A 57,671-nucleotide genomic window follows, 5' to 3' on the forward strand; every position below is an offset into this window, starting at 1 on the left:
GTACGTGCTAACCGGGTGGGATGGGCTGATGACACAGCCCCTAGCTTGAGGGTTGCCCGAAACAGAAATGGACTGAGGGCGTTAACCACTCAAGAATCCCACGGCTTTAGCCGTGTGGAGTGTCAAGGGTATAGCCTTGTTGACCCCTTTTCGTTAAAATGATGGGGAAAAGGTGCAACCTAACCCACTGCTGAGTCGTTTTTCGCGACCTTCAGTCAATTTGCAACAAAGGAGTTTTCACCCATGTTTCACTTTGAGCAGATCGAAGGCGACCGTGCCTCACGATACGAACATCTGTTAAAACAGGTGGGTCACCTGGTGGAAGGGGAGCGAGACATGGTGGCCAACCTGGCCAATACCGCATCCCTATTGTATCTGTCATTAGAGCAGGTAAACTGGGCGGGTTATTATCTCAACCATGGTGACGAACTAGTGCTGGGGCCGTTTATGGGTAAACCAGCCTGTATCCGCATCCCGTTCGGCAAAGGTGTTTGTGGAACGGCAGCTTCTGAGCGTCGTACTCAACTGGTCCGGGATGTGTTGAAATTCCCCGGACATATCGCTTGTGATGCTGCCACCCGATCTGAAATCGTGGTGCCGATGTTCAAGGACGACTATCTGGTAGCCGTGTTGGATATCGACAGTCCGATTGAAGCCCGTTTCGACGAGGAAGACCAACAATATCTGGAACGATTTGCCCAAATCGTCACGGACAGCATCGATTGGTCCCCGATCCTGAAAGGTTGAAAATATGCCCTGCGCTCATTGGAGCCAGGGCATTTCATTTGAACTACTTTTGAACTACTTTGTCAGAAATTGTGTATACACCCGATGCGCCCGTTTGATTTCCTCCTTCATCCACTCGGGAAACGGAGCCATGTCCAATTCGTCCAATGCGATCCAATGGTAGCTGTCATGCTCGGCACTCAACCGGAGTGTTCCAGTCGGTTGATGGCAAGCGAATTTGATGATAATCAGATGCTTTTCCTCTTGAATCTCATCGTAGATGTAGGCGGGCGCGACGACTTTCACTTGTAACCCCGTTTCTTCCCGTACTTCTCTGGCCAATGCGTCCATCAATGGTTCCTCGGGTTCCAATCCACCGCCAGGAAAATCCCAGCCGTGATTGTCTCTGGCACTGCGTTCCTCCGTTGATTTTCGCAGTACCAACACCCGTCCCTGATCAAAGATGATCGCTTTGGCCGCGATTTTATACGGTTTTTTCATCGCATCCCACCAGCCTTTTTTCCGTTTCCGCTACGCCAACCTGAAAAAATCGCCGGTCGCCGTCGCGATCAGTTTGCCGTTTTCATCCGTCACTTTCACTTCCAACACGATGATGGTTCGGCCACTTTTCACCACACGGGTTTTTGCAGTCAACCAACCATCCTGTGCCGGTGCCAGGAAGTGTACGTTCAAATCCAATGTCACAGCGTGACGTTCATAACCGAACGCTTGGAACACGGTATGACCCATGGCAGTGTCGATAAAGGTGGTCGTGATTCCCCCATGCAGCATTTTGTAGCGGTTTTTCAGCTCTTCGGTTACTAACATGCGGTGAACATAAACGCCCTCATTTTCATCGTAGCCATCCGACCGAAAATTCATCAGCTCTTCAATATATGCCAACGGGCTGACCCGCGAACGCTTGAGTGCCTGCACCATTTTGTAGATCGTTTGAATTTCCTGTTCGTTCAGATCTTGCAACTCCTGCAGCAATCCTTCTCTTGTCATGATCAGATCCCTCATTTTGACGAAATATCCTGATGTGATGTACCCTTCACACTGAGCGATACTTTCACCCATACGCATAGTATAGCAAAAAACAGTGATTGGCGGATGAAAAAAACCCAGGCGTTCGGCCTGGGGAGACTTTTGACACAGTGGGCTAGCATCGTGATCGCGGGTGAACTGTTTTCACCGCTCCTGTTTCGTAAACGCTCAAAGGTGGTCGCGGGAAAACGGCTACCTCTTTTGGAGGATTGGGGGCCGAAATGCCTATCGAGCGACTCTAGCCGTCACTACGGAGCAGAGACGGGAAATCGGAACCCGCAGACTTTATCAACAACCTGACCAGGTTTTAACCTGGGTTTCCTCCCTTTTGCTCAGCCACCATCAGCCACACATACCGGTTCAACTGCTTTAGACGAACGATGAGACCCGCTTGACGGAAAGCGCTCTCCAAACGTTCCACTACCGGGTAATATTCTCGCTTCAAATCGAGTGCGAGTTCATGAAATCCACGTTCCTCGGCTTCCTGTTGCATAGCCCGTTTCGTCGCTTCATCCCGAAAAACGGTATCGGCAAACACGATTCTCCCGCCTGGCCGGAGCCGACGCGCGAAATCCAGAAGCGCCCTGTCTTTTTCTTCATCCGTCAGATGATGAAACGCATACGTGCTGACAATCCCGTCCACGCGCGGAAGACTGTCCGGTACGTGCAGAAAATGCCCTTCATAGAGCTCCAGATCCGGGAGTTTGCTTTTCGCTTTTTCCCGCATGGCAGCAGACGGTTCGATCCCAATCACACGGTAGCCCGCCGCCAAGAGCAAACGTGATAAATTGCCGGTACCGACTCCGAATTCCATCACAACACTCCCTTTAGGAAGGGAGAGCGATTCCACCACGGTCTTCAAAATATCTGCATATCCCTCAAACACCTCGATATATTCCGGATGGCCACCGGATACGGCATGATCATAATCCTCGGCCCATTGATCGAATAAATCGTTAAAACGCGGTTCGTTCGCCATAACAAGTGCCTCCTCGGCATATACTCTTGAATCCTGATCGAATTAGTCAGTTTTCCAAGCTGAATCTTAACACCATCCATTGTTCCCATCAATGGAAAAAAACACATAACCCCAAAGTTGAGTGTATTCAACGGCCACTCGACCGGATACGCCCTCGACCTTCTGTTACATCAACCATTATCCCCCTTGTCAACAATCCAAATTGATGGCATCATAAATCTTACATAATCACTCGGAAAAGTGGTGAATATCATGTCCGGCATCCCTCTTCCTTTTGTCCGTACCAATCAATGGATGATCGTGTCCACAGTGTTGGCGGCTCTGCTGTTCTCCCAGCCCTGGATCTTGGTCATTCCGCTCTTAGTAGGGATCATCAGCCTGTCAACCGGAAAAAACCCCGCATTTTGGCTGGCCCGGCCGTTTCTGTCCAAGCCGCTGAGCCAATACCTGGCGGAAGACCCCGATCAACAACGGTTTAACCAATGGATTTCCGTCATCTGTCTGGCGGTGAGCTTGATCGCCTTTTCGCTCGGTTGGACTACGGTAGGCACGGTATTTGCCGTGATGGTCGCCTTGGCCGCTTTCATCGCCATTCTCGGATTCTGTATCGGTTGCTTTATCCGGTATCAGTTTTTGCAGTGGAAGCATCGCCATCAAAAAAGATGATGCGAGTCTGTGTCTCCAACTCCCTTTTATCCGGGCTGGAGAAATCTGAAACACTTTTTGGTCCCGGGAGTCGTTTCCGCATCGCTTCATTACCTGTAGATCGAAGCGGTAAGAGACGGCTCCCGGATTCTTTTTCTCTCTCTTTCGCAACTCGAAATGATGGGGTAGGATAAGATTATCCAGTAGGATAAGATTATCCAAACGAAGCAGATAGAGAGGCGATAGGAAGATGAATCGGAACCAACGCAATATGATCACGGCGGCGTTGATGGTCGCCATGTTTCTCGCCGCAGTGGAAGTGACGATCGTCAATGCGGCGATGCCAACCGTCGTGACGGCATTAGGTGGAATTTCCCTGTACAGCTGGGTGTTTTCAGCATTCATGTTAGCCAATACGACGACAGTTCCCATTTACGGCAAACTGGCTGATCTTTACGGACGCAAACGTGTCTTCATCGTAGCTGTGCTATTGTTCGTCACAGGTTCGGCGTTGTGCGGACTGTCCCAATCAATGACACAACTCGTCTGGTTCCGCACGTTGCAGGGTCTGGGAGCCGGCGGCGTTTTGCCTGTAGCGATGACGATCATCGGGGATATCTTCCCGTTTGAAGCACGTGCCCGCGTGCAAGGATGGTTTTCCTCGGTATGGGGTTTGGCGGCCGTTATCGGTCCGTTCGTCGGCGGATGGACAGTAGAACATTTCTCTTGGCGCTGGTTATTCTGGTTTAACTTGCCGATCGGGTTGCTGGTGATCGGCATCATTGCCGTCTACCTGCCCAACCGTAAAAACGGAGAACGTCCGCACGTCGATGTGGTCGGAGCGGGACTGATGACCATATCGGTGTTTGGTTTATTATACGCCGCTTTGCTCGTTGGTGAAAAAGGTTGGCAAAACCATTTGCCGTGGGGGTGTCTGGTGGTCTCGGCCGTTTTGCTGGTGGTGCTCATCCGGTGGGAACGGCGGGTGAAGGATCCGTTTATCCCCATCCGCCTGTTGCAAAACCGGATCATCGCTTCCAGCAATTTGACCGCATTTCTCACAGGAATGGGCATGTTCGGAGCGATTTCCTTTGTTCCTCTGTTCGTGCAGGGGGTATTGGGCGAAAGCCCGACTTTGGCCGGATTGGCCATCACGCCCCAAGTGTTGGGATGGACATTGGGCTCAATCGCGGCGGGCCGATGGATACTCAAAAGCGGCTACCGTCCCGTCGTGTTGACCGGTGTAAGCTTGATTGTCGCCGCAGCGCTGACTTTCGCCGGCATGGGGCAGAACACCGCCTACGGATGGGTGTTGGCCACCATGTGCGCGTTGGGTTTGGGGCTGGGATTGTCCATGACCACGTACATTTTGGCCATCCAGAATGCCGTTCCCATACAGGATCGCGGAGCTGCCACCTCCTCTCAGATGTTTTCCCGTTCGATGGGCGGGGCATTCGGCGTCACCATTCTTGGGGCTGTTATGACATTCCAGTTGAAACGTGCCGTAGAGACGTCCATTCAAGCCCATCAGGGTGAATGGAGTCCGGAAACAATCGATCAATTGCGGCATATGCAGGGGATCGCTTCCCCGGAATCCCTTGCACAACTGCCTGCCTGGTTGAGTGATGAAATGGGACAGTGGCTGGCACACTCCCTGCACGCGGTCTTTTTGACGGCCACCGTTTTCAGCGTGTTAGCATTGCTCGTGGCTGCTGTATGGATACCCAAAGGAAGTGCGAAATCGATGGCGTTTCCGGAAGAAACGTCACCCTAACTTATGATCGTCCGCATGAAAAGAGAGGGTGTCTATTTTGACAGGCAAGCATCCGGTCAACGGCCCCCCCAGTCAATGGATCGGAGGTGGCCGATGTTGAAACCGAAAAGGCACCTTTCGTCGACCACGGTTGAGATTGCGCTTGGGATCGGTTCCATCCTGTGTGGTCATGCGTTCTTGCTCACCGTAACCAAGGGGGCTGCGTTGTGGTTTCTCGGATTTGTGCAACTCGCGTATGTGCTGCCGGTCGGTCTTTGGGCACGCAAACGGGGATATCGGATGATGTGGCATATGGTCACCCTCGTGGCGGGACTGACGTTCCTCTTCAACATCATGGCATGGATCGCGATTTTTTCTCTCTGGACGAAGCCGTTGGGATGATCTTTAGTCCCGTCACGTTTCAAAAACAGAATGTGTGTCCATATTAAATCACACAACCCTCTCAGCCTACCGAAAAGGATGTCATTTCACATGAAACATACCGTTCTCATCGTGAATCCGAACGCCGGGGACGGCTCGCTGCTCTCCGCCATCGACGAAATTCTCACCCGTTTTCGTCGGGCAGGCATGTCTGTTTCCCTCCATCAAACCACCCATCCAGGCGAGGGAGCGCAAATTGTCCAGGCTGTTGCGGAATATGCCGATCTTATCATCGTTGGTGGAGGGGACGGTACGGTAGCCGAGACGGTCAATGCATTGGCCCCTCTCCCTCGTCGTCCACACATGGCCATTTTGCCCGGCGGCACGTGCAACGATTTTTCCCGCACACTGGGGATATCCCAAGATCCAGTGGAAGCGGCGGAGCAAATCCTGTCCGGTCGGCAACGATTGGTCGATGTGGGTTTTGACGGCCGCCGCTACTTTCTCAACTTTTGGGGGGTCGGGCTCATCACGGAAGTATCCTCGGATATCGACCCGAACGAGAAGGAGCGATTCGGCCGGTTGGCCTACTATTTCAATGCACTCAAGCATGCCGTCGATCCAACCCCGTTTACATTGCACCTAGAGGGGGACGACGTCTTCTATCACGGTCCGGCGCAGTTACTCATTGCCGGAAATGGTGCCTACTTGGGCGGTTACCGGACATTTTTCCCGACAAGCTGCGTGGATGACGGACTCATGGATGTATTTCTGGTGAAAGAGGCCTCCTTCGACAGTCTCTGGTCCTGGATTCGCTCGCATTGGACAGGAAACACGCCGGAAGGAGAAGACATCCTGTATTTTCGGACCGGGCGATTGCATGTACAAACAACCCCATCGCAATTGATTGATTGCGACGGGGAAAAGGGAGGTACAACGCCGGCCACACTTTCCGTTTTGCCCGGTCATCTGACGATGCTGGCAGGTGATCGGTAAACAAAAAAGCGGAAGGGGTTTTCCCTTCCGTTTTTTTCAGGTTTTCTCCGAAATGAGGCAATGCAAAAAGAAAGGTGGCCTTTTTCTCACAAGGCAACCCTTAGCTCAACGAAGCAAACAGAAGCTGTGAAAAAAGGCTCACCCCAATTGGACACCCAAAGATACTACCAACAGCCCTGCTCATCGATCGGCCGATTTTATCTCCTCCAGATGATCAGTCTGGTTAACGCGAACCAATTGCCAACCATGTTCCGGATAGAAGGTGACGGACGTCACACCCGTATTGGTCAATCTCGCATTCAACTCGTTACGACGCTCATGCGCGATGGCCATCAAACCGGCATGCATACTGCTACCGTGGCCTACGACGACCACATGGGCGCCTGGATGCCGGCGGGCGATCCACTCCCACTGATCGGCAATGCGCCGACTCAGCTCGTCAAAACGTTCGACTCCATAGCGTCCACCTTCTGCCCATACTGTTTTCCAATCGGGATACCGTCGCTCCAATTCCTCGAACGATATGCCTTCCCACTCCCCAAACGACCGCTCCCGCAGTTCCTTTAGCGGGTTGACGGTCAATCCGTGGACACGGGCGATCGCTTCCGCTGTTTCCACCGCCCGCTTGAGATCACTGGAATACACAGCATCCACCGGACGTGTGCGCATCCACTCGGCCAATAACCGCGCCTGCTCTTTTCCGTTTTCATTCAGCGGGATGTCAAGCCGTCCCTGAATCCGTCTTTCTTGGTTGTACACCGTTTCCCCGTGGCGAATCAGCCATAAATATGTTTCCATGCTTCCTCTCTCCCTCTCATTGCAACAGTTGAAAACGCTGTTCCGATTCATCCCAGATCCATTCAAACGTGCGTTTGACTTCTCCATTCGGCTCCAACTGGTCCACCAGTAACAGATCGGCTTTTTGCTTGGGGTTTCGGTCGATCAAAACAATCCGATAGTACAAGGACCGACCGGCTGACAATAATCTTCCCTGATGAACCAACCCGTTACTGCCACCTTGGTCAACAGCATGCCCGCTGTCGTCAATTATAACAAATCGCTTGACCACTCCCTGATACACAATCCCCGTTTCCCGCACAGCATGTGGTAAAGCTTCCTGAACAGCCAACAAAACACCGTACCCGCGCTTGGTCAATTCCCCACGAAACACGATGTTTCCTCCGCCAGGCAAAACCGTGTGGACCAGTCGGGATAGCGCCTGTTCCGAATGATCGGGTCGCAATGCATCTATCTCCACAGAGCAAAAAAAGGGTTCCGGCCCTTTTTTGGACCCAATCGAAGCACCCACCACCGTCCATCGTCCGGGAAAATCCGGATGACGGATTACATACATCTCAGGAGCCGGCCGGAGAGAAGATGTTCGCCAATCCTGTTGCGCCAGCTGCCATTTCCTCCCTTGACTGTCTTGGACGAGGATGGACAAAGTCGGTGTTTTCCAGTCGGTTCGAATGATATAGTTGCCGGTCCCCGGAATGCGCACAGCCTGATCGAACCGCCATCTCAAAGGTTTGGCTGACACCTTGATACGGTACCCCATGTCGATGGTTTCCTGGGCAATCTGTAATTGTTCTTCCGCTTCGCTCCTTTTCTGGGAATCTTGCACCGCATGCAACCGTTCAGCGGAAGGTATATACAGCGTTTCTTCGATCCGCTGCCGTACGGTGTGATACAATTGGATGCGATAGGCTTTTGCCTCCCGATCAAACGTCATTACTGCCAGAAAGACACCATCGTAGCTGTAACCCAACAAATACGCATGCTGAGAAGCATACTGTTGAAACCCCTTTCTGGCAATCAATGAACGAAGACGCGGTACCTCCCGGTCAGCATACGGCACGAACTCCGCAGTTTCCGTACGGGGAAGATGAGAGACCGGTGTCCCTGCTTGAAAGTCTTCTCCCCATTGGCAACCCGCCAACAAGCTGACGAGCAACCACATCCCCAGCATCGTCCAACGGACTGCCAATAGCCGCCACCCCTCATATGGAACCGTTTCGTTTGTATCCCATCTTATCGCAACAAAAACATCCTGACTATCCTTTTTATGTATTTCATGGACGCATAATCCGTTTATTTCGTCTCAAAATAGATGGTAGAAAGTGAGCGAAAGGAAGATGAAGATGGATACCATGGTGCGTTCCGATCAGCCGGATGTCAAACCTTTGGCGCGATTGCGGCAAAGTTTGTCGCAAAAGGTCCGACGTTTTTTTTCTGATCCCTGGGAAATTGAAGATGATTTTCTCGGTAGGGCCGCCGATTTTCTTCCCCGAATCAATATCGAGGAACAGACAGACCGATATGTAATCGAAGCCGAACTGCCGGGAATGGAGGCGAAAGAGATCGAGATCACCGTCTGCGACAGCGTATTGACAATCCGAGGTGAGAAACGGCGGAAGACCGAAAGACCGGATGCGCGACTTTATCGGGTGGAAAGCCGTTACGGTGCCTTCCGCCGATCATTGGCCCTCCCAGCCGATGCAGACCTTGAACGAATCAATGCCGAGAACGAAAACGGGATGTTCTATATCACGGTTCCCAAAAACCCCAATACCTCCCGTCTCCACATCCGCGTACGAAACCAACATGATGAATAAAAACCGATCCGTAATCAAGGATCGGCTCCGGTTGTGGATAAAGTAGCCTGATGCGTGTCTGATGATAACCACTTCTTTTCCCGGTTTGCTCCACCTGCGCCCTGCAAGGAAGCAGGTCATGCCGCTTCAAACCGGGGCGCAGGATGTCGCAAAGTACACTCGCTTAAAGGAAATTGCTCGCAATGCCATTCCTGCGCTTCCCGGTTCTCAGCTCGGTCAGGCTTAGGTCAGTCACTCAGCTGGGAAAACGTTGCGTTCTGATTAATTGGCCAGACGCTCTGGCCACCGGCGGGTCTGAAATTCGTCGCTACGAGGCTTCAGACGGAAATTCGGATCCCCTTCTCTAAAAGAGGGTGGCCGTTTTCACACGAACGACGTTTGAGCTTGCCGAAAGTGGAGCGAGAGGGAAAACTGCCATCCCGATATGACGAGCGGTTCAACCACTTTGACAGCGGTCACGGCCGATAAGCTTATTCTTTGACCGCTCCGGCTGTGATTCCGGAGATAATGCGCCGCTGGAAAATCAGCACCATGATTACCAACGGAATCGTCACGATAATGGATGCCGCAGAGATCTCTCCCCAAGGGACTGTATATTGCCCTTGGAACATGGCGATACCGACTGGCACGGTTTTCATCGATTCATCCGTATTGATGGTCAACGCAAAGAAAAATTCGTTCCAAGCGGCGATGAATACCAAGATGGCCGTCGTAAACGTGCCCGGAACCGCCAGCGGCACAATCACCTTGCGAAAGGTCTGCAACACGGTCGCCCCGTCCACTTTGGCCGCTTCCTCCAAATCATGGGGAATCTTTTGAAAGAAGGTCGTCAGGTTCCAGACAGCCAACGGCAAGGCAAACGTGGTGTAAGGAATAATCAGACCCAAATAACTGTTGGTCAGTTTCACCGATTGCATAAACAGAAAGATCGGCGAAATGGTTGCGATTTGCGGAAACATCGAAACCGCCAGTACCAATCCGAGAATCACCGTCTTTCCTTTGAAATGGAGACGGGCAATTGCATAGGCGGCGAAAGAAGCGATCACGATGCAGTACAACGTCGTCAGTGATGCCACCACAAAGCTGTTCCACAAGTAAAGGTGGAACGGTCGCTCAGTGAACACCAGTTTGTAGTTTTCCAAAGTGGGATGATCGATGATGGGTCGAAACGCATGATCGCCAAACAGTTCGCCGGGCGGCTTGAGGGACGTGATCAACTGCCATAGAAACGGAAACAAGATGATGAACAAAAACCCGGCGATCATGAGGTAAAACAGAAACCCCGGCTTCTGCTTCATCTCTGTCACACTCCTTATTTACTCCGGCCGCTGGGGACCAAGTCTGTTCCCAACACTTTGACGAAGATCATGCTGATGACGGCCACACACAGGAAAACGATCACGGACAACGCCGAACCCGCCCCGAAGTTCATCTGGGCGAACATCGTTTTGTAGGCGTAGATCGAGATCGTTTCCGTCGCGTTACCGGGTCCCCCTCCCGTCAGGACAAACACTAGGTCGAAGATCCGGAATGCATCCAATGTCCGGAACAACAACGCGACGAGAATGGTCGGCTTCAACAGCGGGAGCGTGATCTTCACAAACTGTTGGAACTTGCTGGCCCCGTCCACTTCCGCCGCTTCATACAACGATTGCGGAATGGTTTGCAAACCGGCCAGCAACAGCAAGGCCATGAACGGGGTGGTTTTCCATACGTCGGCGACGATAATGGCAAACATCGACCCCCATTTCGATGTCAGCAGCTCACCCATATTTGGCACGATATGGAGCACCTCAAACAGTTTGGCGACAATCCCGTTTTGACCGTCAAACAAAAACTTCCACATCAAAGCTGAAATGACGGTGGGAATGGCCCATGGAATCAGCACGGAAGCACGTACCCATCCCCGTCCAATGAATTGCTTGTTCAACAACATCGCAATCCATAAGCCGAACACCAACTCCAGAGCGACGGAAATAACGGTGAACACCAGTGTGTTCTCCAACGACGCCCACAACCGCGGATCTTGAGCAAATTGCCGATAGTATTGGAATCCGACATAGTTGGGCGTAATCAACGCGGATTGAAACCCTTCCACCAAACCGATGACGTCTCTCGGTTTCTGGAGTACTCCCTTTTTTTTCAGACCTTCCAGTTCAGTGCGAATGTGCGAAAGCGACTGTTTCACCTTTTGTGCTGTCTCGTTTTCGATGTTGGCGTATTTCAAGTCGGGCGGAATCGGTTGGTAGTTCGTGAGCAAATCATTCACTTGATCGTAGCGCTTTTTTACCCCTTTTTCCTGGTTGAGAAGATCGCTCAGTTTTTGCACTTCGTCCCGTATGGCCTGGAGACGGTCTTTTTGTGTTTTGGCGTGCTGAATTTCGGAATCCAGTGCACTGATCAAAAACGGAGCGTTATTGAGATACCCTTCCATATCGATTCCGTATTGGTCATGTATCTCGGTTTTGGCCGGGTTGTTCAACCGCACATCGTGTAAGCTGATCCAAAAAGAACGGATCACCGGCCAGATCGCGATCAACAGAATGATGATCAGCGTAGGCAACACGAACAGATAGCCTATCGACCTTTCCGACAACTCCATACGCTTACCGATTTTCATGTTGCGTCACCACTTTGTTGAAGGCTGAACGGGGGAACCATCCTTTCCCTCCCACTTGGCTCTTTGAAAGAGGCCGGGAGCCGTACCCCGTCTACAACCGGAACGGTGAAACGATCTCCCGGCTCACTATCTCGCGTTCTTTCCATCACTTATTTACTGCTTTACTACTTGTTTCAGTTTTTGCTCCATGTTCTTCACGGCTTGTTCCGCCGTTTGTTTCCCCACGATGGCTTTGGAGACTTCAATTTGGATGATGTCAGAGATTTTCGGGTAATCCGGGGATACCGGTCGAGGAACGGCTTTGCTGACTCCTTTGACAAAGTCCTTTTGGGCGAACAGCGGGTTGGCATTTTTTACAGCCGGATCATTGTATGCCGGCAGATATGTCGGTGCCGATCCGCCATATTGCGCTGTGATTTTTTGACCTTCCAGGCCCGTCATAAATTTCACCAGTTCCCAAGCCTCTTTCGGATGCTTGCTGTATCGGTTGATCCCCGTCATCCAACCGCCCAATGTGGCAGCCGAACCGTGGTCGCCGGCCGGCAACGGGGCGACACCCACTTTATCCTTCACTTTGGACTGTGCCGGATCTTGCACCAGTGCGTACATATACGGCCAGTTGCGAATCATCGCCGATTGACCTTCCAGGAAGGCGGTATGGGATTCCAGCTCGGTGAAAGTGGTAATATTGCTCGGAACGAAGTCGGACCGGGCGATTTCGATCATTTTTTTCAACCCTTTGATCGTCTGCGGGCTGTTGATCACCACATGTCCTTGATCGTCCAGGATTTTGCCGCCATAGGCGGAAATGAACTCCAAGAAGTTGCAGACCAAACCTTCATATTGTTTCGCTTGCATCAGATAGCCGAATTTGGTTCCGCCTTTTCCCTTCGTCTGTTTGGCCATTTGAATCAGTTCGTCCCAGGTTTTCGGCGGTTGCTTGATCAGGTCTTTGCGATAATACAAGAGACCGGCATCGATGAATTTGGGCATCACCCATTGCTTGCCCTCGAACTTACCTGCTTCGACCGCACCAGGTACGTATTTGCTCATATCGATCCGGTCTTTTTGGATAAACCGGTCCAACGGCAAGAGATAGCCAGCCTGAGCAAACTCCGAAGGCCAAATCACGTCCAGGTCGAACACATCGATTTCAGACGATTTGCTGGAGAGCATCGTTACGTACTGGTCATGGCTCTGACCCGTATCAGCCGGCATCTCCCGCACGACGACGTCAATGTTGGGGTGTGTTTTTTCAAATGCTGCGACCAGTTTTTTCGTTGCCTGTGTGACATCTTTTCCCCGGGCATAGACGATCTTCACTTTGCCTCCGCTACCGCTGTCCGCATCGGAGCCACCCGGACTGCAAGCGGCCAGTGATACAGCCATCGTCAACGCGAGACCTGCGCTCACCCATTTTTTCCACTGTTTCATGCGTGTTTCCCCTCCTGTTTGTTTCATTTCTTCCATCCTTCATGATGATCAGAACCGCTGTTGTCACCGTTTGTGTTAACTCGCTCCTTCCCACCCCCTATTCTGATTCATCCAATGTGACAGGCCTTCCCGTTCGGGAAGAGGTATAAATCGCATCCAAAATGCGGTGAATGTAAACCCCTTGTTCCGGCCGGCAAATCGGTTCCGCTTTTCCTTCCACTGCATCCAGAAAATTTTGCAACAATAACAATCGTTCATTTTGCCGTTCGGGGTACAAAACCGAATCCACAGGTACACCCGCTTCCTCATGAAAAAGCGTGACTCTGCCGGCACCAAAGTCCATGGTGACGCCACCATCCTCGCCGTACAATTGCACGAAGGCGCGATCTTTCTCAATATGGGCGGCCCAACTGACGTCCAAGATCAGTGTGGTTCCGTTTTCAAATTTGATCATGGCCACCGCCAAATCCTCCACGTCGAATACACCCTGATCATTGACGGTTCCCCAACTGAAAAGTCCTTTCTTTTTCGGGCCGAATACACTGTACGTCTGACCGAACACGGTGACCGGCCGGGGATAGTCGATCAACCAAAGCGCCAGATCCAACACGTGCACCCCGATGTCGATGAGGGGGCCACCCCCCGCCTTCTCCATGGACGTAAACCAGCTTCCCCAACCGGGGATGCCGTTTCGCCGAATCCATCCCGTTTTCACATGATAGACAGTTCCCAGCTTGCCTTGATCCACCAGTCGTTTGAGCAACGTCGATTCCCCGCGGAAACGATTGTTTTGTCCAACCATCAGCACTTTGCCCGCCTGATTGGCCGCATCCATCATCATCTGCGCCTGGTCGGCGTTGAGCGCCATCGGTTTTTCGCACAAAACGTGTTTGCCTGAGGCCAGCGCTTCCACCGTTACCGAGGCATGCAGAAAGTTGGGAAGGCAGAGAATGATCGCATCCAGATCATCCCGTTTCAGCATCTCCCGGTAATCGGTGTAAATGTGCGGGATGCCGTGCCGATCGGCGCGCATCTGTGCGGTTTCCTCGTTTACGTCCGATATGGCGAGGACTTGCGCTCGCGGCTCCTCTTGGATGGCGGCCAGGTGGGCTTCCGAAATCCCACCTGCGCCGATGATTCCGATCTTCCATGACTGCGTCATCACTGTGCCTCCAATTAGCCAACTTGTGCTGGCTGCAGTTGTACGATGCGTTTTTCTTCCGCAGAACGGATGGCCGCCAGAATGATCTCCAACGATTTCTTCCCTTCCTCGCCCGAAATGAGAGGAGGTTCACCAGAGAGGATGCTGTGGACAAATGCGTCAATCACGCCGCTTTTGGTTTGTCCTCCCTCTTCGTTGGTCGCGATGGCGCCTACTTGATAACGTTCGACCGTGCCGTCCCGAAGTTCGACGATCACTTGATCCACTGGGTCGACCCCAATTTTTATGGTACCGTTTGCGCAGTGCAAAATGGTGCTGTTATCTTCGTTTGGATAATGTGTCCAGCTTGCTTCCATCGTACCGATTGCACCGCCACGAGTACGTAAAATGATCACCGCGTTGTCGTCCACGTCCGTTTCTTCCTTGTGCAACGTGTCCACCATCGCACCTACTTCCACAATCTCATCCTGCAAGAGCCAACGAATCAGATCGGCCTTGTGGACACCCAAATCGCCCATCGCACCGACAAACGCCCGATCTTTCCGGAAAAACCAGCCGCCTTTTCCTTCGGCACTCCATTGTTCAGGCCCGCCGTGGCCGAATGTTGTGCGGAATGTGAGCACTTTGCCCAACCTGCCGCTCTCCAAAATCTCTTTCGCCTTGACGTGCGGCGGCATCAACCGCTGATTGTGTCCGATCATCAGGACCACGCCATTTTCCCGTGCTGCATCGATCATCGTTTGGGCTTCCTCGCTGGACGTGGCCATCGGCTTCTCACACAATACATGTTTCCCCGCGCGTGCCGCCGCGATCGTCATCGGACCGTGTTCCACGTTGGGCGTGCAAATGCTGACGGCATCGATCGTAGCATCCTTCAGCAACTCCCGATAATCGGTGTATACCTTGCCGCCATATTGATCGGCGAATGCTTTCGCCCTCTCTTCTACCACATCACAAAATGCAACCAGTTCCACATGGGGATTTTCAGCGTATTCCGGAATATGACGATACTTGGCTATGCTTCCGCAACCGATCACGCCCACTCGAATCTTGGTCATGTTTCAACCCCTCCTTAAGTGTCTTTAGGTGCACGATGGACCAGCCTTATACCCACCACATATCCGTCAATTGTTCCTTCGGCAACACCCGTTTCAGGTTTTCCACTGCTTTCTGGAAGCCTTCTTCTACTGACAAGAGCGCATCTTCATGCTCGATACTGACGACGTAATCGTAACCTACCATTCGCAAGGCGCTCAGGATGTCTGCCCAGGTTTTCAGATCGTGACCATAGCCGACGGTTCGGAAAATCCAGGCCCGCTCCTGCATGTTGGCATACGATTGCATGTCCGTAAGCCCGTACATATTGACATTGTCAGGATCGATGTAGGTGTCTTTGGCATGGAAATGGTGAATGGCGCCCGCTTTCCCCAGGATTTTCACCGCAGCTACCGGATCGATGCCTTGCCACCACAAATGGCTGGGATCCAGGTTGGCCCCGATTACCTCTCCCACCGCTTCACGCAGTTTCAACAATGTGGCAGGGGTGTGGACCAAAAACCCGCCATGCAGTTCCAAAGCAATCTTCACCTTGTGCTCTTCAGCAAATTTTCCCCACTCTCGCCAATAAGGAATCAACTTCTCCTTCCACTGCCATTCCAGGATCTCACGGTACTCATTGGGCCAGGGTGCCACGGGCCAACTGGGCATCTTGGCTCCTTCGTAAGCGCCGGGGGTACCGGAAAAACAGTTGACGACCGGCACTTCCAGCTTTTCTGCCAGCAAAACCGTTTTCACAAACGTGTCATGGGATTGTTGTGCAAACGCTTTCTCGGGTGTCAATGGATTACCGTGACAGCTTAGCCCGCTGATAATCAGACCACGGTCTGAAATCGCTTTCTTGAAGGCGCGTAATTTTGCTTTGTCTTCCAGCAGCTCATCCGGATTGCAGTGCGCATTTCCCGGGTAATTGCCTGTCCCGATCTCCACTGCATCCAGTCCGGCTGCTTTGACGTAATCGAGCATTTCCTCCAACGACATCTGCGAAAACAAGACCGTGAACACACCGAGTTTCACAGCGTTTCCCCCTTTGTATGTAGTGATTGAGCATAGCGAGCAGATCTTAAGTGAATTTTAAGATAACTGTGGGTTGATGAACCGTTTTCGAAAAAGACACACCTTTCGCTATAACGAAAACGTTTTCTCCACTTCTAGCATAAAAAATGATGCGCAAAGATGCAACCGTTTGTATGATCCAAAAATAAACATCATGTCTTCCTGACCGGAGGGAAAAGTCTGGAATGTGAGGAGAAATCCGCCCGTTTCGGTTGGTCTCTTACCTGCTCGTGGCTATAATAGATAGGGAGTCACCGGAGGCCACCTTCGGGATCATCGGCAATACTACGAACACATAACGAGGGATACCATGAGACTCAGAAGAAAACCGGAAGCAAAGGAATTTGTACGTCAACATCCACGGGTCATCAACGACCCGAAGCAACTGCGCGGACAATGGCGCACATTCCTCCAGAACGATCGCCCGCTCCATGTTGAGTTGGGCACCGGCAAAGGAAAATTTTTATCCACCATCTGCTCCGTAAAGCCCAACTTTCATTGGATCGGAGTCGAACGCGTTGAGGAGGTCCTGATGCAGGCGCTCAAAAAAGCGGATGAACAGGACTGCTCCAATCTCCATTTTCTTTGGATGGATATCGCGGAACTGGACGAGGTGTTCGACAGAGGGGAAGTGGCCCGTTTTTATCTGCATTTCAGCGATCCGTGGCCCAAAAAAAGGCATGCCAAACGTCGGCTGACGCACCGCGATTTTCTGGCCCAATACCAGAAGATCCTGGGACCGGAGGGGGAGCTGTTGCTCAAAACCGATCACCGGTCCTTGTACGAGTTTACGCTGGAGGAGCTCGCCGTATGCGGTTATACGGTGCTGGAGCAGAGTGAAGACCTGCATCGGAGCCCCTACAGCGAAGGCAACATCATGACCGAGTATGAAGAAAAGTTCGTCGCCAAGGGGATGCCGATCTACTATCTGCTCGCTCGACCGCCGGCCAAATTTCCGGAGGAAGTGCTGGAGAAGAAAAGGAGAAGAAAGACTTGGCATATCAACGCGGGGCAAGAACAAGCGGAAGATGAGACGAACCGGAATGATGATGTTTCAGATCAATAGACAGCCTGGAAGTGGCTTGCTTCAGCCTAACGATCATACGTTCAAGCGTTGCTTGATTCATTTAAGAGCAGCAGACCATTCTCAAGCGAGCAATTACCTACCGAAATCGCAGGAATTCATTTTCTCGGGCCATTTTCTCTAAGCGAAACGTAATTGCCCCCGTCCTGCGTCTCCCGGTTCCAAGGTTTGATCGCTTTCTCATTGACTTTTGCTGCATATGTTTTATAATAAGACTTTGTATGGCTCAAATCTCCCTGGGGTTTGAGGATAGCACGCAAAGTGATGGTGATGGATCACCCTCACTGGTTCGCTCCGTGAATCGCGGCTGCAACGTTTTCACGGATGTCCGGCTTTTCGCCGCTATCCGGAAAGTACGGGCAACTTCGCGGACCAGCCATCCCGTCATTTGCATTCCAACGCAAATGATGAAAGGGGAGCTTCAGTATGGCACGTTATACTGGACCTCGTTGGAAACTGAGCCGTCGTCTCGGCATCTCTCTGTCCGGAACCGGAAAAGAGTTGAAACGGCCGTACCCGCCGGGTCAACATGGTCCGGGACAACGCCGGAAGCTGAGCGAATACGGCCTTCAGTTGCAGGAAAAACAAAAACTGCGTCTGATGTACGGTCTGAACGAAAAGCAATTCCGCAACCTCTTTGACCGTGCAGGCAAAATGAAAGGGGTTCACGGTGAGAACTTCCTGAAGTTGCTGGAATCTCGCCTGGACAACTTGGTGTATCGCCTGGGCTTCGCTCGTACCCGTGCACAAGCGCGGCAATTGGTGGTGCATGGGCACATCACGGTCAACGGGAAAAAAGTGGACCGTCCGTCCTATCAAGTACAGGTGGGCGACGTAATCGGCCTGCGCGAAAAGAGCCGCAACCTGCAAGTGGTCAAAGAAGCGCTGGAAGACCGACAATTCCTGCCGGAATATCTCGAGTTCGACGAAAGCAAAATGGAAGGCACCTACAAACGTCTGCCTGAGCGTTCCGAACTTCCGGCGGAAATCAACGAGCGGATGATCGTGGAGTTCTACTCCCGTTAATCCTCTTTTGCCACGCCACTCCATTCGTTTTGGATGGAGTGGTTTTTCTTTACAAATCATCCATTATGGGGTGATATCATGGCCACTTTTTTGCTGTTGCACAGTCCCTTCGTCGGCCCTGCCACCTGGAACTGGGTCGCGCAAGTGTTGAAACAGCGGAAGATTCCCGCCATCGTTCCGATTTTGCGGCATCGAAAAGACGAACCCCCGTATTGGAAACAACATGTGGATCAAGTCGTGACGGCCTTGGAACATCTCACGCCCAAAGAGCCGATCATTCTGGCGGCACACAGCGGTGCAGGCGTGCTGATCCCGGCTGTGGCCGACGCCATCCAACAACCGGTGATTGGGTCCATTTTTGTCGACGCTCTCATTCCTCAAGACGGGAAAAGCCGATTGGATTTGTACAATACAAAAGAAGCGGCGGACGAATTCCGCCGGCAAGCACGGGACGGCATGATTCCACCGTGGACCGAAGATGATCTGAAGACGGCGATCCCGGCACCTTCCGTCCGTCGCGCCTTTGTGGCCCAATTGTACGCGACGCCGCTCGCCATGTACGAAGAGGCCATCCCCGTACCAGACGGTTGGCCTGATCATCCTTGCGTCTACTGGAAATGGACGGAACACTACGAATCGCAACGCCAAATCGCAGAGCAAGCAGGCTGGCGCTGTATCGACACAAAAGTCGGCCACTTTTACCTGTTGCAGGAACCTGAAGTGGTTGCTGATCAACTGGTGGAAATCGGCAATGATTTGTTGCAGCAAGCCGGTTTGGACACGTTTTGACAATACGGTCGTGTCCCACCATCGCACCGAAAGAGCGCAATCCGTTTCCGCCTTGCTACTCTCATCTTCGAACAAACTTTTTGAAGCGAAGCGTACGTTACCCGCATCTTGCGCTTAAATGTTGAAAACGATCTTGGCAGGATGTTGACAAAAGTACATGGGGGCCCGGTTTCTCGTTGTGTGATGCAAATCCTGAAACGAGAAAATCGGGCCCGTTTTTGTTAAACCAACTTCACTTTAGCAAATTTGCGTTTTCCCACCTGTACCACCATACCATCTTCAACGGGAAGATGCTGATCGACATCTGTCACTTTTTCCTGGTTGACGCGAACCGCACCCTGCTGGATCATCCGACGCGCTTCTCCATTCGACGCAACCAGCTCCAAGGTGGAAAGCAGTTGCACCACCCAAATCTTGCCGTCTTGAAGTTGACCCGCCGCGATCGTCACTTCAGGGATATCCTCCGGCAAGGCATTTTGCTGAAACACTTGGCGGAAATGGCGTTCAGCCTCATCAGCGGCCTCCCGTCCGTGATACATGCGTACCAGGGTATGGGCCAGCTTCATTTTGGCGTCCCGTGGATGAATGGTTCCGTCGGCCAGCCCTTTTTTCAGCTTCTCCAACTCTTCATTGGACAGATCAGTCGCCAACTCGAAGTATTTCACCATCAATTCGTCGGGGATGGACATGGCTTTTCCGTAAATTTCCTGCGGCGGTTCCTGGATGCCGATGTAGTTACCCAAACTTTTGCTCATCTTTTTGACGCCGTCCAAGCCCTCCAACAACGGCATCATCATGATTACTTGTTCGGGCAGACCGTATTCTCGTTGGAGTTGACGGCCCATCAGCAGGTTGAACTTTTGGTCCGTTCCCCCCAGTTCGATGTCGCTTTTCAGCGCGACCGAATCATAACCCTGCATCAGCGGATAGAAAAATTCATGCACGCTGATCGCCTGGCCGCTGTGATACCGCTTGGAGAAATCGTCCCGCTCCAGCATCCGGGCAACTGTGCATTTGGCGGCCAGTTCAGCTACTTCTGCAAATGTCATCGGCGACAGCCACGTACTGTTGAAATGGATTTCCGTTTTGGATTGATCCAGTACCTTGAACAATTGGTCGGTATAGGTTCGGGCATTTGCCTTCACCTCTTCTTCCGATAACTGGCGCCGTGTCTCCGATTTTCCCGTCGGATCACCGATCCGTCCCGTAAAGTCGCCGATCACCAATTGGACGATGTGGCCCAGCTCCTGGAACTGACGCAGCTTGTGCAATACCACCGTATGACCGATGTGGATATCCGGCGCGGTGGGGTCCAATCCCAATTTCACCTTGAGCGGCCGGTTGGTTTCAATGGATTGACGCAGCTTTTCCTTCAATTCTTCCTCCGGAATAATCTCGGCCACACCGCGGCGGATGACAGCCAATTGCCGATCGATCTCCCGTTGAACTTCCGGTTTGATCTCCGTCGTACTCATTTCCATCCCTTCCTTCTTCGTTAACATAAAAAAACCCCATCCTCAAGGGACGAGGTTTACCCGCGGTACCACCCTTTTTGAAAGCAATTCTGCTTTCCGCTCGTTTGGATAACGGGCAAGTCACCCCGTCGCACGAAGCCCAGGACCTGTCTGGTCCATCCATTGTCCGAACGACCATCATCAGTCCATGGCCTCATGCGAAGCTCCCAGGTGTAATTCGCACGGCGGGAACCGCTGGTTCACACCAACCACCAGCTCTCTGTCGGGTCCGATCCGCCGGCTACTCGTCCTGTTCATCACTGTTATCTGATGGACGCGCGTCGCTAATTGACGCGATTTTGTCGAAGATTTCAATGATCCTCCCAAACAATGCCTGTGTTATAATATTACCGTTAAATGAGGAGGGTATCAAGCGATGGAACACCGTGGTTCTCCTTCATCCCCGGCGGAAAAAAGAAGGTCGCTGGGGTTCCGGATTTTCAAGGGCTTTCTCTATACTTTATTTTTCGCTCTGATCCTGGTGCTCACGTTGTCGGTTGGTGCCGCAGGTGTCGTCGCGGGTTATGTCGCCTCGCTGGTCAAAGATCAACCAGTGCTGAGCAAGGCCGACTTTGAGAAGAAATTATCGGGATGGTCTCAAAACAGCCAAGCGTTTTTCCGTGATGGGCAACTGATCGGACAACTCAGGGGGGACGAAAATCGGAAATTAGTCACTGTGGAGCAAGTGAGCCCCTATCTGATCAAGGCCTTCATTGCAACGGAAGATCAACAGTTCTACCAACATCACGGGGTTGTTCCCAAAGCGCTTTTCCGAGCAGCCCTGCAGCAGGCGTTGCACAGCTCGGTGACTACCGGCGGCAGCACGATTACGCAGCAGGTCGTCAAAAACACCATTTTGCAAGACCAATCGCAAACCCATGAGCGCAAGGCGCGGGAAATCTTCATCGCGTTACGCATGGAAAGGATGTTCAGCAAAAAGGACATCCTAAACGCGTATTTGAACAGCACATACTACGGAAAAGATCCCAACGGCCGCAATATGTTGGGAGTAGAAGCTGCGGCTAAGGGGATCTTTGACGTCAGCGCCAAAGATCTCAATTTGGCACAAGCCGCCTACATAGCGGGGATGGTCCAACGGCCCAACGCATACAACCCGTTCTTCGCTGACGACGGTTCCACACTGAAAGCCGGGGAAAAGCGCATGAAGGTTGTACTGAACCGGATGCTGAAAACCCACAAGATCACCAAGAAGGAATACGACCAAGCGTTGGCGTTTAATCTGCAGGCCTCACTGGCCAAACCGAAACCCAGCGCATATGAGAAGTACCGGTATGTGATGGACGCGGTCGAAAAACAAGCGGCTGAAGCTCTCATGAAGGTAGATGGTCTGGATCCGGCTCAGCTGAAAAAGCAGGGCAAGTATTGGGCCACAATGGAAGAATACCGAAAACGGGTGTTGACGGGTGGATACCATATCCAAACGACCCTTGACAAAAACCTGTTGGATACGATGGAACAGGCCACCAAGCGGATACCGTTCGCTCGTCCGGCCGACATTCGGGTGTGGGAGGGGCCTAAAGGCCACCGAAAATTGGTCGTGAAAAAGAACCAACTGCAACAGGTCGGCGCCACGTTGATCGATGTGAAAACGGGGGCGTTGCTGGCATTCGTCGGCGGACGGGAGACCAATGTGAATCACGCGCTGGACTATCCGCGTCAACCCGGTTCTACGATAAAACCCTTGTTGGATTACGGACCGGCGCTCGATCTCGGTCTGATCACACCAGACACGAAGATCAAAGATGAAGAACTGAAAGCAGCGGACGGTACAGGAAAAACCTATCGAAACGCCAACAAAAAATATGCGGGTGACGTGACGGCCCGCCAAGCATTGGCCCAATCACTCAACATCCCGGCCATCAAGGTGTTCAGGATGGTAGGAAAGGAGCGCGCCTTTAGCTATTTGGAGAAAATGGGCTTCCGCTTCCATCCGTACGACGGAGAAGCTTCCGCCATTGGCGGGCTTACCTACGGATTCACGGTACAGCGCATGACTGCGGGATATGCGGCTCTGGCCAATCACGGTCAATTCAACGAGCCGTACATGATTCAAAAAATCACCGACTCCTCCGGGAAAGTGGTGTATGAACACAAACAGAATCCGGTACAGGTTTATTCTCCGAATGCTGCTTACACTACCACTGACATGTTGCGAGATGTGATCAAAAACGGCACAGGAAAACTGATCGGTCAACGGATCCGCGGTTACGACATCGCCGGCAAATCGGGAACCACGCAAAATAAATACGACGTATGGTTTATTGGATATTCCCCCCGCGTGGCGTTGGGCGTATGGGTCGGATACGACTACAACAAAAAGATGTATAACGATACAGTCGCGAAGGAAGCATGGGCCACTTATTTCAAGGCAATCATGCAGGCTGACCCCAATCTTCAACCCAAGGGCGAACGTTTTGTCGCCCTGGGCGCGCTGAAAAATGACGAAATATACTAAATATAAACGTAAAATGGCGGCACGCTTGCCGTCGAGCGGACCCTTTCGGCTGATTGCGTTAACACCGCACACCCGTTCCCTGAATACGCCGACTGCCGGGCAGTAGTAATCGATGGTATACCGTCACAGCCGTCAACGACGTGGGAAACTCCGCCCCCACACCACGCGCGCATGCACTGCAACGTTCTCCCTGCCCGAAGCTCCCATGCGTCGAGGAAATGGGCAGCATCGCCACAGATCCATTTGATCGATTGGGAACGTCTCTGTTACATTCGTTTGGATTCTGGTGCTCACCCACGCCCTAAAGCACTCTAATCACTGTGCTCAAATGTCGCTCGCCCCGCAAAAGCTTCCAGTCTCTTGAGTAATTAACACGGTGTTCCTCGTTTCCATCAAAAAGCCCCGGGTTTTTACCCGGGGCTCTTTCCGCTTCTCCTCTCAGTCTTCCATCGTTGACAGGTCGCCGGTGGGCAATCCCAATTCCCAAGCTTTGAGCACACGGCGCATGATCTTTCCACTGCGCGTTTTAGGCAGTTTGTCCTTGAATTCGATTTCGCGCGGGGCCGCGTGAGCCGCCAATTTCTCCTTCACATATGTCCGGATCTCCTCTTTCAGCTCTTCCGAGGGCTGATATCCCGCCCGGAGTGCCACAAACGCCTTGATGATCTGTCCCCGGACGGGATCCGGTTTCCCGATGACACCCGCCTCCGCCACCGCCGGATGTTCCACCAGCTTGCTTTCCACTTCGAACGGTCCCACATTTTTTCCGCCGGTGACGATCACGTCATCCAATCGTCCCTGGAACCAGAAATATCCCTCTTCGTCCATGTAGGCGGAGTCACCTGAGATGTACCATCCCGGAATGCGGAAATACTCTTGGTATTTCTCCGGGTTTTTCCAAATGGCGCGCATCATGGACGGCCACGGTGTGCGGATGGCCAGATTCCCCATCTGGTAGGGCGGTAATTCGTTGCCATTGTCGTCGATGATCGCCGCCTGCACGCCGGGAATCGGCCGTCCCATGGAGCCTGGCTTGATCTCCATCGACGGGTAGTTGGCGATCAAAATGGCGCCGGTCTCGGTCATCCACCATGTGTCGTGGATCCGTTGATTGTACACCTTCATCCCCCAACGGATCACTTCGGGGTTCAGCGGCTCACCCACGCTCAGTACATGGCGCAGGGAGGAGAGGTCGTATTTTTTTACCACATCGTCCCCCGCCGCCATCAACATACGGAAAGCCGTCGGCGCACTATACCACACGGTCACCCGGTACTTTTCAATCGTCTGGTACCAATCATCCGGGCTGAAACGTCCGCCACGCACGACGTTGGTGACCCCGTTGAGCCACGGGGCGAAGATGCCGTAGGATGTACCCGTCACCCAACCGGGGTCCGCTGTGCACCAATACACGTCGTCCTCTTTGAAATCCAGCACCCATTTGCCTGTCTGGTAATGCTGGATCATGGCATTATGGACATGATACACTCCCTTGGGTTTCCCGGTCGACCCGGAAGTGTAGTGAATCAGCATCCCGTCCTCGCGGTCTACCCACTCAATGTCCAGTTCCGGTGAGGCACTTGCCATTTCCTTGTGAAAATCATAATAGCCCTCCGGCAGTTCCCCCTGCGCCCCCACCAGTATGATGTGCTTGAGTGCTGGCAGCTCATCCACCGGAACACGCGGCAACAAAGCAGGAGTCGTCACCAGGGCGACCGCTTCGCTGTTTTCCAACCGATCACGAACAGCAGCCTCCATAAAAGCTTCAAACAATGGGCCTATGATAGCCCCGATTTTGATCGCTCCCAAAAAGCTAAAATATAATTCCGGAGTGCGGGGCATGAAGATGAAGACACGGTCTCCCTTTTGAACACCGATTTTTCGGAGTACGTTTCCAAAACGATTGGATTGCTCCTTCATCTCAGCAAAGGTATAGCGCTCCTCACGGTCGGGATCGCTGTAGATCAGCGCCAATTTGTTTTTTCTTTCTTCTGACTCGGCGTGACGATCAATCGCCTCGTAAGCAGCGTTCACCTTACCCGTCTCGTACCAGGAAAAGGCCTTTTCTGCTTCCTTCCAATCAAATTCGCGAGCGGTCTTTTCGTAGTCTGGCAGGTTGGCTTCCTTCACCGTCACAGCCAGGCGTTCTGTCTCCATCATTTTCATTTTCTGCCCTCCTTGTTTCGTCGACCCTCGTGAAAACGCCTTCATTATCCACTATTATAACATAGATTGAAACATTCGCAATTTAGAAAGAGCAAGTGGAAAAACCCAGCCTTTCAGCGTTGGGATGATCACGAGAGAAAACTCGTCAAACTTAAATCACTCAGAATCATGGATGTGGGTTGCCACGCCACCTGAAACGAAAGCGACGATCGACCAAAGGGAGTGCCTCTGGTAATTCAGCCGTGTGGGTCAAGTCACATAATAATACAACAACCGCCGACCTTCTATGGGCAGGCGGTTGTAACTTTTTGACCAGAGCTTATTTCAAAAATCGATCAACCCGTATATTCTAGTTATATTGCGCTTGTTTTTCCGGCTCGCTCCGCCAGTCGCCCTGCAAGGAAGCAACAAATGCTTGTTTCGACCCGGAACGCAAGATGCGGGCAAAATACGCTTCGCTTAGAGAAAGTTGCCCGCGATTTCTTTCCTACGCTTTCCGGGTCTTCGCTCACCTGGGAAAGCATTTGCTCCCTCACAGATTCACCAGACCACCCTAGCCCGCGGTTCTCCCCGTGGTCCGTTCCTCTGCTTTGCCGGGCTCCTGAAGATCGCTCACCCGAAAAACATCGCCCCTGCATATTCAGTCATTGCAATCCGTCTCCCGCCCTCGGCTCCGCATTCTTCCGTTAAAGTCGCTCGGAAGAAAGACGGCTTTCGCTCGTGAACGACAGTTTGTCAACAGGATCTCTTACTGGCCAGCAGTTCTATTTCCCGGGACATTCTATCCGTTCCACCGGTTCAACATCTCCCGCACGATTGCGCAGGATCGTTCAGCGGCCAGCTTCGTAAATTCGGCAAAGTTGACGTTGGCCGAATGATCCGCCCTGTCGGACATGGAGCGGATCACGACGTAGGGAACTCGGTTTGCGTAGCAAACGTGGGCCACAGCGGCCCCTTCCATCTCCACGCAGACGCCCTCCCATTTTTCGCGCAGTTCGGCCACTTTTTCCGAGCTGGAGATGAATTGATCACCGGACAACACTTTTCCTTTGACCGTTTTGACATCTGCCGCCCGTCGGGCCGCTTCCTCAGCCAACCGTATCAAACGTTCATCGGCGGGAAAGACCGAGACCGCCTGGAACGGGATTTGACCGGGGGCAAAACCCAACGCCGTGACATCCATATCATGTTGTTGACATGACGTGGAAATCACCAAATCCCCGATGTCCAGATCCGGGTGCAATGCCCCCGCCACACCGGTAAAAACGATCGCTTTCACATTGAATCGGTCGATCAGGATTTGCGTGCAGATCGCCGCATTCACTTTGCCCACGCCTGACTTGCACACTACGGCGTCTGCACCGGCCAATCGACCCCGGTGATAACGGATGCCAGCATACTCTTCTACTTGTTCCGTTTCCATTTCCTCCAGAAACAGGGCGACCTCTTCCTCCATCGCCCCGATCACGCCAATTGTCAATGGACGCTCTCCTCTCTCCCGTCAATTTTCACAGTTCTTGAATGCGAGTGGAATTGCGCAGCTCCAACCGATATTGCAAAACCACCTGCGGACTCTCCACCGGCTCGTCGTTCATGTACTTGGTCAACAAGCGCATGGCCACTGCACCGATGTCATACATCGGCACGGCCACCGTGCTCAACAACGGGCGCACTTGCGTGGCCAGCGGAATATCATCGAAACCGATAATGGAGACGTCTTCTGGAACAGATCGACCGGCATCCTGCACTGCATGTAAAGCTCCTACAGCCATTTCATCACTGCAGGCAAATACAGCGGTAGGTGGTTGTTCGCTTTCCAGGAGGCTGCGCATCGCTTCCAAACCGGAGCGGTAACGATAGTCGCCGATGCGGACCCATTCCTCTTTGAAGGGCAAGCCATTCTCTTCCAATGCCTGTTTGTAGCCCAAGTAACGGGAATAACCATTAACCGGATCGGTCAGCGGACCGCCGATCAAGCCGATGCGTTCGTGTCCTTCCCGGATCAGCGCCGTAGTCGCTTCCTTGGCTGCCTGCACCTGATCGATGACCACAGACGGGCGGTCACCGACAGGATCTTGCGTTCCCGCCAATACGATGGGCACATGTGCTTCGGCAAAGACCTGCCGATGCTCATCCGTCACTTCACTGCCGAGGAACAACAAACCGTCCACCTGTTTTTCCAAAAACGTCTCGATCAGTTGCAATTCTTTTTCCTTTTTGTTGTCCGAGTTACTCAGGATGATGTTGTAATGATACATGTTGGCGATATCCTCAATGCCCCGCGTCAACTCGGCAAAAAATGCGTTGGAAATGTCGGGGATGATCACCCCTACGGTAGTCGTCCGTTTGCTAGCCAATCCCCGCGCGACTGCATTGGGGCGATATCCCAAATTGCGGATCGTTTCCAACACCTTTTTTCTTGTAGCGGGTTTCACATTGGGATTTCCATTGACCACACGCGAAACCGTTGCCATTGATACACCGGCTTCCCGTGCCACATCATAAATGGTAACTGCTTCTCGTTTCTTCCCCATTGTATCTTCCACACCCAATTTACATTTTTTCACGTTCCGTTTATCCAACATCGCCGCGGGAGCGGCTTCCTTTCGATGGAAACCGTCCCATTCATGGTGATGATCGTCCTCTATCTTAAGATCATATTTTACCACAGGATCTCACGCATTTTCATGGAATCCCACTTGTTTCCTCATTAGCTTATCCGGAAATCAAAAAAAGAACCGGTGTCACCTCGGCTCTTTTTTCTTTTTTCAGGAGTCAGACATTTGCAGCACATATGGCAAGGTTTCCCCCGTCACGCTCGTCCATGCTTGTGGAGTGCCGCGATTGATCCATACCACCGGTGTTTTGGGCGCCCACGCCTCAAATAGCGGACGAGCCGGCACCAAACGAGGCGTAAGCGGCGGCGCATCGGGATGTTTTTGTTTCCAATCCTCCAACAAAGACATCGCATGAGATTCTGATGTGAACAAGTCGATCATAAGCTGACCACTGTCCTGTGTCAACGGCACCAATTCGCCCCGACTACCGACAATCACCCAGACGGACTGCAATTCCGCCAAGGCACGGCACACTTCCCAACCGTTGGCAATCCCTTGACCCTGACGAATCGCCTGTTCCAACGCTTGTAATCCTTCTTGAGCGGAAGCGGTCGATTCTTCGGCTTGCACGGCAGCGGTCTGGGAAGCTGTGGGAGTGGCGGAAGGCGTCGGGGTCGGCGATGGTGTTTGTTGTGATAGTGGCGTATCGTCGCTTAGTCGGATTAATGCTTCCATATGCCGGGCTTCCAACATCACCTGTTCGGGATAACCAAACTGCAAATATGGCGCCTCAGCCCCTATCTCCTGACAGCGCCGGGCAATTCGGGACCACGGTATAAACGTCGTCGTTCCACCGCATTGGCGGCTGATCTGCTCGCAATCTTCCTCCGTCGCATAAACCGCGACCGTGTATGTATTCTTGGCATACTCCACCAACAACATCTGCTCATCCCTTACCGGCACCCAGCCACCGCCTTTGCGGCCCAGTTGCGATACAGCATATTCCCTCCACAACCGAGCGGCCGTGCCACGGTCCAATGTCATTCGGGTGGGATGTCCGGGATTCACCACAAAGCCGTCGTGACCAGCGCGCAGCGTTTTGGGGACCAAAGTCCAAGCAGATTCTGCCATCAGCCGGGGCGATCCCGGTGTTTGCAATCGGATCGCTTGCAAAGCTTCCGGAACCATCACCAACACCAGTCGTTTGTTTTGCGGTGAGGGACCCGGAGCCAAAACGGGTTTTTCACTTCCTCCCTGTTCCGTTGCCAGCATCAGCGTACGCAGGGGGGTTCCGTTTTTCGCCATATGGATAAACCAGTCATCCTGCGTCATCCGTCCAGCCGCAACTTCATATAACCACATCTGTTCATTCTGAACAGCCTGCATCCATTCGCTTTGACTCACCTGATTCGCCCCCTTTTTCCTTTTTAACCACATTGTAACGCAAAAAAAGGAGAAATGGAGACGGAAGCCCCATTTCTCCCCAAACTGTCGATAATGTGGTTCTTGACTTCGGCCACCCTTCACGTGCAACCAGGAGTGATGATTTCACACTAAATCGTACGTTTGACGCAATTGTTTCAGCAATTCTTCCAGTTGCGCGAGATTGATTTGCTGTTGCGCATCCGACAACGCTACCGAAGGCTCTGGATGCGCCTCCACCATGATCCCATCCGCTCCCGCAGCTAATGCCGCTTTGGCGATAGGCAACAGGATATCACGCCGGCCGGTGGAGTGACTGATGTCCACCAACACGGGCAGATGGCTTTCTTGTTTCAAAATGGGAACAGCCGAAATGTCCAGCGTATTTCGCGTCCATTTCTCATAAGTACGAATGCCGCGTTCGCATAGGATCACCTGTGTGTTGCCGCGGGAGACAATATATTCTGCCGCAAACAGGAATTCCTCCAGTGTCGCCGCCAAGCCACGTTTCAACAACACGGGCTTACGAACAGAGCCTGCCGCTTTCAAGAGCTCAAAGTTCTGCATATTGCGTGCACCGATCTGGATCACATCTACATACTGAGTCGCCATCTCGATATCGGCCGGGTGAACAATTTCACTGACCACTTTTAAGCCGAATTCATCCGCCACCCGGCGCAGGATTTTCAATCCCTCTTCTCCCAAGCCCTGAAAGTCGTAGGGAGACGTACGCGGTTTGTACGCACCGCCACGGATGAGGCGAATCCCCAGTTTGCGCATCGTCTGCGCCACTTGCCGAACTTGTTCCTCTGATTCAACCGAGCAAGGTCCCGCCACCATGACGTTTCGCTCCCCGCCGACCGGAAAATCGCCCACCATGACGACGGTGTCTTTCGACTGGCGCTTCCGGCTGACCAACAATGCCTTTTTGTGGTCATCTTCCAGCAGGCTCAAGGAAGCTTTGAAAATCTGCTTGAACAGATGGCGGACGGTATTGTCGTCAAACGGTCCCTCGTTATGTTGCACAATCCGTTCCAACATGTCTTTTTCCCGAATCGGATCGAACTTTTGAACACCGTATCGTTTTTTGATTTCCCCGATTTCCTTCACCACTGACGCACGTTCATTGATGATTTGAAGCAGTTGCAAGTTGATCTCGTCCAGCTTCTGCCTCAACTTTTCAATCTGTTGGTGACTCAATACTCTCCCCACCCATCCCTTATGAAAAATTTTCGCTTATTATAGCGCATAAGGAGGCGGGATGTCACCCCAGACCAGAGAAATGGGCGTAAGAAAAATCGAATCAATGATTACGGATTAAATGATTTGCCCATTGTAAGATATCTTGGTCCTGGGCAGGAGAGGAGAAAAATTGCACCTTGGGCCGTTCCCCCGGCGTAATGACGACAGAAGTGGGAAACTGGACGGTATCATGGCCCGTGAATCCATCCCATTCTTCTCCCACGCGTTTCAACAGCATCTGCAATGTGTCAGCATCGGGCACTTTGATCAAAATCAACCGGTCCACTTGCTTGTACCAATCCGATCCCGTCTGTTCAATCAGGAAACGCAAAGCGCCGGGATACACCAGAGCCGTCGCGGATGAGATACGAGTCGGCCATTGATCCGGTGTGAGAATCCGAACGGTATCCCGATGCGGGATACGGATGGTATCGGCAGATGTCGCCAAGATGGTGTATTCGGGGTCAACCGTTTTCTCATCTCCATTCTGCGCTACACTGATGGAAGACACGGAAAGGGATGATACGGGTGCTTGGTCATGATCACCGTGATACGGAATATAGGCCAACAGGAATATCGATATGCCCACCGCCACCCATCTGAACAGCGAGAGCCCGCCTGCTGAATGGGGAGCCCGGGCTTTGATCCGGATGTTTTCCAGCGTGTCGACCAGTGCGATCATATCCTGCAGGTCCCGTTTGCAATCAGCACACTCCGCTACGTGGGACTTCAGACGCATACGGTCGGCTTCCTCGATTTCCCGGTCCACGTATAGCTGAATGAGCTGATCCATGTCCCTGCAAGACATCGCCCGCGTCCACTCCTTACTCTTTTTTCGACAATCGCTCTTTCAACATCTTCCGCGCACGAAACAGCTGTGTTTTGACTGTTCCCTCCGGGATCTCCAATTCTTTACTGATCTCAGTATATGACAGGGAGTAAAAATGACGCAATACGATCACGCGACGATAAATCTCGGGTAGATTTTGAATCTCCTCTTTCACCCGTTCCAGAAGCAAACGCTGTTCCACTTGCTCCTCCACCGAGGCCATGCTGGTGGTCGGAGGAGGTTCTGAATGTATAAACGCGTCTTCCAGCGCGACCAACTTCAAACTTTTTTTCCGTTTTTGGTCCCGGAAACGATTGGTCATCATCGTACGCAACCATGCTTTCAGCGACTTTTCATATACGTATTTATTGGATTTGCGATGTGCCTGCCAGATCGTCTCCTGCGTCAGGTCTTTGGCGTCTTCGGGGTTTCCCGTCAGTCGGTAGGCGATATGATACAGGTAACGCCGGTGTTGTTGCAGGCGCTCCATAAAGTCATCCGCCACCAACTTCCGTGAAGAGACTCGCATTTCCTTTGAGCTCATGACAACCTCCTCTGTTCCCCATTCTCCCGTTAGTACCTAAATTTTCAGGTGTGTGCGGCTACTGCTTGTGCCAGACTTTCTTGCGTCACGTTCCAATGAGAAGCGTGCCAGACTGCTTTTCCATCCTTAATGAGCAGCGCTTGCGGTGATTCATGTTTGACTTGCAGCCGTTCAGCGATGGCGTTGGAGACTGGACGATGTTCGATTACGGTGACCACGCCTATACGAACGGATTTGGCCTGCGAGGTGCTGGCAAAAGTGCGAAACGCTTCAAATGCTTCGGCACTGATCGGGCATTGGGTACTGTGTTTCAACAACAAAAGCGGCTGTTTCCGGGATTCTTCCAACCAAGACTCCCATTGTTCCTCCGATGTAATCAACGGCAACTCGCTCATTTCCTCCATCCTTTCCGCATTAAGATCCTTTGGTGTCTCCCAACAACAGCACCCCTGCCACCACCAACACAATACCCATCAACTTGGTTAGGGTGACCGATTCGCCAAAGACGAAAATAGAAAAGAAATAGGCGATAACGGGGAAACCGCCCACAATCGGCATGACACGACCGATCTCCCCGTATTGCAGGGCTTTAAAATAAAAAAACTGGGCGAACAGCACACCAAATATACCGCCGAGCACGACAAACACCAGAGAATGGACGTCGGTGGATCGAAATAGGTGTGCCTTGCCGGAAGTCACCAGAAACGACGTGACCAACACCGTTGTGACCGACGCGCGGACGAACAGCGCCAAGGTGGGATCGGTCCGAGCCAACCCCAACTTTTCAAAAACGGGCGCGATCCCGAAACTAAGCGCCGCCAGCAGCGCGTACACAATTTCTTTATTCATTATCATACCTCGTTTGGACCTTTTTGTCCCATATATATGATTTGTCCAAACGGGTTAGACACGCCCTTATCAGGAGTCTCTGGAATCCGGTGCGTCCTGGGGCTTGTCCGTCGACAGCACTGATGGTTTATTACCCGCCCGCTGATCCGCAATAACCTGTAACTTTTTCCATTTATTCGCCACCGGTTAGCCCGGAAGCCGCCGCCAGGAGACGAGCTCCGCCCTTCATCATCTTTCCCCCATCAATCGTCTTTTTGGGTGTCTGACGATGCTTCTTCCGTTTTACGGATGTCGACCAAGATCCGATCCTTTCGCATGTTATCTGCCGTTGTACGCAATTCGATCCATTTGGACCTGGCCACTTCCTTGGCCTGCTCCCATTGTTCCGGGGTAATGTCAGCCTGTTCTCTTATTGCTTCCATCCACTCCCGTCCTTTCACCTTGGCAAGATCCCAGCGTTTGACCAGCTCTTCCCGCATCTCTCGACCGGTTTTGGGTGTCAACAACAAGGCGGCAGCCGCTCCGATCAAACCGCCTACAACCGCCCCCAACAAAAAATTCCTTCCACCCGTTTCTTTCGCCATCGGCCACACTCCTCTCTGCCAAATCCGCATTATTTATCGCGGGGCCCCTGCCGTTGAAGAAACCACTCCAACACAGCCCCCACCACAGATAATACACTGCCCAGACGACGACGCACCGATATCACTTGTTGGTGAAGGCCGGTTGAAAGCTCCTGCAAACTGGTCCCCGCGGTGTGGAGCGATCGAAGAAGCGGATCGATCCGGTCGGTCTTCTCACGGACATCGGCAGCCAACATCCGCACTTCCTGCATAGTGGACCGGGATTCCCGCAATGTCTCCGACAATTGTTCCTCCACTTGTCGAACAGCTTTTTCCACCGATTCCACCGCACGATTCCATTTTAATAAGGAAATGACCAAAAAAATGACCAATACCAAAAACGAAACCGCGATTATCATCAAACTGATTGCAATCCACATCGGACTGCCCTCCTCGCCCCATTCTTTCCCCAACATTTCAGAAGAAAAACGTTAACGACCCGGTCGAGCCATGCGGTCAATGTGAATCCCGGCTCCCACCGGATACCTTCCGGGTATGGAGACCGGCAGTCTCCCTCTCAGCGGGATCCGGCCCGTCAGCGCCTTTACACCTGCGTCCAACGATACCGTGTTGGAACCATACAATGCCAAGTACGTCGTGTTTCTCAGCAATACAGCCACATCATAAGGTGTATTCAAGCCCAAAGCGACAACTGGTTTTCCCGTCTCCTCCAACTGGCGGACCAATGCCCCCTGCTGCGGGTGCAATACGGCACCGGTGAGCCCCACAATCACCGCATCCGCCACCCTCGCTTTCTCCACCGCCCGCTGACGCTCAGCCACTGGAGGATCGGCGTCAATCCCCAACGTTTCCACACGAAATCCCTGATCGGACAACCGCCGGCTCAAGGCCACCGGTTTTTCGGGTGAAACCACCAGCACGCGCGGTAACCACTCGGGGCGCAAGGGCAGACGACGGTCTGGGTCCTGCACCAAAGTGACAGCGCGTGCAGCAACCGCCTCGGCTTGCCTGGCCGCCTGCGGCGTTCCCACCATCCGTTCCGCTTCGTCCGGGTACGCATACACTTGTTTGGCGACGGCATGTTTGCCCAGCCGCTCCGCTTTGAGACGTAAAATGCGACGAACCGACTCATCGATCCGCTCTTTGGAAATCTTCCCACTTTGAACTGCCTGTTTCACCGCCGCAATCGCGGATCGTTGTGCGGAAAGAGAGTGGGCAACCAGGACCATGTCCGCCCCCGCTTGAATCGCCCGAACAGCGGCTTGCGGTGTACCGAATTGTTTGGCGATCGCCCCCATCTCCATGTCGTCCGTAATGATCACTCCCTGAAAACCCAATTCCTCCCGCAACAAACCAGTCAACGCACGGCGAGACAACGTGACAGGTGTTCCTGGTGCGGGATCGATAGCCGGAAAAGTGATATGTGCGGTCATGATCATGTCGGCGCCGCCCCTGATGGCTTCCCGAAACGGTACCAATTCGACCGCATCCAGTCGTTTGCGATCATGGGTCACCGACGGCAGGCCAACGTGGGAATCGACATGGGTGTCACCATGTCCCGGAAAATGTTTGACCGCCGTCAGCACCTCCCCTTCATGATAACCGCGGATGGCTGACGTGCCCATCGCAGCCACCATTCGGGGGTTTTCACCGAACGAACGAACCCCGATTACCGGGTTGACCGGATTGTTGTTCACATCTAGCACCGGGGCCAAATTGAGGTTGATCCCCATGGCACGCAACTCCCGTCCCACCGTTTTGGCCGACGTGTATGCGGTATCCGGATCAACCGTAGCCCCCTGTGCCATGTTGCTGGGAAACACCGTCGCCCCGTCGACTCGGGTGATGTCCCCACCCTCCTGGTCGACAGCGATCAGGAGGGGTACATGAGGCTCAGACGCCACGGCCAGTTGTTGCAACTGATTGGTTAACTCCCCCACTTGGCGGGGGTTTTGGATGTTGCGCGAAAACAGGATGACACCGCCCACATGATGACGACGGATCAGTTCACGGGCATGAGCCGAGAAGCCGGTGGACGTTCCCCATCTGTTTGATTGGAATCCCACCATAAACATCTGGCCCACTTTTTCATCCAGACTCATGCGGGCCAACATCCGGTTCACCCATGTGGCATCCACCTCCGGCAACGGGTTGCGGTTGTTGAGCGGATTCGGAACGGCCGATGGAAGACAGAGCAACACCAATAACACCAACACTGTGATACTCCATCTGCCGATCCGTCCAGTGTTCATCCCCTTCCCTCCTTTTCTCTCTTTCTCTCGGATTGACTGCGGGGAATACTTTTTCACACCTGCATCCTATCACAGTCGGTCGGGAAAGACTATCCGAAATCCCTTAAAGTTGTTCGAATCTTTCCCGCTGGTCGTAATGGATTGCACGCGCTATAATGGGATAGGTGAGAAATGAAACACAGTTTCATAACATGAAATAGCTCCTCAATACGTATCCTGTTCGAATCTTTTTATAAGCGAAGGAGCGTATTGATCAGACACGCTCTGCAAAGAAGACCGTGGAGAAAGGAGAACACATCATGTCGAATGTCAAATCGATCGTCGTGATGAAAGGAGACCAGACGGGTCAGGAGTTGTTGGAAGAAGCGCTGCGTGTTCTCGATCCCAACGTGATCGGATTGGACTTGGAGTTTCTGGAATTTGACCTCAGTCTGGAAAACCGCAGGAAAACGAACAACCAAGTCGTATTGGAAGCAGCGCAGGCGATGAAACGGACCGGTTTCGGTCTGAAAGCGGCCACGATTACACCAGAGGAAAAAGGGGATGTGGGCAGTCCCAACGCCATCCTGCGCCGAGAAATCGACGGCAAGGTAATCGTCCGCACGGGACGCAGGATCCCCGGCGTGCGACCGGTCGCCGGTACGTATGCGCCGATCTCCATCATCCGGATGGCGGTCGGTGACGCCTATGGCGCCAAGGAATGGCGCGAAGGGGAAGGAATGGATGAAGTGGCGTACCGGACAGAAAGAATCGACCGCAAAACGTGCCGTGCCGTGGCTGAATTCGCCTTCCGCCACGCCAAGAAGACGAACGCCAAAGTGTTTGGCGGTCCCAAATACACCGTCAGCCCCGTATACGAAGGCATGCTGAAGGAAGAAATGGACGCGGCCAGCAAACGGTATCCCGAAGTCCGCTACGAGCCGCAACTGATCGATGCCACTTATGCCTTGTTGCTCAACAGCTCGGGGGAACCGATGGTGATCCCGGCCCTCAATCGGGACGGTGATTGTTTGAGTGATTTGGTATTGCAGTTGTTCGGATCCATCGCCGGTGCCGAATCGATCCTGATGAGCTTCGACGAAGATTTCAACCCGAAAGTGGTGATGGCGGAAGCACCGCACGGGACTGCTCCTTCATTGTATGGCAAGAACATCGCCAATCCCATGGCCATGATACTGGCAGGTGCTTCTCTGCTCACTTATTTCAATGATCCCAAAGCCAGCGCCGCCTCTCGTGCCATCTATGAAGCCACCATCGAAACGGTGCGCGAAGGGGTACGAACAGCCGATTTGGGCGGCAACGCCACAACCACCGAATTTACCAATGAAATCATCAACAAAGTGCAAACCAAACTGGAAGTATGGAACACGCTGCAAGGTTTCTGAGACAATGAAAAGGCCCGCTCCCTGAGAGCGGGCGTTCGTATATCCAAAGCGTTACAATGTATCGGAGGATGATGCAAACGGATCGATCCCATCCAACAGATGTTCCGGTTGCTGACCGCCAGTTGAACCGGTTGAAGCTGCTTTTCCGCCGCCGGAAACACCGGGACAATGTCGGTCATGCCATTTTTTCAATTGTTGACGGAACATCTTTTTCAATTGCTGCACTTCATCCCGCACATCCTCCCGCTTCAATCCCAATGATACCGCCACGTCGCGCCATTGTTTTTGCGATGTTTTCATCGCGACCACTTGCGTAATGTCTTTCCCGCTTGCTTTGGCCAACACAGCCGCTTTGATGACGTCACGCGGTTTCAATTGGTACCGTTGGATCAATTGGCTCAATTGTTGCGGATCTTTTCCCAAGTACGAGGCCACCGTCTGCAATGCAACTCCCGGATGTCGCTGCAGGAACAACCGGATCAGACGATCCTTGGGTAGTACGCGCGACAGTTCTCTTCTGAACGCCTGACGGTCAACATGGAAAGATTGCGCCACTTGCACCCATGTTTTCCCCTTTTTTGTCGCCAGAACCGTCTCGATTTTTTGTCCGCTCAATTTGGCGATCACTGCTGCCGGCACCAACTGCCTGGGGCGGGTTCCACGATCAAGCAGGGATTGGACTTCGGTCACACTGATGCCCAGATATTGCGCCACCTGCTGGGCCAGTACCTGATTGTCCTTTTTCGCATCCGTTGTTGTCTCACCATTGCTCAACTGCTGAGTGCGGGCTGTGGATGCGAACCACGAAAACGGAGTCGATCCGCTTTGCTTTGCCTGCGCGATGTGTTGAACCCCCATTACGCCACCAATCAACAATCCCGCCGCAGTTCCTGTGATGATCACCGTTTTCAGTTTGAGCATGCCTCTCACTCCCGTCATCATGACTTTTGTCTATTATCTTAACCACAAATCATGACGAAATGATGACGAAGCTGCGACAAAAGAAAAATGATAGGGAAGAGACTGGGAATATCATCTGCATGGCTTTCCCGGCTTGCTCTAGCTGCATCCTGCATAGAAGAACATCAAGACGGGCATCCGAATCATCCGCCATTTCCATCCGGCAACCATAGGGTGAAACAGGTGCCTTTTCCCGGAGTGCTGTCCACCCAAATCTGGCCACCGTGGGCCTTCACCAATTGACGGACGATGGCCAAGCCCAGCCCCGTTTCTCCCCCCTGCCGCGATCGGGAGGGATCGGCTTTGAAAAATCGATCCCAAATTCGGTCCAATTGCTCCTCTGTCATCCCGATCCCCGTATCCTCCACACGGATCTGGGTTCCGTCGTCGGTTTTCTCTGCCGTGACGCGCACCCAACCACGCTCGGTGAATTGGAGTCCGTTCTTTACCAGATTGATGAGGATTTGCATCAATCGGTCGTAATCGGCGGTGACCATCAGATCCCGAGGTGCGTCGATTTCCAACCGCAACCCTTTTTCCTCGGCGACGGGACCCAGTTGTTCAGCCACGATCTCCAGCACCTCGGCAATTGGAATTTTCTCCTGTTTCAACTCGATTTTCCCCGCCCGAATCTTTTCCAGATCGAGTAATTCATTGATCAGGCGAATCAGCCGCATCGTCTCCCGTTTCATAGATGCCACCGCTCGTATCCGCTCCTCTTCCGTCACCAAACTGGACTTCAATCCCTCCAACCACCCGCGAATGGAGGTGAGCGGTGTGCGCAATTCATGGGATACGTCGGAGACAAACTGCTGCCGGCGCAGTTCGAATTGACGGATCTCCTTCTCCCACGCTGCCAACCGTTCAGCCATAGCATTCAGATCCCTGGTCAGCTCCATCAACTCTAGTGGGCCTTTTTTCATCTCCGCACGTGCGTGATAACGACCCTGCCGAATCTCACTGGCCAACCTGCGCAAGTCCTCAATGCGGCGAGCCCATCCCCGCGTGAACCATCCGCTAAGTATCAGTGCCACCACCAACGCAACCGCCGCAGCCAATAGGAGTCCGACACGGATACGCCGGATCGCCCGATGGATTCCTTCCACGGGTGAAAAAAGGATCCATGCCCGCAGATCCGTCTGTTTTCTATCGGGAAAAATCACCCACGTCACCGGTTGGTTGCCGATTCGCTCTCGTCCTTCCACCACTTTTCCACGCATCAACCTGTTTCTCACATCAGAACTGATCGTTACACTGCTTTTCCTCAACCTGGTGGGAAACAACACCCGACCCCGTTCGTCCACTTGCAGTATGTGGATGTCTCTAGCAATCAACACCGGCCCCAGTTGTCTCCATTTACGTACCAATTCGTTATCCGTAGTGGTATTGGGAATCACCAATTGGCCAATCTCCCGCAATTCCCTCCATTTTTGCTGATACAAAAAGTTTTGGAGGATTACAGACGTGATGCCCGACATCAGCAGGACAGCCGTCAGCAACACCGCGATCTGTGCGGCCAACATCCTGTGAAACAACTTACCGTTTTTCATCGGCTTCCGCCTCTTCCCACTTGTACCCCACACCCCATACGGTGTGGATCCATTCGTTCCCCGGGACGGCAATCTTTTTTCGCAATCTCCTGATATGCGCATCGACTGTGCGCTCGTCTCCATAGAAATCGTATCCCCAGACGGCATCCAGCAACTCTTCACGTGAAAACACGCGGCGTGGATGACGCAGAAAATGGCACAACAGATCAAATTCCCTAGGGGTCAAATGCTCGATTTTCACGCCGTCCCGCCATACTTCCCTCGTTTCACACCGTACGGCAAAATGACGAGTGCGGATCCAGTCTCCTTCTCTGTCATCCTCCTGGAGGCAATATCGCCGTCTAATCGCTTTGATCCTAGCCATCAGCGCCAATGCACTGAACGGCTTAGTCACGTAATCATCCGCCCCGATTTCCAAACCTAGCACCTGATCCGACTCCTGTGTCCGGGCCGTCAACAGGATGATGGGTACATCCGATTCCTGACGGACGCGTTGGCAAATCGTGATCCCGTCCATTTTGGGCAACATCCAATCCAGGATCAATAAATCAAACGGTTGGCTTTTCCACATTTCCCATGCCGTTTGACCGTCATGGGCAAATTGGGCGGTATACCCTTCTTTGTCAAAAAACAATGACAGCATCTCACAAACGGCTGTATCATCCTCCGCCACCAAAATCCGCATGAAAAATCCCCCCTCTCCGTCCTGCTCCCATTCAAGCATAGAGAACGTGTGAGGGGGTTGGCAAGTGTGGCCACTACATCCCTTCGTCCGGTTGGACCAGCACAAAGTGGTTGCCGTATAAGTCTTCAAAGATGGCTTGTACACCCCACGGCATTTCTTCCGGCTCTCGCACGATCTTCACGCCCCGATTGCGCAGTTCCTCCACCGTTTCCCGGCAATTGCGCGTACTGAACACCCAGTGGGACGCATTGCCCGTTTGCAGCGCTGTTTCCGTTTCATGTGGTTGATGAAGTACAATCACGACATCATGCTGTTCCCGGGGACGGATCGTCACCCAGCGGTAACCGGGACCGTATTCGGCATTGTCCTGAACCTCGAATCCCAATTTTTCCGTGTACCACGACAGGGCCCGATCATAGTCATCTACCACCACAGTGACATGCGTTAGTTTCTCAATCAAGTTTAACGCCTCCTATCATCTGTCAATATTTTGATCCAAGTGCGCCACTTTTCTCATTCCACGAACATATGTGCGTTTCCTTCCATTTTAATGCTAGATCGTACCGTCCATTCCGCCCACTTTTTAACCAGATCGAATCCGCCCTCTTTCGACCGCTATTCTACGCTTTCGTTTCTCCATAGCATTAGTCTGATCTTCATGATCATCGCTATACCAGTGGCCGGCGAAAAAGAACAGAAAAGAAAAAAGACGGGAGACCGTCGAAATTGCCGACAGCGTTCCGCGTCCTGGATCATGTAAAACGCTATTATTCCTCTCAAAAAAAGTGTTACCGTTTTCCCCCGCCACCGGGACGTTTTCGTTTGCCTTGCAAGAAGTCCATACCCATCTGTGGGTTAGTACGAACCGAATCAGCGAATTGTTGTAATTCCTTCTTGTCCACATCGGCTTGCGTTACATTCAGCAAATAGTCCAATACGGCACTCATGCCGCCTTTTTCCCCTGCTCTTCTGGCCCCCTCCAGAATGCCCTTCAATTGCTGTTCGCTCAATACCTGTTGGCCTAAAATGGAGTTAATCATCTGCGTTAACTCTTTGATAGAAGGCGCGTTTCCCGCCATATCCAAATCCCTCCATCGGTTGATATCCTCTCCTTCACCTTATGTCGGCACACCGGGCACGGAACGGACAGCCGCCCCATTTTAACGCCCAAATCCTCCTCCAGCATTTTCTAACGGGACAGCCGCCAAAAACCACTAGCAGCTAAACGGAATATGCTGAAAACATCACCCTCAGCGCAGCCAAAAAAAGAGGTGTTTGCCTTGTCCGGTTTCTCCCCATACTACGACGACGTTGCTTACAGAGTACTTTTGCTGTACCTTTTGACCATTGCTACGATTTTCTGGTTTGTCGGTGCTTTGGATGATCTCTCATAATTGGTTCTTTTGCCCACGGGTATCCGCCTGTACACCTAAAATCTGCGGAGCATAAGGTATAGCAACCGGGAACAAAGGGAGGAAGCCAAAATGCCTGCTATGGATTTGGTCTCGGCCTCTGCCGCCTCCTGAATTTCCCGTTGGTGATTGCCACAATCTTTGTTTACGCCGGTGTCGGCTTCAGTTACACTTGTAAGCTCTATCGTAAGTATAGAAAGGAAGAAAGGGGGACGATCCATGGGCTACGGTTACGGCTATGGTTTCGGCATCGGTTTGCGCCGTCTGCTGATCTTCCTGCTGGTCATCGCCACCATCTTCGTCTTCGCTGGCGTCGGTTTCGGCTACTAATGCTGACTCGATCCAATGACTTCATTGAAAGGAGGGGAGATAATGGGTTACGGCTACGGTTACGGTTTCGGCATCGGCCTGCGTCGACTGCTGATCTTCCTGCTGGTCATCGCCACCATCTTCGTCTTCGCCGGTGTCGGTTTCGGCGGCTACTAAGGATGAAGGCAAAACCTAAACTTTCTTAAAGGGGACGATCACATGAGCTACGGTTACGGCTTCGGCATCGGTTTGCGCCGTCTGCTGATCTTCCTGCTGGTCATCGCCACCATCTTCGTCTTCGCTGGCGTCGGTTTCGGTTACGGGTGGTGACCTGGTTCTCCCCTGTTTCCCAGGGGACTTTTCCATCCATCGTTTTTGCAAAGGGCCCGATTGCGGGCCCTTTCATTTTGACAAAAGCCGCGGACTCCGTTTTCCACGAGTGACCTTTGAGCGTTTGCGTTGCAGGAGCGTGAGGAGATGGTTCGACCACTTTGTCAGCAGTCTCCTTTGTTCATGGATCGGCAACCCCCCCTCTTTGAAAAAAGGGGGGGAACCGACCCTGGACATACGACTCGCAATCAAAAACCATGAATGCGCGCATGATTTCGTTTGCCCAATAACTCCAGCAACAATTTGTACTCCTCCAGCAGCAGCGTCTCGAAAAACTTCATGTCACCTTTCAGTTTCCGATTCTCTTTTAACAATGTTTCGTATTGCTTCTGTTGGGATTCGATTACTTTTTCCAACTGGTCGATCCGTTCTGTCAGTTGGTTTTGCTCCCGTTCCCATTGGTTTTGAAATTTTTTCGTTGAGATCCACGACGTCTCTTGGTGGGTGCTTTGAATCTGCTTCCACCGTTCATAACAAGCGCTTGGCGTTTTCCCTATTTTCTCAGAAGTTTTTTCAAATACCTGTTTTTTTGCCAATCCCACCTTTTGACACAATGTCACCCAATGAATCAACTTTCGGTCCTCTTCTTCACTCCACGAACGGGACAACGACTGCACCTCTTTCTCGGCTGACTCTCTAACTCAGTTTATGAATGGGAGTCGCTGTTCGTATCCACGCTCGTCTTATCCAATAAAGAATCGGCTTCAGTCGGATCGGCAGGTACGGTCGCCCGTTCTCGCAATTCCGATGCAAGCGGGTCTAACGGACGCAATACCTGCAGCATTTTCAGCAGTTGGTGATATTGCTCCAGCAAACGGCTCATCGAATCCCCGCCAAAAACGGGTTGAGTGAGTTGTTCCCGCTCCGCCATCAGCCGGGCCAACTCCTGCTCCTGTTCTTTTCTCTTCCGTTCCAGCTCTTCTACGCGCATACGAGTTCGTTGCCGCTCTTCCTCTTGTTTTTGGAGAAACGAGAGGATGTCTTGAAATCGGAACGACTCCGCGGATTGTCGTTTTTTCAATTGTTTGGCCACACGCTGCCGCTTGGCTTCCTGAAATGCAGCCGCTTCTTTTCTTCTCAATACCGCGTTCCACCGAAATCCACAGGCACCGGGTGTACGACCCAATGTTCCGCCGACTTCAGCGAACGCGTCCAATTGTGAGCCTCCTTCCCGTATACAACGGAGAACCGTGTCTACCAGCAAACGATCTTCTTCTTCCGTCCATCGGCGCCCTTTCATCGTTCTCTCTCCTTTGCCTCATTCTATCTCTAACTTATTGAGAACTCGGGCGGATGGTGCATACTGTTTCCTTGCCTTTTAAAAAAAAGTCCGCCCAAAACACGGGGGACTTCATCTGTTGATTCACTAGAGCATTTCTGGTGAATACTGTCCAACTTTCAAGTCAATGAATGGACAGACACACCCAGCTGAAATCGTTACCCCTCCAGTCGGCGATTGAATCACACCCGGTCGGGTGACGAGTGCTCTCAAGCGTTTGTACCGCCTTCATCTGGCGATTCATTTCGGTTCATCAGGTGAAGGGCAGGCAGGGGACAGATACCCAGACCCATCGTCTCCACTTCCTGAGGGGCGAGGATCGACGGTTTTTCTGGAAGCGTAGACAGACACTGCTGCAACCACGCCAGCACGCGGCTCACATTGACACCGGCCTTCTCAGGGGCAAACGGCGACAAATACCCGATCGCGGAGCGGGCAAGCTTGCGAGCGCCGCGAATTTTTCCCCGTTTCAGCTGGTGCATCACCGCAGCCACTTGAATCAGGCCATGATAAAAATCGTTGTGCCGCTGGGTTTGCCACAGCTCTTCCAGTACTTCGTGTGCCTCCCAATACTCTTCGGCGTGATAATGTGAGAAAAAAGCAAGATACAGCGGATGAAAACCCATGGTGCTTTTCTTCACTCCCTTTCCTCCGCGTCGGCGATCAGGCGCCCCTTCACCCATACGCGAAGAACCCTGCAATTTTCGTCCGTCATCACGATATTGGCCCATTTCCCGGTCTCCAGACTGCCCATCCGATCATCCAATCCCAGTTTTTTCGCCGGTGCGAGGGATCCCATACGAACCGCTTCCCATAGGGGGATATGGGCGTAACGCGCCATATTGCGAACCGCTTCGTCCATCGTCAGCAAACTCCCGGCCAATCCGCCGTCCTCCAGTGTCGCTTTCCCCTCTTTGGCATATACGGTCAAACCGCCCAGCTCATACCTGCCATCCGGGAGCCCTACGGCACGAATGCCGTCGGAGATAAGCAACAGACTGTCCTTTTCCTTCACCTTGGCCAACAAGCGAATCACTGCGGGATGAACATGAAAACCGTCAGCGATCACTTCTGTTGTCAAGCGGTCATCCGTCAAAACCGCTCCGACTGTCCCCGGTTGACGGTGGTGAAGAACGGTCATGGCATTAAAACAGTGTGTGGCATGCGTCACACCGGCAGTGATGGCTTCCTGCATCTCCTCATATGTCGCACCTGTATGACCGGCAGAAACTACCACACCGCGGTCGACAAAACGCCGAATCAATTCCAGTGCTCCCGGACGTTCCGGGGCCAGTGTCACCCATCGCAGCCATCCGTCAGAGGCATTCCACGCCCATTCGGCATCCTCTGGTCGGGGATCGGAGATATACGCCGGGTTTTGCGCACCGCGATGACGTGGACAAATCCACGGCCCTTCCAGATGGACCCCCAATACTTCCGCCCCTTCTCGCATCCGTGGAGCTTCTGCAGCCACATTAGCCAACGCCTTCTCCAGACGCGGGCGATCCATTGTCATGGTCGTCGCCAAAAAGCCGGTAACCCCGTATCGTGCCAATGTTTTCGCCATGGTGCGAAGCGATGATGGCGTTCCGTCCATCACATCCGCCCCACCCGCACCATGAACATGTACATCAATCAAACCAGGCCAGATAAACCCGGTCGTTTTCTGCACAAACCCTCGTTTCCCATACTCCTCCAAATACGGGCCTACATAAAGAATCCGTTCCCCTTGAAAGACCACCATTCCGTCATCCAAGATTCCATCTGCCAGCACCACGCGACCGCATATGGCGGTCCACTCGCTCGAAGGCAACATTCCCTCACCTCACCCGTGCCCGTAGGGTGCACATGGTTTTCTCTCAGCTTAACCCGCTGAGGATACCTCGTCAACCGACCTTCTATAACGGATAAAAAGAAAAGCCCGCCGGGCGGGCAGGCAAAAGGGGTTCCATGCACATTCCATCAAAAGGGAAGGATAAAAGGCTTAATTGATATTGATTCTCAATATCAATTATAGAATACCTGATTTTGTCGGATCGGTCAATACCCACTCACAAAGAAAAAGACCAGGAGATTCCTGGCCACATGAAAGAGGGTCAAGATTAGGAGTTAAGAAGCGTGGTAGCTTGAAGCTACGGGCTGTTGCCAGCCTGATCCCATGAGTGGGTGTCATGGGATCTATGCACCGATGACCGGCACGATTGAGCAAGGAAGATGAACATCGTTCACCTTCGTTGGACATTGTACCATTATTCCCGAATTTTGTCGATATTTGCTTGAATTTTTCTTGACGAAAAGCATATTCGGCTAAGAGCGAACCCTTTTACGAAAGAACGGAAACATCTGGAACGAAAATGCACGTTTCTTTTCCTGCGAACGTTTCACGACGCGAAACAGGGAACGGATCTCTTTGTTTCTCGGGTCGGCTTCGACTGCCAACCGAAGGTGTTCTACGGCTTGATGAAATTCCCCCACTTGCATCAACACTTTGGCACAACGCTGGTGCAAAAGCGTGTCCCCTTCGTGATACCAGTTGGCGATTTCCAAATGCAACAGCGCCTGCCGCCGTCGGCCTGTCCCGGCATACACTTCTGCCAGCAGGGCGTGTCCTAGGCCGTCACGCGGGTTCAACTCCAAACCGCGCAGCAAATGCGATTCGGCCATTTGCAACGCCCCATCCGTTGCGAGCAGATACCGGGCGTATTCACGGTAGGCCGGGCTGAAATCGGGATGTTCCTGCAGGAGTTTGCGGTACATCTCTCCGGCTTCTTCCATTTTCTCCAACCGTTCGAAAATCATGGCAAGAAGCAAATATCCTTCGGCTGATTGCGGCATCTGTTGAAGCGCTTTTTCCACCGTTTCTTTCGCCGCTTCATAATGGCGCTTCCGGTACTCCAACCAAGCCAATTCCAGATAGTGAGAGGCTTGCGGATCCGATGCGATGCGGCGCATCAAACGCGCGCGGGAACGACGGTAATCAAGGGAACCCAAGAGCTTGTCCGAAGGCTGAAAAGACCAATCGGACCCCAGAGCCGTGCCGGAGCCTGCCATCAAAGATTCCTCCTCTTCCCTTTTTCTGCTCGATCCGAAGCATTTCACACCTATGCGATCACAACCGTGCCACGGAATAACGCTTTGATTGTATCGCATTCGACAAATCTTGTCACGGTTTTTCGACAAATTTTTCACGAAAAAAAGCGGGATTTTTCTCTCCCGCTCATTTTTTCCCATATGATTTACGTTGCGGATGATACGTTGGTGATGTGCTTCTGCATCCGCACCCGCGTGATGTAGTCCGTCTCGTAATATTCCAGTTCATCACGAAGCTGCTCAAAGATTTTGGAGAGTGACAACACGAGTTGGCGAAGCGACTTCGCCGGTTTCCGGCGGAACGAAATCGCGTCCATGCTGGTGTAGCAGTACCGTCCGTCCTCTTCGTACACCTCGTTCCGGGGATAGTAGAAATTGTACACGCATGTGTGCACAATTTCGCTGAGGACTTTTTCCGCGAAATCCTGATTAAACTTGGCACGACGGAGAACGAGGCTGACCTTCTCATAACCGATTTCGCAGGCCACGCTCAGGTGCCGAAGATCACTCAGAAATTCCCGGTAATATTCCTCCATCCCCTCTCGATCATCGGTCTCTTCCAATAGCTGCGGAACACTGGTGTAGTTCAGAAAGGACTCCAACATCGTCTTGGCTTCTTTCAGTTTTTCGCGAGTCAACACACACAACTCTTTGGTCTGCTCGGCAGGCATGCGGTTGCGAGTACCCCCTTGAAGAATCATACATATCGTTGGCTTCATCGATAAGTATAACATGTTTGGGGGGACTACAGACAGCGGAATCAATCACCAGAAGGTTTATCCCCAACAGCGACGCCCGTACGCAAGCCAAGGTCAGGACTGAACTGAAATGTCATTTTTCAAATATTGTCAATATATGCTTCAAAATTGATACAATGGATAGGAAAATAGGGTGATCCCATCTTTGATGAGAAGGAGCCAACCATGAAAGGCCATCTGTTCTCGCCGCTAAAAGTCCGTCCGTTCCGCCTGCTGATGACCGGTCAAATTTTTTCCGATCTGGGCAATTGGCTGGATTTCATCGCATTGAATGCCATTTTGGTGTTTCAGTGGAAAACGGGTCCGGGTGAAATGGGGATTTTTCTCGTCGTCTTCGGGTTGCCGTGGATCGTTTGTGGACCGCTCCTGGCAGTTTGGAGCGATCGTTACCCTCGCAAGACGATCATGATCTGCTGTGACATTGCCCGGGTGCTGCTCGTATTGGGACTATATTGGGTGGACAACTATTCCCTACTCCTGTTGCTCGTCTTTTTGAAGGGCACTTGCGGCGCGATGTTCGATCCTGCACGTCAAGGGGTGATCCGCAGCACCGTCCCAACACATCTGCTGAAACAAGCCAACGCACTCAGTCAGACGGTGCTGACTGCCACCAAAGTGCTCGGCCCATCACTGGGAGCGACACTTTTGATGATGACATCCCCGCAGACGGCCTTTCTCGTGGAAGCGGTCGGCTTTGCGCTATCCGCTTGTTTTTTGATGTTTTTACCGAAAACAAGACAGGTGGTAGTGGAAGAACGGAACACCCAGCCCTTTTGGTTGGAATTTCGCGAGGGAATCGGTCACATCGGGACGCGCCCCGTTCTCCTATTCGGTCTGATCTGTTCTTCCATCGCCATGTGGATGATCTTTTTGATTGAGGGCTTGGGTTCCGTTTGGACCCGCGTGATGGGCATGCCTTCCACCGCCTACGGCACGCTGGTGGCCGTGATCGGTTGCGGCAACGTGATCGGTTCGCTCGTGGTGGGAGCATGGCGAAAAGCACCGCCGCATCCGTTGGGGTTGATCCTAGGATCCCATGTGGTGTTCGGGCTATTGACAATGGTCAGCGGGCTGGGAAGCTTGGGATGGATGCCGCAGAATTTGGTCCTGTATGCCTGTGTGTGGGGAATGGTCGGTTTTGCTAACCCATTTTCCACGGTTTCCTTCAGTACCCTGTTGCAGACCGAAACCCCGGAACACTTGATGGGACGGGTGAGTAGTGTCGTCACCGCCGTACAAAACGCCGCCATCCTGATCGCCCCGTTGATCGGCGCTTGGCTGGCCGAGTGGATCGGGGTGAGCCGGGTGTTTATCGTCTCTGGTGCCGGATTGATCCTTTACGCTATGATCATGAGTATCCGCCTGCCCCGGTTGTTGCGCTCGACGAAGACAGTTCCTGCCGAACGGCAACATTCATTGCCGATGTGATGGCCTCGAACAATCTCAGGCATTGGAAGCCTACCGGCAACAGCGGTATGACAAGCTGACCAAATCTTGACCGAGAAAAGAGATAAGCTGCAGGCATTTATCGAGCAGAAACAGCAGGAGATGCAAAAGAAATACGAATGAACACAACAACGCGCCCCTTAATGATAAGGGGCGCTATGGTGATACTCGATCGTGCGAGCGATGATTTCATTCAGGTCTTCCGGGCCGATGGAAGACACGTCTCCACGGATGACGATGTGGGAGTTCAGTTCCTCTTCCTTCAACAGATCGTAAAGATCGGGGGAAACAGTCAGTACTAGCGTGGACAACTTCATCGCTTCCACCGGAATCACCTCTTCGGTGTTCGTTGATGTGCTGACTGTTAACCATTCCTTAATTTATTATGAACCGAGCCACGACGTGTTGCAACCTTGAGCCACCCAATTTTATCAGGGAAAAATCAAGGAAAAGTTATTGAATTCGGAGTAACCTCAATCGACCCGGACACAAATTGCAACTTCAGCGTACCAACAGGGCATGATCCACCTTGATGCAACGGTCCATCACGACAGTCATCCCGTGTTTTTTGGCATAATCAGCCGCTTCCTCATTCACAATCCCCTGTTGCAGCCACAGCACTTTAGCCCCCGCTTTCACCGCTTCCTCGGCAACTGGCATCACATGCTCACTGCGGCGGAACACGTCGACGATATCGATCGGCTCGTCGATCTCCAACAGCGAAGCATATGGCTTTTCTCCCAACACCGGGCCGGACAGATTGGGATTGACGGGAAAAATCCGGTAACCGGCATCCTGCATGGCTTTGGCGATCATATAGCTGGTTCGCTCCGGATTGTCGGACAAACCGACGACGGCGATGTTTCGGGCTGACGACAAAATTTCGCGCCGCTCGGCATCACTCGGATTTTGATGCATCACAACCGCTCCTTTACAAAGGTCTTGTCTGGTAATTCAAACGATTTGATCTGGATTCACCACTACTATACCGCAGGAGCAGACAAAAAACACCCGCTTCGATCTTAGACACTCCAATGCCCACATCTGTATCAATTTCTGGATGGAATATTTTTCTGTATTTTCAACAACGAAAATCCCAGGAATAATAGAAGTAAGGACAATGATTCCGCTTCCATTGTCCCCTTCACCTCCCCACCTGAGGAGCTGTGGATTGATCGTTGACTTTCATCACCGAGCGAGACGTGCCCATCCCTTGTGCGGTGTGAAGCGATTGATCCCATAGCTCCTTTTTTTAACCACTCCCATAAGATACTTGTATCTTGTATTTTCGGTCTTCTATCATTCCTCCAGCTTCGGCCACGGTGGCTGGGGCATGTTTCGTTCCCGGATCCGGTGGATTTCAGGCCCGAGGTCATATTCCACCCGATATTGCTCAAAGCTCCATATACCGTCCTGCCATTCGGCGGCCGTGAAGCAGGCGATCGGCCGTCCGTCCCGGGGGATGGAAACGTTGGAAACGTTCAACGCGACCTGCTCTCCCAATAACGTTACAGACGGCTGATGCCAATGACCCACAGCGATGACGCGTGCTCCCGTCTCACCGTAATATTTTTCGCCTTCCGCTCTTAACAGATCTGGACGAGGCAACGGTCGGTGCGTGGATGCCGGAGAAGCGTGGCATACCAACAAGGCTTGACCGGGAGCGGGATCAAATGTGAGCGTCACTGGCAACGAGCGGAGGAAGTCCAGCCGTTCTTCACCCAACCATTTTTGATTCCACTCTACATGGGCACGAAACCGTTCCAACCGCACCGGATCGGAACTGGCTTCCATCTCGATCGGAAGCAGTCCCGTTACCATATCGTCGCAATTACCGCGCACCATCTTGACGTTTTCCGCCCGTAAGATATCCACCACTTCCTCCGGGGAAGGACCCAGAAAGACCATATCCCCTGCACACGCCACGGCATCAAACGGTCCCCGTTCCCGAATCTCCCGTAACACCGCCTTCAGGGCTGTTACATTTCCATGAACGTCAGAAAACAAGGCGATTCGCATGCTTTCCCTCCTTTGCTTCCATCCGATATTTGATCTCCGTTTCTCCCACCACGCGGAACCCCAGTCGCTCGTACAAACGACGTGCGGGGTTCATTTTGAGCACCTGCAGCGTGACAGCCACCTCCTGCTGGTGCGCTTCCTCCAGCAACTGCCGGATCAGAGCCGTGCCGATCCCACGGTTTTGGAAGGTAGGCAACAGCTCAATATGACGCAGGTACCACTCATTCACTCGGCGATCCACAGCGAAAACGCCGGCGGGACGTCCGTCCACCTCGATAATCTGATCTGATCCGGGTTGGAATTTCCGTTTCATATCCGCCCGTTCGGCGGCATCGTCCCACCCGCGCAAACGCTCCACATACCGGCGCATGTTAGTTTTGTTCAGCGCGAAGACAAACATGAAATCTGCCTCCGTGGACGGACGCAACCGCACCTTCATACCAGCCATCCCCCTGCTTTTAAATAAGCCGCGCTCCGTTTCACTTCCTCTATCGGGGAAACCCCCTCCCTGCACGCATCCTGTTCGACGATGAACCATTCTGTCCCCGCTTCCGTTCCGGCCGTGATCACCGCGCCCACATCAAGCAGTCCGGAACCGACGGCGGCGAAAAAGTGATCCGGTGAATCCTCCATATCCTTCAGATGAATCATCAGTACGCGACCGGCATAGCGATGGATGTACTCTGCTTCTGACATTCCCGCTTTTTTCAACCAATAGACATCCAGTTCTACCTTCACGTCCGCCTCCGCTGTTTGCTCCAGCAACCAATCCAGCGCCGGTTGATTCTGCACCCGATGTTCCAATTCAAAGTCGTGGTGGTGATAACCGAACCGCAAACCGTGCTCGCAACATACGCGGGCAATGTTGATCAGATCGCGAGCCAACGCTTGCGCCCCCTCCAATTGGGTGATCCGCCCTGGCTCTACCCACGGGCAGATCAACGTGTCACATCCGATGGTCCGATGAAAGGCAATCACGTCCGGAAGGGCTGTTTTCAGCTCCTGCAATCCCACATGGCTGGCAATGGGGTGCAATCCGGTCTCCTGCAGCAACCGCCGGATCTCCTCTGCGGACTTTCCGTGAAATCCGGCAAATTCCACCCCACGGTAACCCATCCGGGCAATGGTGTGCAGCACGGTCGCCATATCTTGTTCCATTTCCCGCCGCAAGGTGTACAGTTGAAGTCCGATTTGAGGCATATGCATTTCCCTCCTCTGTTTCTTGCGAAATGTCTCTTCTAAGGCGTGTCTGGTGAATACTGTCCACGTTGTTTTCCAAATTCACTCCACCAGCGCCCTGCAAAGAAGCAGATCATAACCGCTCCGACCCTGAGCGCTGGACGCGGACAAAGTATGCTTCTCTTAGAGGAAATTTCCCCGATTCCATTTCTGCGCTTTCCGGGTCTTCTCTCGGCCAGGTGATCAGTCGATCACTTGAGAAAACATTGCCCCCTTTCGAAAATGACCAGACACACCTAGGCATGCCTGGTACATCCTCTAGGCAGGACACCTTCACATTTCGACCTTGGTCGGAATGTTCCTGTCGTTATTCGTCTACATGGCTGTATTTGTTTCGGTAATGGGACAGTGCCAACAGCGGCCATATGTAGCCATAACTGTGATAATGAACGTAAAATTGCCCCGCCAAGCCGGCGCCTGTCGGGTATCGGAAAACACGGGGATCTTGCTTTTCAAGCAGTTCCAGCAGACAACGGACGCCCGCCTTGATCTCCGGCGTCGGTCGGTCGTGAACTGCAATCAGTGCATCAAGGGCCCACGCTGTCTGGGAAGGCGTGCTGAAGGAAAGTGGTACATATCGCCGCTCCCGGTCTCCCCGACAAGATTCCCCCCAGCCACCGTCCCGACGTTGCGTGCGCAACAGCCAACGAACGACCCGTCGCACAGTCGGGTGACGCAGATCCCACCCCGCTGCGGCCAAACCGGTCAATGCGGCCCACGTTCCATACACGTACGTGATCCCCCAGCGGCCGAACCACGATCCGTCCCGCTGCTGATGTTCCGCCAACCAGGTGACAGCTTTTCTGATCACGGGATGACGGCGATCCAAGCCCGTGAACCGGCACACGCACTCCAGAGTTCGCCCTGTCAGGTCGGCTGTGGACGGATCGGTCCACACCGTGCGCGCGTCATGAAAAGGCAACAACCATTGCGGCCATTTCTTGTCCGTATTTTTTTCAAACGCCGACCAGCCGCCGTCGCGGTTCTGCATGGAAATCAACCAGGTCATGCCACGCTCCCACGCTGACCGATATTCGCCTCCTCGTTGACATACTGCCGGCGTCAAGGCGCGTAAACAGGCCGATGTGTCATCCATGTCCGGATTGATCGTGTTGATATCGGAAAAACCCCATCCTCCCGCAGGCACACCTGGATTTTTCAACGCCCAGTCCGTTCGTTTCGTCTGTTGACGGGACAACAGATAACGGAGACTCCGCTCGATGGCGGGGTGATCCGGCTTCAAACCGCTTTCCAACAGTGCGTGCTTGATCAGGGACGTATCCCATACCAAGGAATTGGTCTCCTGTAGATGAAGCCCCTCATCCAACGGATAGACAAACGCACGCAACCCCTGCATTGCCCGCACCAAGACCGGATGATCCTTGGGATAATCCAGCGCTAACAAGGCAAACACCATCAAAAACGTCGAGGTGAAGTAACTGTATAGCGTGCCGTCCGGTTCCAACCGCCAATCATGAACGCCTCCGCCCACTTCAACGCTGCCTCGCGTCTGGACAATGTTCCGAATGCTCCGGCGGGGTACGATGCGAATGCGCTGTTCACCCACTCGTTCAACGGCGAATCCGACAGGATAAACGGAAGCTCATCCGGTTTCATCTCCTTGGGATACCGATCCCAAGGGAGATGTCCCAATAGTGACAGGACTACTTGGGTGAGTGAACCCACATGCTGTAAGCCGCCTCGGTGCCGGACGTATTCGCGTACCCGTCTCGCGTCCCGACCCCTCTGTTGCCAAGCGCCAGCATACATCAGGGCCGCTGGCATCCACAGTTGCAGACAAATTTCCTTCGGTCTCATCTTCGTACACCCTCCAGATCCCGTCTTTGTCCTGTCTGGCCAGAATCCACTCCACCAATCCCTCTTCTAACCGTTTATCCCGCACTTCCAACAACTTCATCAGCAAGATCATATAGGCATCCGTCATAACGCCACTTTCAAAACAAAAAGTCCATCGGCCGTCGGCTTCCTGACAACGTAACAAGGATTCACGCAAACGATCGATCGTCGCTTCCACCCGTTCCATTAAAGACATGCCTCTCTCCCCCCGTTCTTTCTCCTAGCTACCTACCACCTTATTCAGCCAGGGAGAAAAAAAGAAAAGAGGCTACTACAAAGTGGTTGGCGTACCACGGTTCCGGGTGCACCGATTTTCCGTCGCGTGCGGAGTGAAGACGGGAAATCGGTGTTCGCGTACTTTGTCAACAACCTGAAAAAGGGTGATTCCATAGAAAAAGCCGGGTTCCCCCTTGAAAAGGGTTTGCCCGGCTACTGATGATAGGTCCAATTCATACGGGGCCCATACCCGTTTTCACTCTAACACTGCTTCTGAAGAGGAGGGAGTTTCCCGCCGATTCACCCACTCCTTAAAACGCCCGCGCATACTGCTTGGGCAACACGGGAGACCGTCCCAACTCCAACGCCGCGTGGTTGGCCCAATACGGATCGCGCAACATAGCCCGTCCGATGGCTACCATATCAGCTTGCCCATTTTGCAGCACCATTTCCGCCACTTTCGGATCATCCAAACCACCGACGGCGATTACCGGCACCCCCACCGCTTCCCGAATGGCAGCGGCAAACGGTACCTGGTATCCAGGTACACCCGTCTTGATCGGCGGAGCCACAGGGCTTTCGCCACCGCTGCTTACGTCAAACGCGTCCACCCCCAGCTCATGGAACAGACGGCAACGCTCGATCGTATCTTCCAAAGTGTACCCGCCTTCCGTATATTCCACAGCCGACAGTCTCATCAAAAGCGGCATGTCGTCAGGAATCCGTTGGCGAACCGTCTGAATCACCTCGGCAGCAAACCGTTCCGGTTCTCCGTATTCATCTGTCCGACGGTTGGAAAGTTTGGACAGGAATTGATGGATCAAATACCCATGAGCACCGTGCAATTCGATCGTATCGAATCCGGCCGCCACCGCCCGCTCCGCAGCCTTTCCGAAGGCCTCTACCAATTCCTTGACTTCGTCGGTGGTCAACTCATGCGGTACACGAAACCGGTCCGAAAACGGAACAGCTGACGGTGCCTGGGGACGAAGGCTGTCCGACTCCGCTTTTCGACCTGCGTGCGCGATTTGGATACCCACTTTGGCCCCGTATTGGTGACATGCTTCCACGATGCGCCGGAACGATGGAATGTGTTCATCCGACCAAATTCCCAGGTCCTTGTCGGTGATGCGACCGTCCGGATGTACGTCCGTCATTTCGATCATGATCAGACCCGTTCCGCCGACGGCCCGGGAAACATAGTGAACGTAATGCCAGTCGTTGGGATGACCGTCCAAAGTGTCCACGCTATACTGACACATCGGAGACATCATGATACGGTTTTTGACTGTCATTCCACGCAATGTGATGGGATCGAACAAACCAGCCATCGCTTCTTCCACTCCTCCATCGCGAATGTGCCGTTCTTTTTTATCATAGCAAAAATATCATCCAAAAGTGAAGCAGATTGCAAAAGATAAGTTGTTATGGATGAATTAGTAAATGATAAGGTTTCCTTGTGGGATGAGAGGTTATCGTCCATTTTTGATTCCCTTTTTTCCACTTCCCTATTCCAGTTTGCATACAATACCCCAAGAATCGATCTTGATGATTCCTCCCATTAAGTCGGAATACCAAGCCGAATCCAAACAATCACTTCCTTTTGGATCAGTGTGTTCTTCGCACGAAGCTGCCAGGACATCCAAACAAATCCGCAAATGAAAATCATTTGTATGATCCATACAACGTTCACTTGATGTTTGTGAAAAGAAAGTGTACGATTATAACAGCTACTTGATAATAATGATTTTAATTAAGGCAGGGAAATGATGTGAAAACATATGATTACCATCACCTGAATCACGTAAAAGAACAGCAATCATCAAAGAAAACATTATGGATTACCCTATTGCTGACTTTAGTTTTTACAGTCGTAGAGATTGTAGGTGGTTTGTTATCCAATTCTCTCGCGCTATTGTCCGATTCGGCTCACATGATTTCGGATGTTCTCGCTTTGGGATTGAGCTTGACTGCTAGTTATCTGGCAACACGACACCCAAATCGGAAATACACATTCGGTTTCCTTCGTTTTGAGATTATCGCTTCATTCCTAAATGGGCTGGCACTCGTCGTGATTGCCATTGGCATCTTCATTGAGGGTATACACCGATTGATTCAACCGCGAGACATTCACATGCAGCTGATGTTGATGATCGCTGCGGTGGGGTTGTTGGTAAACATTGTTCTCACCATCATTCTCAGCCGAAGCTCAAAGGAAGAAGAGAATTTGAACATTAAAAGTGCACTCTGGCACTTTATGGGAGACTTACTCAGTTCCGTCGGGATTATTGCTTCCTCCGTTTTGATATACTTTACAGGTTATTCCATTTTCGATCCATTAATCAGTATGATCATCGGTGGGATCATTTTCTACGGAGGTGCAAAGATTATCCGAGAATCGTTTCTGATTTTGATGGAAGCGGTCCCTGACAAGTTTGATCTTGATTCCATCCGCCAGGAAATCAGCAAGGTGGAAGGGGTAAAGGATGTCCATGAATTGCATTTGTGGGCTGTTTCTACTGACCACTACTCCTTAACGGCACATGTTTTCATTCAGGAAGATGTTCAACCGTTTGAGGTGATCCAAGCAATCAATCATATCCTCAAAGAAAAATATGGCATCCAACATTCGACCATTCAAACCGAACATCCTGCTATTCATGATCATGGAGATTATGGAAAACAATTTATAATGACAAAATGCTAAAAACCACTGCTTGACTAACCGAAACATTGTTCAAAATAAAATTAATATTATGATCTTTATGTAATATGATTCAGACACATCCTACAACGCCCTGGGCAATATCCATCCCATCAAAAGCAAATGTCAAGCAGACCCGATGGTCTGCTTGACAAAGCTTCGTGGAAAGGCGTCATCCGCTCGCGACACCGGGTTCCTCATCCTCCCACTCTTGAATCGCTGTGCTCAAAGGGACAGGTGTGAATTCGCCAGCCTGGATAAACCCAAACAAACAACCAGAGCACCCTCCGCTTTTCACGAGGCCTCTTTTTCATTTATTCATCCATTTTTTCAACAGGGCGTTCAACAATTGCCGTCCGAATTCCTGCACGGAGAAATCTCCAGCTCCTTTTTGTATATAGTAGGCCCGTTTCACCATCTCAATCATCCAAACCGGGACCTTCTTCCCCGCAATATACGGATAGTACAAATGATAGGCTTGGACGAGGTGATCCCAGCGTCCATCATTGCCCGGTTTCACATATTCGGACACATCGATGAGTTTGGCGTGGCCATCTTGCAACAGCA

General features: G+C 52.4%; 57 protein-coding genes, 1 pseudogene and 1 other annotated feature (1 of these 59 cut by a window edge). Of the genes and pseudogenes, 13 read left to right on the forward strand and 45 right to left on the reverse strand.

Features of this window, described 5'->3' with window-relative positions; translation table 11 throughout:
- Positions 1-243 precede the first annotated feature (243 nt).
- Positions 244-747 carry a GAF domain-containing protein gene (locus tag NWF35_RS15740; protein WP_301240399.1) on the forward strand — a complete coding sequence of 168 codons (504 nt, stop codon included), beginning with the start codon at positions 244-246 and terminating at the stop codon, positions 745-747.
- Positions 748-801: 54 nt separating this feature from the next.
- Here NWF35_RS15740 and NWF35_RS15745 read toward each other — a convergent pair whose 3' ends face one another.
- From NWF35_RS15745 to NWF35_RS15755, 3 genes are all read right to left on the reverse strand, one after another.
- Entirely contained in the window at positions 802-1,227 is a 426-nt protein-coding gene (locus tag NWF35_RS15745) for an NUDIX hydrolase (RefSeq protein ID WP_301240400.1), read from the reverse strand.
- 30 nt (positions 1,228-1,257) lie between these two features.
- Positions 1,258-1,734: a PaaI family thioesterase gene (locus NWF35_RS15750; protein ID WP_301240401.1), complete on the reverse strand. Its 477-nt coding sequence runs from the start codon at positions 1,732-1,734 to the stop codon at positions 1,258-1,260.
- A 346-nt stretch (positions 1,735-2,080) separates the two neighbouring features.
- Complete coding sequence (locus NWF35_RS15755) at positions 2,081-2,752, reverse strand: class I SAM-dependent DNA methyltransferase (protein WP_301240402.1); 672 nt, start codon at positions 2,750-2,752, stop codon at positions 2,081-2,083.
- 252 nt (positions 2,753-3,004) lie between these two features.
- Here NWF35_RS15755 and NWF35_RS15760 point away from each other — a divergent pair, with 252 nt between their 5' ends.
- The 4 genes from NWF35_RS15760 to NWF35_RS15775 all read left to right on the forward strand — a co-directional run bounded on the left by NWF35_RS15760 (position 3,005) and on the right by NWF35_RS15775 (position 6,527).
- Positions 3,005-3,418 carry a DUF4395 domain-containing protein gene (locus tag NWF35_RS15760; RefSeq protein WP_301240403.1) on the forward strand — a complete coding sequence of 138 codons (414 nt, stop codon included), beginning with the start codon at positions 3,005-3,007 and terminating at the stop codon, positions 3,416-3,418.
- 229 nt (positions 3,419-3,647) lie between these two features.
- Positions 3,648-5,171, forward strand: a complete 1,524-nt coding sequence (locus tag NWF35_RS15765) for an MDR family MFS transporter (RefSeq protein WP_301240404.1) — start codon at positions 3,648-3,650, stop codon at positions 5,169-5,171.
- 93 nt (positions 5,172-5,264) lie between these two features.
- Positions 5,265-5,552, forward strand: a complete 288-nt coding sequence (locus NWF35_RS15770) for a hypothetical protein (protein ID WP_301240405.1) — start codon at positions 5,265-5,267, stop codon at positions 5,550-5,552.
- Between the two features lie 90 nt (positions 5,553-5,642).
- Positions 5,643-6,527 carry a diacylglycerol/lipid kinase family protein gene (locus NWF35_RS15775; protein WP_301240407.1) on the forward strand — a complete coding sequence of 295 codons (885 nt, stop codon included), beginning with the start codon at positions 5,643-5,645 and terminating at the stop codon, positions 6,525-6,527.
- Between the two features lie 180 nt (positions 6,528-6,707).
- Here NWF35_RS15775 and NWF35_RS15780 read toward each other — a convergent pair whose 3' ends face one another.
- Positions 6,708-7,325 (reverse strand): histidine phosphatase family protein, encoded by a 618-nt coding sequence (locus NWF35_RS15780; RefSeq protein ID WP_301240409.1) that lies wholly within the window; start codon positions 7,323-7,325, stop codon positions 6,708-6,710.
- A 16-nt stretch (positions 7,326-7,341) separates the two neighbouring features.
- The gene (locus tag NWF35_RS15785) at positions 7,342-8,514 is read right to left on the reverse strand and encodes a hypothetical protein (protein ID WP_301240411.1); all 1,173 of its coding nucleotides are present in this window, start codon (positions 8,512-8,514) and stop codon (positions 7,342-7,344) included.
- 154 nt (positions 8,515-8,668) lie between these two features.
- On the opposite strand from NWF35_RS15785, the gene NWF35_RS15790 reads away from it, so the two are divergent.
- On the forward strand, positions 8,669-9,142 hold the full coding sequence (locus NWF35_RS15790; RefSeq protein WP_301240413.1) for an Hsp20/alpha crystallin family protein: 474 nt from the start codon (positions 8,669-8,671) through the stop codon (positions 9,140-9,142).
- A 470-nt stretch (positions 9,143-9,612) separates the two neighbouring features.
- Here the strand turns inward: NWF35_RS15790 and NWF35_RS15795 are convergent, their stop codons facing one another.
- From NWF35_RS15795 to NWF35_RS15820, 6 genes are all read right to left on the reverse strand, one after another.
- Positions 9,613-10,440, reverse strand: a complete 828-nt coding sequence (locus NWF35_RS15795; protein ID WP_301240414.1) for a carbohydrate ABC transporter permease — start codon at positions 10,438-10,440, stop codon at positions 9,613-9,615.
- A 14-nt stretch (positions 10,441-10,454) separates the two neighbouring features.
- Entirely contained in the window at positions 10,455-11,762 is a 1,308-nt protein-coding gene (locus NWF35_RS15800; protein WP_301240415.1) for a carbohydrate ABC transporter permease, read from the reverse strand.
- A gap of 153 nt (positions 11,763-11,915) precedes the next feature.
- Positions 11,916-13,196 carry an ABC transporter substrate-binding protein gene (locus tag NWF35_RS15805; protein WP_301240417.1) on the reverse strand — a complete coding sequence of 427 codons (1,281 nt, stop codon included), beginning with the start codon at positions 13,194-13,196 and terminating at the stop codon, positions 11,916-11,918.
- A gap of 97 nt (positions 13,197-13,293) precedes the next feature.
- Positions 13,294-14,358: a Gfo/Idh/MocA family protein gene (locus tag NWF35_RS15810; RefSeq protein WP_301240419.1), complete on the reverse strand. Its 1,065-nt coding sequence runs from the start codon at positions 14,356-14,358 to the stop codon at positions 13,294-13,296.
- A 14-nt stretch (positions 14,359-14,372) separates the two neighbouring features.
- Positions 14,373-15,416, reverse strand: a complete 1,044-nt coding sequence (locus NWF35_RS15815; RefSeq protein WP_301240420.1) for a Gfo/Idh/MocA family protein — start codon at positions 15,414-15,416, stop codon at positions 14,373-14,375.
- A 46-nt stretch (positions 15,417-15,462) separates the two neighbouring features.
- Positions 15,463-16,431, reverse strand: coding sequence for a sugar phosphate isomerase/epimerase family protein (locus NWF35_RS15820; RefSeq protein WP_301240421.1), 969 nt, complete (start codon positions 16,429-16,431; stop codon positions 15,463-15,465).
- Positions 16,432-16,780: 349 nt separating this feature from the next.
- On the opposite strand from NWF35_RS15820, the gene trmB reads away from it, so the two are divergent.
- The 3 genes from trmB to NWF35_RS15835 all read left to right on the forward strand — a co-directional run bounded on the left by trmB (position 16,781) and on the right by NWF35_RS15835 (position 19,369).
- Entirely contained in the window at positions 16,781-17,536 is a 756-nt protein-coding gene (gene trmB, locus NWF35_RS15825; RefSeq protein ID WP_301240423.1) for a tRNA (guanosine(46)-N7)-methyltransferase TrmB, read from the forward strand.
- A 444-nt stretch (positions 17,537-17,980) separates the two neighbouring features.
- Positions 17,981-18,580 (forward strand): 30S ribosomal protein S4, encoded by a 600-nt coding sequence (gene rpsD, locus NWF35_RS15830; RefSeq protein WP_205493183.1) that lies wholly within the window; start codon positions 17,981-17,983, stop codon positions 18,578-18,580.
- A gap of 78 nt (positions 18,581-18,658) precedes the next feature.
- Entirely contained in the window at positions 18,659-19,369 is a 711-nt protein-coding gene (locus tag NWF35_RS15835; RefSeq protein ID WP_301240424.1) for an alpha/beta hydrolase, read from the forward strand.
- Between the two features lie 221 nt (positions 19,370-19,590).
- On the opposite strand, the gene tyrS is transcribed toward NWF35_RS15835, so the two are convergent.
- Positions 19,591-20,844 (reverse strand): tyrosine--tRNA ligase, encoded by a 1,254-nt coding sequence (tyrS, locus tag NWF35_RS15840; RefSeq protein ID WP_301240480.1) that lies wholly within the window; start codon positions 20,842-20,844, stop codon positions 19,591-19,593.
- 42 nt (positions 20,845-20,886) lie between these two features.
- Positions 20,887-21,150 (reverse strand) — a binding site (T-box leader).
- A 109-nt stretch (positions 21,151-21,259) separates the two neighbouring features.
- Between tyrS and NWF35_RS15845 the strand changes: the two genes are divergently transcribed.
- On the forward strand, positions 21,260-23,359 hold the full coding sequence (locus NWF35_RS15845) for a transglycosylase domain-containing protein (protein ID WP_301240426.1): 2,100 nt from the start codon (positions 21,260-21,262) through the stop codon (positions 23,357-23,359).
- A 438-nt stretch (positions 23,360-23,797) separates the two neighbouring features.
- On the opposite strand, the gene acsA is transcribed toward NWF35_RS15845, so the two are convergent.
- The 12 genes from acsA to nagZ form a co-directional block, all read right to left on the reverse strand.
- Positions 23,798-25,525 (reverse strand): acetate--CoA ligase, encoded by a 1,728-nt coding sequence (acsA, locus tag NWF35_RS15850; protein ID WP_435873923.1) that lies wholly within the window; start codon positions 25,523-25,525, stop codon positions 23,798-23,800.
- 781 nt (positions 25,526-26,306) lie between these two features.
- Positions 26,307-27,005 carry a 5'-methylthioadenosine/adenosylhomocysteine nucleosidase gene (locus tag NWF35_RS15855; RefSeq protein ID WP_301240428.1) on the reverse strand — a complete coding sequence of 233 codons (699 nt, stop codon included), beginning with the start codon at positions 27,003-27,005 and terminating at the stop codon, positions 26,307-26,309.
- Between the two features lie 28 nt (positions 27,006-27,033).
- Entirely contained in the window at positions 27,034-28,059 is a 1,026-nt protein-coding gene (gene ccpA / locus NWF35_RS15860; RefSeq protein WP_301240483.1) for a catabolite control protein A, read from the reverse strand.
- 234 nt (positions 28,060-28,293) lie between these two features.
- The gene (locus NWF35_RS15865) at positions 28,294-29,487 is read right to left on the reverse strand and encodes a hypothetical protein (protein WP_301240429.1); all 1,194 of its coding nucleotides are present in this window, start codon (positions 29,485-29,487) and stop codon (positions 28,294-28,296) included.
- A 144-nt stretch (positions 29,488-29,631) separates the two neighbouring features.
- Positions 29,632-30,705, reverse strand: coding sequence for a bifunctional 3-deoxy-7-phosphoheptulonate synthase/chorismate mutase (locus NWF35_RS15870; RefSeq protein WP_301240430.1), 1,074 nt, complete (start codon positions 30,703-30,705; stop codon positions 29,632-29,634).
- A gap of 103 nt (positions 30,706-30,808) precedes the next feature.
- Positions 30,809-31,555, reverse strand: a complete 747-nt coding sequence (locus NWF35_RS15875; protein WP_301240431.1) for an anti-sigma factor family protein — start codon at positions 31,553-31,555, stop codon at positions 30,809-30,811.
- Positions 31,556-31,571: 16 nt separating this feature from the next.
- Positions 31,572-32,120: an RNA polymerase sigma factor gene (locus tag NWF35_RS15880; protein ID WP_301240432.1), complete on the reverse strand. Its 549-nt coding sequence runs from the start codon at positions 32,118-32,120 to the stop codon at positions 31,572-31,574.
- A 44-nt stretch (positions 32,121-32,164) separates the two neighbouring features.
- Positions 32,165-32,515 (reverse strand): bacillithiol system redox-active protein YtxJ, encoded by a 351-nt coding sequence (gene ytxJ, locus NWF35_RS15885; RefSeq protein ID WP_301240434.1) that lies wholly within the window; start codon positions 32,513-32,515, stop codon positions 32,165-32,167.
- A gap of 19 nt (positions 32,516-32,534) precedes the next feature.
- Positions 32,535-32,969: an EamA family transporter gene (locus NWF35_RS15890; protein ID WP_301240436.1), complete on the reverse strand. Its 435-nt coding sequence runs from the start codon at positions 32,967-32,969 to the stop codon at positions 32,535-32,537.
- Between the two features lie 242 nt (positions 32,970-33,211).
- Entirely contained in the window at positions 33,212-33,553 is a 342-nt protein-coding gene (locus NWF35_RS15895; RefSeq protein WP_301240437.1) for a YtxH domain-containing protein, read from the reverse strand.
- Positions 33,554-33,582: 29 nt separating this feature from the next.
- Positions 33,583-33,972 (reverse strand): DUF948 domain-containing protein, encoded by a 390-nt coding sequence (locus tag NWF35_RS15900; RefSeq protein WP_301240438.1) that lies wholly within the window; start codon positions 33,970-33,972, stop codon positions 33,583-33,585.
- Between the two features lie 51 nt (positions 33,973-34,023).
- Positions 34,024-35,805, reverse strand: coding sequence for a beta-N-acetylhexosaminidase (nagZ, locus tag NWF35_RS15905; protein WP_301240439.1), 1,782 nt, complete (start codon positions 35,803-35,805; stop codon positions 34,024-34,026).
- A gap of 299 nt (positions 35,806-36,104) precedes the next feature.
- Between nagZ and NWF35_RS15910 the strand changes: the two genes are divergently transcribed.
- Positions 36,105-37,190 carry an isocitrate/isopropylmalate family dehydrogenase gene (locus NWF35_RS15910; RefSeq protein ID WP_301240441.1) on the forward strand — a complete coding sequence of 362 codons (1,086 nt, stop codon included), beginning with the start codon at positions 36,105-36,107 and terminating at the stop codon, positions 37,188-37,190.
- A 51-nt stretch (positions 37,191-37,241) separates the two neighbouring features.
- On the opposite strand, the gene NWF35_RS15915 is transcribed toward NWF35_RS15910, so the two are convergent.
- The 11 genes from NWF35_RS15915 to NWF35_RS15965 all read right to left on the reverse strand — a co-directional run bounded on the left by NWF35_RS15915 (position 37,242) and on the right by NWF35_RS15965 (position 47,536).
- A complete protein-coding gene (locus NWF35_RS15915; RefSeq protein ID WP_301240442.1) occupies positions 37,242-38,111 on the reverse strand; it encodes a hypothetical protein in 870 nt (289 codons plus the stop codon).
- A gap of 182 nt (positions 38,112-38,293) precedes the next feature.
- Entirely contained in the window at positions 38,294-39,700 is a 1,407-nt protein-coding gene (locus NWF35_RS15920; RefSeq protein WP_301240443.1) for a sensor histidine kinase, read from the reverse strand.
- Positions 39,687-40,385, reverse strand: coding sequence for a response regulator transcription factor (locus NWF35_RS15925; protein WP_301240445.1), 699 nt, complete (start codon positions 40,383-40,385; stop codon positions 39,687-39,689). The genes NWF35_RS15920 and NWF35_RS15925 overlap by 14 nt, the downstream gene beginning before the upstream one ends.
- A 73-nt stretch (positions 40,386-40,458) precedes the next feature.
- Entirely contained in the window at positions 40,459-40,845 is a 387-nt protein-coding gene (locus tag NWF35_RS15930) for a VOC family protein (protein WP_301240447.1), read from the reverse strand.
- A gap of 328 nt (positions 40,846-41,173) precedes the next feature.
- Positions 41,174-41,464, reverse strand: a complete 291-nt coding sequence (locus tag NWF35_RS15935) for a hypothetical protein (RefSeq protein WP_301240448.1) — start codon at positions 41,462-41,464, stop codon at positions 41,174-41,176.
- 1,220 nt (positions 41,465-42,684) lie between these two features.
- Positions 42,685-43,104: a hypothetical protein gene (locus NWF35_RS15940; RefSeq protein WP_301240449.1), complete on the reverse strand. Its 420-nt coding sequence runs from the start codon at positions 43,102-43,104 to the stop codon at positions 42,685-42,687.
- A 38-nt stretch (positions 43,105-43,142) separates the two neighbouring features.
- Positions 43,143-43,736 carry a hypothetical protein gene (locus NWF35_RS15945; RefSeq protein ID WP_301240450.1) on the reverse strand — a complete coding sequence of 198 codons (594 nt, stop codon included), beginning with the start codon at positions 43,734-43,736 and terminating at the stop codon, positions 43,143-43,145.
- A gap of 248 nt (positions 43,737-43,984) precedes the next feature.
- Positions 43,985-44,416, reverse strand: coding sequence for a DUF309 domain-containing protein (locus tag NWF35_RS15950; RefSeq protein ID WP_301240451.1), 432 nt, complete (start codon positions 44,414-44,416; stop codon positions 43,985-43,987).
- Positions 44,413-45,591: an N-acetylglucosamine-6-phosphate deacetylase gene (gene nagA / locus NWF35_RS15955; protein ID WP_301240453.1), complete on the reverse strand. Its 1,179-nt coding sequence runs from the start codon at positions 45,589-45,591 to the stop codon at positions 44,413-44,415. Before nagA ends, NWF35_RS15950 begins: the two co-directional genes overlap by 4 nt.
- Positions 45,592-46,082: 491 nt before the next feature.
- Positions 46,083-46,826: a tetratricopeptide repeat protein gene (locus tag NWF35_RS15960; RefSeq protein WP_301240455.1), complete on the reverse strand. Its 744-nt coding sequence runs from the start codon at positions 46,824-46,826 to the stop codon at positions 46,083-46,085.
- Between the two features lie 185 nt (positions 46,827-47,011).
- Positions 47,012-47,536, reverse strand: a complete 525-nt coding sequence (locus NWF35_RS15965; RefSeq protein WP_301240457.1) for a DUF3907 family protein — start codon at positions 47,534-47,536, stop codon at positions 47,012-47,014.
- A 252-nt stretch (positions 47,537-47,788) separates the two neighbouring features.
- Between NWF35_RS15965 and NWF35_RS15970 the strand changes: the two genes are divergently transcribed.
- Entirely contained in the window at positions 47,789-49,051 is a 1,263-nt protein-coding gene (locus NWF35_RS15970) for an MFS transporter (protein ID WP_301240459.1), read from the forward strand.
- Between the two features lie 158 nt (positions 49,052-49,209).
- Here the strand turns inward: NWF35_RS15970 and NWF35_RS15975 are convergent, their stop codons facing one another.
- From NWF35_RS15975 to NWF35_RS16015, 9 genes and pseudogenes are all read right to left on the reverse strand, one after another.
- Positions 49,210-49,395, reverse strand: a complete 186-nt coding sequence (locus NWF35_RS15975) for a hypothetical protein (protein WP_205493504.1) — start codon at positions 49,393-49,395, stop codon at positions 49,210-49,212.
- Positions 49,396-49,570: 175 nt separating this feature from the next.
- Positions 49,571-49,987: a CoA-binding protein gene (locus tag NWF35_RS15980; RefSeq protein ID WP_435873924.1), complete on the reverse strand. Its 417-nt coding sequence runs from the start codon at positions 49,985-49,987 to the stop codon at positions 49,571-49,573.
- 381 nt (positions 49,988-50,368) lie between these two features.
- Entirely contained in the window at positions 50,369-51,088 is a 720-nt protein-coding gene (locus NWF35_RS15985) for a metallophosphoesterase family protein (RefSeq protein ID WP_301240461.1), read from the reverse strand.
- Positions 51,066-51,527: a GNAT family N-acetyltransferase gene (locus NWF35_RS15990; protein ID WP_301240463.1), complete on the reverse strand. Its 462-nt coding sequence runs from the start codon at positions 51,525-51,527 to the stop codon at positions 51,066-51,068. Before NWF35_RS15990 ends, NWF35_RS15985 begins: the two co-directional genes overlap by 23 nt.
- Positions 51,524-52,288: a sugar phosphate isomerase/epimerase family protein gene (locus tag NWF35_RS15995; protein ID WP_301240465.1), complete on the reverse strand. Its 765-nt coding sequence runs from the start codon at positions 52,286-52,288 to the stop codon at positions 51,524-51,526. The genes NWF35_RS15990 and NWF35_RS15995 overlap by 4 nt, the downstream gene beginning before the upstream one ends.
- 346 nt (positions 52,289-52,634) lie before the next feature.
- Positions 52,635-53,819, reverse strand: a complete 1,185-nt coding sequence (locus NWF35_RS16000) for a prenyltransferase/squalene oxidase repeat-containing protein (RefSeq protein ID WP_301240466.1) — start codon at positions 53,817-53,819, stop codon at positions 52,635-52,637.
- The gene (locus tag NWF35_RS16005) at positions 53,744-54,145 is read right to left on the reverse strand and encodes a hypothetical protein (RefSeq protein ID WP_363321630.1); all 402 of its coding nucleotides are present in this window, start codon (positions 54,143-54,145) and stop codon (positions 53,744-53,746) included. The genes NWF35_RS16000 and NWF35_RS16005 overlap by 76 nt, the downstream gene beginning before the upstream one ends.
- Positions 54,120-54,380, reverse strand: a pseudogene (locus NWF35_RS16010) (squalene--hopene cyclase); the annotation flags it as partial. The gene NWF35_RS16005 and the pseudogene NWF35_RS16010, both read right to left, overlap by 26 nt.
- A gap of 331 nt (positions 54,381-54,711) precedes the next feature.
- Positions 54,712-55,731, reverse strand: coding sequence for an NADH:flavin oxidoreductase/NADH oxidase (locus NWF35_RS16015; RefSeq protein WP_301240468.1), 1,020 nt, complete (start codon positions 55,729-55,731; stop codon positions 54,712-54,714).
- A 440-nt stretch (positions 55,732-56,171) separates the two neighbouring features.
- Here NWF35_RS16015 and NWF35_RS16020 point away from each other — a divergent pair, with 440 nt between their 5' ends.
- The gene (locus tag NWF35_RS16020; protein ID WP_301240469.1) at positions 56,172-57,107 is read left to right on the forward strand and encodes a cation diffusion facilitator family transporter; all 936 of its coding nucleotides are present in this window, start codon (positions 56,172-56,174) and stop codon (positions 57,105-57,107) included.
- 307 nt (positions 57,108-57,414) lie between these two features.
- On the opposite strand, the gene NWF35_RS16025 is transcribed toward NWF35_RS16020, so the two are convergent.
- Positions 57,415-57,671: the 3' portion of a serine/threonine protein kinase gene (locus NWF35_RS16025; protein ID WP_301240470.1), read on the reverse strand. The gene runs 427 nt beyond the window's last position; 257 of the gene's 684 nt are visible here — the last part of the coding sequence; its start codon lies off the right edge, out of view; its stop codon occupies positions 57,415-57,417.

Origin of the sequence: Polycladomyces subterraneus (assembly GCF_030433435.1) — a bacterium.
GTDB lineage: Bacteria > Bacillota > Bacilli > Thermoactinomycetales > JIR-001 > Polycladomyces > Polycladomyces subterraneus.

What these genes read in the sequence shown, in the direction of transcription:
- NWF35_RS15740 (WP_301240399.1), top strand. Translation starts at nt 244, where the DNA reads ATGTTTCACTTTGAGCAGATCGAAGGCGACCGTGCCTCACGATACGAA.
- NWF35_RS15745 (WP_301240400.1), bottom strand. Translation starts at nt 1,227, where the DNA reads ATGAAAAAACCGTATAAAATCGCGGCCAAAGCGATCATCTTTGATCAG.
- NWF35_RS15750 (WP_301240401.1), bottom strand. Translation starts at nt 1,734, where the DNA reads ATGACAAGAGAAGGATTGCTGCAGGAGTTGCAAGATCTGAACGAACAG.
- NWF35_RS15755 (WP_301240402.1), bottom strand. Translation starts at nt 2,752, where the DNA reads ATGGCGAACGAACCGCGTTTTAACGATTTATTCGATCAATGGGCCGAG.
- NWF35_RS15760 (WP_301240403.1), top strand. Translation starts at nt 3,005, where the DNA reads ATGTCCGGCATCCCTCTTCCTTTTGTCCGTACCAATCAATGGATGATC.
- NWF35_RS15765 (WP_301240404.1), top strand. Translation starts at nt 3,648, where the DNA reads ATGAATCGGAACCAACGCAATATGATCACGGCGGCGTTGATGGTCGCC.
- NWF35_RS15770 (WP_301240405.1), top strand. Translation starts at nt 5,265, where the DNA reads ATGTTGAAACCGAAAAGGCACCTTTCGTCGACCACGGTTGAGATTGCG.
- NWF35_RS15775 (WP_301240407.1), top strand. Translation starts at nt 5,643, where the DNA reads ATGAAACATACCGTTCTCATCGTGAATCCGAACGCCGGGGACGGCTCG.
- NWF35_RS15780 (WP_301240409.1), bottom strand. Translation starts at nt 7,325, where the DNA reads ATGGAAACATATTTATGGCTGATTCGCCACGGGGAAACGGTGTACAAC.
- NWF35_RS15790 (WP_301240413.1), top strand. Translation starts at nt 8,669, where the DNA reads ATGGATACCATGGTGCGTTCCGATCAGCCGGATGTCAAACCTTTGGCG.
- NWF35_RS15795 (WP_301240414.1), bottom strand. Translation starts at nt 10,440, where the DNA reads ATGAAGCAGAAGCCGGGGTTTCTGTTTTACCTCATGATCGCCGGGTTT.
- NWF35_RS15800 (WP_301240415.1), bottom strand. Translation starts at nt 11,762, where the DNA reads ATGAAAATCGGTAAGCGTATGGAGTTGTCGGAAAGGTCGATAGGCTAT.
- NWF35_RS15805 (WP_301240417.1), bottom strand. Translation starts at nt 13,196, where the DNA reads ATGAAACAGTGGAAAAAATGGGTGAGCGCAGGTCTCGCGTTGACGATG.
- NWF35_RS15810 (WP_301240419.1), bottom strand. Translation starts at nt 14,358, where the DNA reads ATGACGCAGTCATGGAAGATCGGAATCATCGGCGCAGGTGGGATTTCG.
- NWF35_RS15815 (WP_301240420.1), bottom strand. Translation starts at nt 15,416, where the DNA reads ATGACCAAGATTCGAGTGGGCGTGATCGGTTGCGGAAGCATAGCCAAG.
- trmB (WP_301240423.1), top strand. Translation starts at nt 16,781, where the DNA reads ATGAGACTCAGAAGAAAACCGGAAGCAAAGGAATTTGTACGTCAACAT.
- rpsD (WP_205493183.1), top strand. Translation starts at nt 17,981, where the DNA reads ATGGCACGTTATACTGGACCTCGTTGGAAACTGAGCCGTCGTCTCGGC.
- NWF35_RS15835 (WP_301240424.1), top strand. Translation starts at nt 18,659, where the DNA reads ATGGCCACTTTTTTGCTGTTGCACAGTCCCTTCGTCGGCCCTGCCACC.
- tyrS (WP_301240480.1), bottom strand. Translation starts at nt 20,844, where the DNA reads ATGAGTACGACGGAGATCAAACCGGAAGTTCAACGGGAGATCGATCGG.
- NWF35_RS15845 (WP_301240426.1), top strand. Translation starts at nt 21,260, where the DNA reads ATGGAACACCGTGGTTCTCCTTCATCCCCGGCGGAAAAAAGAAGGTCG.
- acsA (WP_435873923.1), bottom strand. Translation starts at nt 25,525, where the DNA reads ATGAAAATGATGGAGACAGAACGCCTGGCTGTGACGGTGAAGGAAGCC.
- ccpA (WP_301240483.1), bottom strand. Translation starts at nt 28,059, where the DNA reads ATGGGGAAGAAACGAGAAGCAGTTACCATTTATGATGTGGCACGGGAA.
- NWF35_RS15875 (WP_301240431.1), bottom strand. Translation starts at nt 31,555, where the DNA reads ATGTCTTGCAGGGACATGGATCAGCTCATTCAGCTATACGTGGACCGG.
- NWF35_RS15880 (WP_301240432.1), bottom strand. Translation starts at nt 32,120, where the DNA reads ATGAGCTCAAAGGAAATGCGAGTCTCTTCACGGAAGTTGGTGGCGGAT.
- ytxJ (WP_301240434.1), bottom strand. Translation starts at nt 32,515, where the DNA reads ATGAGCGAGTTGCCGTTGATTACATCGGAGGAACAATGGGAGTCTTGG.
- NWF35_RS15890 (WP_301240436.1), bottom strand. Translation starts at nt 32,969, where the DNA reads ATGAATAAAGAAATTGTGTACGCGCTGCTGGCGGCGCTTAGTTTCGGG.
- NWF35_RS15895 (WP_301240437.1), bottom strand. Translation starts at nt 33,553, where the DNA reads ATGGCGAAAGAAACGGGTGGAAGGAATTTTTTGTTGGGGGCGGTTGTA.
- NWF35_RS15900 (WP_301240438.1), bottom strand. Translation starts at nt 33,972, where the DNA reads ATGTGGATTGCAATCAGTTTGATGATAATCGCGGTTTCGTTTTTGGTA.
- nagZ (WP_301240439.1), bottom strand. Translation starts at nt 35,805, where the DNA reads ATGAACACTGGACGGATCGGCAGATGGAGTATCACAGTGTTGGTGTTA.
- NWF35_RS15910 (WP_301240441.1), top strand. Translation starts at nt 36,105, where the DNA reads ATGTCGAATGTCAAATCGATCGTCGTGATGAAAGGAGACCAGACGGGT.
- NWF35_RS15915 (WP_301240442.1), bottom strand. Translation starts at nt 38,111, where the DNA reads ATGCTCAAACTGAAAACGGTGATCATCACAGGAACTGCGGCGGGATTG.
- NWF35_RS15920 (WP_301240443.1), bottom strand. Translation starts at nt 39,700, where the DNA reads ATGAAAAACGGTAAGTTGTTTCACAGGATGTTGGCCGCACAGATCGCG.
- NWF35_RS15925 (WP_301240445.1), bottom strand. Translation starts at nt 40,385, where the DNA reads ATGCGGATTTTGGTGGCGGAGGATGATACAGCCGTTTGTGAGATGCTG.
- NWF35_RS15935 (WP_301240448.1), bottom strand. Translation starts at nt 41,464, where the DNA reads ATGGCGGGAAACGCGCCTTCTATCAAAGAGTTAACGCAGATGATTAAC.
- NWF35_RS15945 (WP_301240450.1), bottom strand. Translation starts at nt 43,736, where the DNA reads ATGAAAGGGCGCCGATGGACGGAAGAAGAAGATCGTTTGCTGGTAGAC.
- nagA (WP_301240453.1), bottom strand. Translation starts at nt 45,591, where the DNA reads ATGTTGCCTTCGAGCGAGTGGACCGCCATATGCGGTCGCGTGGTGCTG.
- NWF35_RS15960 (WP_301240455.1), bottom strand. Translation starts at nt 46,826, where the DNA reads ATGGCAGGCTCCGGCACGGCTCTGGGGTCCGATTGGTCTTTTCAGCCT.
- NWF35_RS15965 (WP_301240457.1), bottom strand. Translation starts at nt 47,536, where the DNA reads ATGCCTGCCGAGCAGACCAAAGAGTTGTGTGTGTTGACTCGCGAAAAA.
- NWF35_RS15970 (WP_301240459.1), top strand. Translation starts at nt 47,789, where the DNA reads ATGAAAGGCCATCTGTTCTCGCCGCTAAAAGTCCGTCCGTTCCGCCTG.
- NWF35_RS15980 (WP_435873924.1), bottom strand. Translation starts at nt 49,987, where the DNA reads ATGCATCAAAATCCGAGTGATGCCGAGCGGCGCGAAATTTTGTCGTCA.
- NWF35_RS15985 (WP_301240461.1), bottom strand. Translation starts at nt 51,088, where the DNA reads ATGCGAATCGCCTTGTTTTCTGACGTTCATGGAAATGTAACAGCCCTG.
- NWF35_RS15990 (WP_301240463.1), bottom strand. Translation starts at nt 51,527, where the DNA reads ATGAAGGTGCGGTTGCGTCCGTCCACGGAGGCAGATTTCATGTTTGTC.
- NWF35_RS15995 (WP_301240465.1), bottom strand. Translation starts at nt 52,288, where the DNA reads ATGCCTCAAATCGGACTTCAACTGTACACCTTGCGGCGGGAAATGGAA.
- NWF35_RS16005 (WP_363321630.1), bottom strand. Translation starts at nt 54,145, where the DNA reads ATGAGACCGAAGGAAATTTGTCTGCAACTGTGGATGCCAGCGGCCCTG.
- NWF35_RS16015 (WP_301240468.1), bottom strand. Translation starts at nt 55,731, where the DNA reads ATGGCTGGTTTGTTCGATCCCATCACATTGCGTGGAATGACAGTCAAA.